Source organism: Acinetobacter pollinis (assembly GCF_015627175.1).
GTDB classification, from domain to species: domain Bacteria; phylum Pseudomonadota; class Gammaproteobacteria; order Pseudomonadales; family Moraxellaceae; genus Acinetobacter; species Acinetobacter pollinis.
Genome location: NZ_VTDQ01000004.1, coordinates 115,343 through 163,451 on the forward strand (window position 1 = coordinate 115,343; position 48,109 = coordinate 163,451).

Below are 48,109 nucleotides of genomic sequence, written 5' to 3' on the forward strand. Positions count from 1 at the left end.
CCAGCACGCACGAAGGCGTCCCCCTCCCGTTCTACCGCAAAGGGGGACGAGAAGGTGTTCGCACAAGTGTGATACTCAGGAGTACTTTCACCTGATGCGCTGTATGATCGGTCTGTCAAAACCGTCTGGCAATGTAGGCCAGCGAGCTAATGATAATCGGAGCAGTTTTAATCGTCAATTCAGATCTGTGCTATTTCGGGTTATGTATTGCTTTTGGACGAATTAAAAAATATTTCAGATATATATCATCTAGATGAGAAACATCTTTTCTTTGTTGGAGAGATGACCATTCTATATATGATCTAGAGGTTTTTTATTATGAGTATTTATTGTCCTTATTGTGATTCCACCCGTGTGAGTCGTGCAGTACAACCGACAGCATCAGAGCAACACAATACATCATCGCTTTCTTCAGCAGCTTCTTTTGCCACCATTGGTGCATCTTTATCGAAGACAGTCCCGTTAGGGATTTCTCCTCTATTTGGGGGTATTGCAGGTGCAGTTGTAGGAAGTGTATTGGGTGGTGTGTTTAGTGATCCTGAGCCTAAAAGACAAGCAAGACCTGTGCAATGTTTTCAATGTGATGATTGTGGTCAATATTTTTATTAAGGAGCAATGAAAATGGCACATCAAGTTGAAAGTATGGCGTATGTTGGTGATACACCTTGGCATGGTTTAGGTGAGCAATTAATGCCTAAGCAACCGATTGAAGTGTGGGCAAAGCAAGCAGGAATGGATTGGCGTATTGAATCATCCAATGTCAGTTACTTTGCTGAGAATGATAAAGCACAGCAAATCATTCTTCCTTATGAGGAGCAACGAGTATTGTATCGTTCAGACACGCATGCACCTTTGTCAGTAGTAAGCCAACGTTATAAAGAAGTTCAACCGTTAGAGATTCTTGAATTTTATCGTGATCTCACTGAGCAATCAGGTTTTGAGCTAGAAACCGCAGGTGTACTTAAAGGTGGTAAGAAGTTCTGGGCATTGGCACGTACAGGACAAACAACCGCTTTAAAAGGTAAAGATGTCAGCAATGGCTATATCTTATTGGCAACTGCATGTGATGGGACATTAGCGACGACAGCTCAATTTACATCTATTCGTGTGGTGTGTAACAACACTTTAGCCATTGCGCTTAAGGGTGCAACCGCCAATGCAGGGATGGTGAAAGTCCCTCACAGTACGCATTTCGATGCAGAGAAAGTGAAACAGCAATTGGGGGTTTCAGTTCGTGCATGGGATGAACACATGTATGAGATGAAACAATTGTCTCAGCGTAAAGTTACACAGCAAGAAGCATCCAATTACTTGAATGCGGTGTTTAACAATACCTCGATGGTCTCTCCTGAAGACAATCTGATTCAGTTTTATCGTCATGTCGATGAACAAAACCAAGCAAACCAAGATGCCAAAGCAGAACCCAATGGTCGTGCGATGAGTAAAGCTATGGAGATGTTTAATGGACAGGGGCGAGGAGCAACACTCTCTTCAGCCAAAGATACCGCTTATGGGTTGCTCTGTTCCATGACGGAGTTTGTCGATCATGAACGACGTGCCATGAGTAATGACCATCGTTTAGATTCTGCATGGTTTGGAGCAGGAGCGAATCTAAAGCAACGTGCGCTTGAACAAGCAAGAGCATTTGTTGCTTAGTTAGCAAAATTTATCTATCACACTAAAACATAAAGCCATGTCCCGAAAGGGGCATGGCTTTTTTTATGCCACATTTTATTCTATTGAGGTCAATATGAACCAACCTATGATTACACCACAACCAAGCCCATATTTACCAAAACCATTATCTTCAAAACCAGTCACTCCGAAACGTGTTGCGAATACCAAAGGTATGGATTACAGCAAATGGTTAGAGGTTAGACGCCAAGGCATTGGCAGTAGTGATGCTGCGGCTGCATGTGGACTTAATCCATATATGAGTATGCTTGAACTCTGGATGTTGAAAACAGGCAGAGCACCTTCTAGTCCACAAAATGAAGCAAGCAATGGCAATAACCCTTTATATTGGGGGCATCAGCTTGAACCACTAATTGCCGATTTCTATCAACAATATACAGGGCATAAAGTTAGACGAGTTAATGCAGTCTTGCAACATCCTGATGAAGATAAGTCATTTATGTTAGCCAATCTAGATTATGCCGTGATCGGTGCAGAAGACATTCAAATCTTAGAATGTAAAACCGCAGGGCAATATGGTAGTCGGTTATGGAAGGATGGTGTACCACTGTATGTACTTTGCCAAGTACAACATCAATTGGCAGTGACAGGTAAACAAGCTGCCCATGTCTGTGTACTACTATGTGGTCATGAAACACAAATCTTTAAAGTCACACGCAATGAACAAGTCATTCAAGTTCTAATTCAGTCAGAGCGTTACTTTTGGCAGTGTGTAATAGATGACCGACCACCTGAACCTGATGCATCAAAGTCGGCAGCCAGTGCCATTCAACAACTGTATCCGAAACATGAACCTTTAGAGAGTGAAGACTTTAAAGAAGATGGTTTAGCGAATAGCTTATTCGATGATCTCTTGCTTGAAAAAGAAAAGGTTGAAACACATCAAAAGCAATTTGAGTTGTTAAAACAGCACATTCAAATGCGCATGAAGCATGCAGAAAAAGCCATCTTTCAACGAGGCATGGTGACGTGGAAAGCATCGAAGGATCGAGTGAGCTTAGACAGTAAGAAACTGCTTAAAGCACAGCCTGAGTTGTTAGAACAGTATGGAGAAGTAAAAGAAGGCAGTCGTCGTTTTCAAATCTATACTGACTAGATCAATACAGATTCTAGATGCTAAAAGCCTAAGTAGAGTAAAAAGCAATCCATAGCATAAACAAATCCATCCCACTGCCAACGCAGTGGGATTTTTTTATAACTCAAGAAAAGATAAAGGTGATTTAGATGATGAAAGGTTTATTAATCACACCGCCAGTGTTAGGCAGAATTAGCATTGGTCGTGTTGTTGAAAAGAATGGTAAACGTCAACCTGAAAAAGATGATCAGTTTACCATTACCAGTCAAATTCAAAATAAGGAGGGGTGGGTAAAGCACCCCTTAGATGACAAGCTAAGAGTAAATAATGGTGATGCCAAATTACGTCAGATTCCAGTGCGGATGATCTTTAATGATCCTGAGCTGAACTTACGTGCTGAATATAACTTGTTTGATCGACAAACAGGTCGTCCGATCTGTGTAGGTAATGGCGAAGTCTGTCATCGCATGACACAGCAAGGGGTGGAAAAGCAAGTCTGTCCAACACCACATTTATGTCCGATGGGACAAAATGGTGCATGTAAACCATATGGTCGTTTGTATGTGAACTTAGATGAAAGTGATGAACTCGGTACATTTGTATTTAGAACCACAGGCTTTAATAGTATTCGTACACTTGCAGCACGGCTTGCTTATTACCAAGCAGCCTCAAAAGACCGTTTGTCATGTCTACCATTGCAATTGGTGCTCAGAGGAAAAAGCACAACGCAGAGTTACCGTACGCCAATTTACTATGTCGATTTAACTTTGCCTGAAGGGGTGTCTTTACAAGATGCGATTCAACAAGCCAAAGAGTTAGATCAGAAAGCGAAAGAGAGTGGCTTTGACCAAAGTCAACTCGATGCGGTAGCGAAGTTGGGTTATCAAGCAGTGTGTTTTGATTTGGAGGAAGCAGAAGAAGAAGTGATAGATGAAAGCGAAGATGCTCAATCGTTAAAAGAACAGAAGATGGATGTCATGGATTTACAACATGGTTTGAAGTCATCGGTTCAGTCGGTGAGTTGAAGTTGAAGGGTTATGGCTCAAATGTGTAGAAAAATAAGGTGTTGCCCTATCATTTGAGCGTAATCCGACGCTCCGTAAAATGGAGAAGAAGCATGACGACATTTGTAGGGCAAACTTTTCAGATCAATCAGTTAATCAATATTAAACAGGTTGTTGAAATCCTTGGTGTAAGTCGTTCAACGATTTATGAAATGATGGATGAGGATTCTCAATACTATGATTCAACATTTCCTAAAAAAGTAACAATTACATCTAAGCGTATTGGTTGGTCAGCTTGGGAAATTCATCAGTGGATTGAAAAGAAGTTGGCAAATCGATAAAGGGAGTGGAATCTCCCTTTTTATCTAACTTAAAAGTAATCTTAATGATGTTTTATGAATAATAATGCTAGGCTAATCGGCGAACAGAAAGCACACTTTTTATATCATGGAGTAAATATCAGAGTGTTATTTTAGCTATGCTTGGTTTTAAGTTGTTTAGATACCTTATTCAAACTAGAATAATTTCTTTTACAAATTAAAAAAGTTTAAGTTAAATAACAAAAATGTAATTTTCAAGTCACTTCAATGTATCTCTTATTTTGGATAATACAATAAACACGCAGACAATCTTTTATAGATGCACTGATGCAACAACGATTTTATTGGATAAGGGCTCATTCATGACAAAGCTTAATAAACAATTTTCTAAATTTAAAACTGTGCTATTAGGTACAGTTCTTTTTGCCTCTGCAAGCAGTGTATTTGCTCATGTTCAACTTGAGAGTGCAACGCCTGAAATTAATGCATCGGTTACCACCGCTCCAAGTAAAATTACTTTAAATTTTGGTGATGAAGTGATGTTAATGTCGATGAAAGTGATAGATAGCCAAAAAAACAGCATACCTGTTGATTACAGTATGGATCATAGTATGAAAAAATCTTTTGATATTCCTGTGACAGGACTTACACAAGGAAAATATATGGTGGGCTGGGCTGCTATGGGTAAAGATGGTCATCACATGAAAGGGACTTATACTTTTAGTATTGAGAGTAAATAATAGTATTGTAAAAAGCATTTGATCATACAGATGTGATCAAATGCTTTAGATGATATTTGCTTCTTGGGAGATCAAATCATAGTTTTTGCTGTGGTAAATTTCTAAATTCACATGAGATTTTGAGCTTTTTTACGAGGTCTTTTAAATTGTTTGAAGTCATATTTGAGCTAAATACGTAAATTTGGGTAGCGGAATGGGTTCAGAATATTGGGAGTATGCCAACTGGATAACAAAGGTTACTTTGTATTTAAGTGTCGCATGTATTATTGGTGGTTTATTTTGTTATTTTCTTTTTTATAGATATTTAGATTTTCAAAAAAAAATATTACATTACATTGGGTTTAGTACATGTTTGGGTTTTTTTTCTAGTTTACTCGGTTTAGGTGTGTTAATTGGTAGTTTTGCAGATGCTGGTATTTTAGGCATGTTTGATACCAATTATGCAAAGATCATTTTAAGTACAGCGACAGGTATGGTACATGTTGTACGGATTACTTGTTTTGCGTTACTCATTGCCTTGATGGGAGGAATATTTACGCATCATAAGGTACGAATGTATATGTGGGAGAAAGTGAGCTTTTTTTTCTTGCTGATTCCAATCATATATAGTTTTTCACAACTTGGGCATAGTGCAAACTTATCTATATTTCCTCAAATATTGTTGTCAGTGCATGTATTGGTGATGTCTTTGTGGATGGGGTCATTGTACCCTTTGTGTATGGCAACTTTAAAAATTTCAGGTCTTGAACTGCAACAACGTATTCATTTGTTTGGTCGTATTGCATCGGTGATGATGGTGATATTGCTGTTGTGTGGCTTGAGTGTTGCATTGCTATTAATTAAGCATGTAGATGTGTTACTCACTACAGCATATGGCTATGGATTTATTCTTAAACTCTGTTTGGTAGCAGTTATTTTATTGCTTGCTGCGGTCAATAAGTGGTATTTAACCCCACGCCTAGAAATCCCTACATTTGCTAAAAAACTGACCTATGCTATTTTTTTTGAAATACTTATAGGTTTAAGTATCTTGGCAACAACAGGTTATATTACGACGGTGGTTGGGATTGAGTAAAGTGTCTTGATCTGTTGTATTGTCATAGTTGTATTACTCAAATGTGATGGTAAAGGTAATTTCACCATCACATGATGTCACTTTAATTGATGCACCGTGTAAATCTAAAATAGATTTGGTAATAGCGAGTCCTAAGCCTGTTCCATCCTCCATACGTTGTCTAGAGGCATCTGTTCGGTAAAATCGATCAAATAGACGAGATAACTGCTCTTGAGACAGTTCAGGTCCTTTATTTGTTATGGAGAAAATGGTTTTTTTGTTCAGGCGTTCACATTGCGTTTCAATGACAGATTGAGCTTGACCATATTTAATCGCATTTGAAAATAAGTTACTTAACGCACGGCGTAAAAGGGAGGGGTTAGCATGTACAGTCGCTGTGCCAATATGTTGGAAAGTTATCTCTTTCTCTGCGGCAACTGCATCATAAAAGTCAATTAAAGTCTGTATTTCATGTTCTAGATGAATCTGCTGTCGTTGTGTGATGTGTAGTCCATGTTCTGTTTTTGCTAGAAATAACATATCTGAAATCATACGTGATAAATGTTCTAACTCTTCTAAATTTGAAAATAAGACTTCCTTGTAATCATTGATTTGGCGAGGGCGAGATACACACACTTGGGTTTGTGTCATTAGATTGTTGAGTGGTGTACGAATTTCATGTGCTAAATCTGAAGAAAAATCGGAAAGCTTGGCTAAAGCGGCTTTTAAACGGTCAAGCATGTCATTAAAAGCAATCGCCAGTGGTTGTAGCTCCAAAGGAATGTGATGTATTTCTAAACGCTCAGATAAATGTTGTGCTGAAATGCCTTCGGCAACTTGTGCCATTTTTTTGATAGGCCGCAATCCTCGCCATGCAGCTAACCAACCAAAAAACATAATGAATGTTGTGCCAGCTAATCCGATATATAAGAGTTGGTCTCTGAAATCATGTAAAAAATGTAGGTGTTCTGATGTGTCAATGCCAACAATAATTTGTATGGGTGGCGTGGTTGTATTGCCATCGTGTTGTTCATATACCAAGCCATGATAAATCTTATGCTGATTTTCCCAGTTAAACCAAAAGCTATCTAGTACTGGTTTCTTAAGCTGGTCTTTATTGATGTATTGAGGTGCGGATTGGAAAATAATATGACCAATCGGACGCTCAATTTGAACCACTAAATTATGATGACCTACCAGTGCATCTGTTAAATATGTATTGAGCTGGTCTGGGTTAATGTTATCTTGTTTTAAAATATGTTGTATGAGTTGGATTTTACCTTCGAGTTGTGCACGATCTTGCATCGAAAAGTGTTGGGTCACTAAATGATGAATCATAAAACCCATACTGATAAGAAGAATGACAGTACAAATAGAAAAAATAATCGCAATTTTAAAGCTAATGGTGTTGAGAAGTTTAATCATCATTGACCTCTAACACATAGCCCATGCCCCGAACATTTTGTATGAGTTTTGGGCTGAAGCCATTATCAATTTTACTTCTTAGGCGTTTGATAGCAACTTCAACCACATTGGTGTCGCTATCAAAATTCATATCCCATATTTGTGACGCAATGAGAGTTCTAGGTAAAATTTCACCTTGTCTACGCATAAAAAGCTCCATTAGAGCAAATTCTTTGGCTGTTAGATCAATTCGTTGCCCTGAACGAGTAATACGGCGTTTAATGAGATCAAGTTCAAGGTCGGCAATACAAATATTATTTTCTTCTCGTTGCTGTTGTCCACGGCGTAATAGGCTTTTGATCCGTGCTAAAAGCTCAGCAAAGGCAAATGGTTTGATGAGGTAGTCATCTGCCCCTAAGTCTAGTCCTTTGACGCGATCTTCTATTTGATCTTTTGCAGTTAAAAATAAAATGGGCATGCTTTTACCCTGTTTTCGAATTTCTTGAATGACATGCCAGCCATCGAGTTTGGGTAGCATGACATCTAAAATAATTAAATCATACTCTTCATAAAGTGCCTGATGTTGAGCACTTATACCATCTTTCACCCAATCGGTAATATAACCTGACTCAGTTAATCCTTGGGTGAGATAGTCACCTGTTTTTAACTCATCTTCAGCGAGTAATATTTTCATATCGATTCCTCAAATTAATGTGGCATAGGTCGTATCATAGCGAAATAAATTTAAAAAATTCGTGTATTACAAAGATGTCATTTTCGTGTCACTTAGATGTTGGGGGCATTCTTTTATTTTAATTCTTTAAGGTAAGTTGGAATCAAAAATAAGTTATCAAGCAGAGTTGATACATCTTTGACCTGAATACATATAGTTTTTTAAGAGTAATTGCTATGTCAAAACGTTTTATTCATATTTTATTGCTCAGCGCAGGGGTGTTGTCATCGACTTGGGCAACAGCAGCTGTAAAAACATATGATCTCACGATTGATAAAAAGAATGTCAATGTGACAGGAAAATCACTGAAAAGACTGACTGTGAACGGTAAGTTTACAGCCCCTTTACTTGAATTTGAGGAAGGTGATGATGCTGTTATTCGTGTACATAACAATTTGAAAAATCAAGATACTTCATTACATTGGCATGGACTTATTTTACCAGGTGTTATGGATGGTGTGCCAGGACTTAATCAGTTTAATGGGATAGGCCCTAATCAGACCTATGAATACAAATTTAAAGTCATTCAAAATGGTACGTATTGGTATCACTCTCACAGTAAAGGACAAGAGCAAGACGGACTCTATGGCCCATTGGTTATTTATCCAAAAGGTAAAATTCCACTGGCAAGTTATGAAAAAACAGATCGTGACTATGTGGTGTTGTTGTCTGATTTTCACAATTCAGGTAGTGATGACATCATGAAAAATCTTAAAAAAGAGGCTGATTATTATCAAGATCAGCGAGAAACGGTTTTTGATGTACTGAAGCAGGTGAAACGAGATGGTTTGAAGGCCACATGGAAAGATCGTTCAATGTGGAATCAAATGCGTATGCTAAAAACTGATATGTCTGATGTCACGGGTTATACCTGTTTAATGAATGGCAAAACCCCTGAACAAAATTGGACAGGTGAGTTCAAATCAGGTGAAAAAATTCGTTTACGCTTTATTAATGCATCGGCGATGTCTTTGTTTGATGTACGTATTCCAAATCTGAAAATGACTGTAGTTGCCGCGGATGGTCAACCTGTAAAACCTGTTCCTGTCGATGAGTTTCGTATAGGCACAGCAGAAACTTATGATGTGGTGGTCGAGCCGAAACAAGCCAATTATCAGATTCAAGCAGAGTCGATTGATCGTAGCGGTTTTTCCATTGGTACATTACACAATGCCAATACCGTACCTGTAAAACAGATTGAGATGCCTAAGCCACGCCCTCGTGCTTTGTTAACCATGCAAGATATGGGTATGGGGCATGCAGGTCACGATATGTCTTCAATGGGCATGGGTGATATGGACATGGGTGATATGGATATGGGAAGTATGAATCATGATATGTCATCGCATGCAGGGCATAATATGTCGACCATGAAAAAAGATAGTTCTACTAAGAATGCCACAGATCCTGTGTATGGTTGGGCGAATGCATCAACACCAATGGGTGAAAAGGCATTGCAATATAGTGACTTAAAATCATTAACGCCACAAAAAGATACCAGAGCACCTGATCGTGAAATCGAAGTTCGTTTAGGTGGTAATATGGAGCGTTATATTTGGACCATGAATGGGCAAAAGTATAGTGAATCACCACAGCCTTTAACTGTGAAATATGGTGAACGTGTACGTTTAAAATTTGTCAATGAAAGTATGATGGCACATCCAATGCATTTACACGGTATGTTTATGCAACTTGAAAATGGTCAAGACCCAAGCAATATGCCCAATAAGCATACTTTAATTGTGCCACCAGGTCAGACTGTTACTGCATTACTCACAGCTGATGAATTGGGTGAGTGGGCAATACATTGTCACCTGATGTACCATATGGCGGCAGGTATGATGAATAAACTTGTAGTTGCCAATGTAAATACACCTGTACAAAAGCAGGAGGTAAATCTACATGAAAATCACTAATCAGATGATTTTTAAAATGATCGTATCTATGACATTGCTTGGACTCTCTCAGCTGAGTGTTGCAAGCAGTACAAATAATAGTCATAACCAGCATTTAGTAGAGCATGGTGCACAAATATATCAAGTGACTAAATTTACCAATGAATGGTCTTTGAATAAAGATAGTCAAGGGACTTTTGGCTCAAGTTTAGAAAGCTTGATTGGTACAGATGAAAACCGTTTATTTGTTAATGCCAATTTTAACAAAGGAGAAAGCCATCAACCAAATTATAATGTGTCTACATTATATAGTCGTAATGTTGCTGACTTTTGGGATATTCAAGCAGGTTTAAAATATCAGGCGGAACGAAATAACTCAGATAGTCAGCGTATTAATGCTGTGATTGGTGTTCTAGGTTTAGCTCCTTACTTTTTTGAAACAAAGGCTTATCTTTATGCAGGTCAGTATGGTTTTTTAGGTGCTAGTGTAGAACTTGAAAGAGATTTTTTGTTGACTCAGAAACTTATTACACAACCGTATGTAGATGCAGAATTTATTTTTCGTGATCAAGCTAAAGAAGCTTCAAAATTAGGCTTATCGGAACTTCAAACAGGGATAAAAACTCGTTATGAGATTAATAAGCGAATTCGTCCTTTTGTAGATGTGGCTTATGCCTATGAGAAAGGAAAGAAAGGTACAACTGTTGAAAAGGGTTGGCGATATGGTTTAGGTGTAGAGTTAGTTTTTTAAATATGGGCCTGTAAATTATTTTGTGTAAGTTCCACTTTTTATAAATGACCTTTTAATCGGTCATCGAAATTAATCGTAAACCAATTTATTGCTAAACGCCAATTTTGAATCGGCATTGTCCACTTCTTAGCTGTATTTGATGTGGCTAAGAAAATCTCTTTTTTCACCGAATCATCTGAAGAGAATATTTTACGCTTTTTCGTTGAGTGACGTATTACACGATTCAATTGCATTCGTTGTATAAATTGCATGACGGATTTCAGCTGGATAGCTAAATATTGGTTGGATACTTTTCAACTTAGGGGAGCGAAAGCTCCTTTTTTCCTTTTGTTATGGATTATTTTCTACTTATGTTGTTTTTAAACTAAAAGATAATAATTAGTGTTAACTTTATAAGTTATTGTTTTTATTTAATTTTATTAATAAATTCTTAATATTATTCATATATTTTTGTATGGATTCTAATCTTAAAGTATAGGTTTATTATGCATGATGAGCATCATTATTCAGCAAATTCAGGGTGGTTAAGAGCATCTATATTAGGGGCAAACGATGGAATTATATCTGTTACTAGTTTATTGCTTGGAGTTATAGCTGGAGGGGCTAGTAACCAAACAATTGTTATAACATGTATAGCAGCGATTGCTTCAGGGGCTTTTGCGATGGCGGCTGGGGAATATATCTCAGTGAAATCACAGCAGGATATCGAAAGGTCTGATTTAAAAAAAGAAGAAACAGAGTTATATTATAATCCTGAAAAAGAGTTGAAAGAGCTGCAAAATATTTATATAAGCCGAGGCTTGGATGAGAAACTTGCACGAGAGGTAGCTATTCAACTCACAGAACACAATGCATTAGAAGCCCATGCTCGAGATGAAATAGGCATTAACGATCAAGGAGCTGCACAGCCATTACTTGCTGCTTTTTCATCAGCAGTAGCATTTTTTTTGGGGGGTATTATTCCCCTAATGTCTATAATTTTTTCGCTCAAAGAGCATATGGAATTTAGCATTATTATGTCAGGAATTATTGCACTGACTATTTTGGGTGGTTTTTCAGGTTATATGAGTGGATTAAAAATACATAAAAGTATTATGAGAATTGTATTCTGGGGAGGATTCTCTATGTTTGTTACATTTAGTGTGGGAAGCATTTTTAAGTAATTAAAAAGAGATATCGAATTAAAAAAGTTGGCTAAGCTATTACTCCCATGAAACTATTTTTAAGGTCATGGGAGATAATAAAACTGTTGTGACTACATATCTTTAAATCAAAATTTCTATGTATAGTAAATTTTAGAGAATTCATACTAGAGATAATCTTAGATGCTATTTTAAACTCAAACATGACCGCTCAAGTTAGCGATCAAGATACCGCTCAAGCTCAAGCATATGTAAGTCAGCTCATTGCTCGGATGAACAAAGAGCAAGAGTATAGTCTGATTGAGCTCATGGGTTAATTAGTCTTTCACATTGGTAACATTTCAAAAACTATTTGAATCTTGCTATTGAAAGTAACTTAATAAAACGAACGGTTCCAGAGAACCTGAAAATTCCAAAACTTAGATATAAATGAGAGCTATGATTAATTCTTTATTTAATTTTCAAGATGAATGAAAAGAGCTATATACTTTTGAGTATACAGCTCTTAAATGATTAATTTACTTTAGATTGTTTTTAAAGAAAGAAGTTAATTTATCAAATGGAATGAGATTAACACGATCATATAGGTCAACATGTCCTGCACCTTTAACATAATATAATTCTTTAGGCTCACCAGCATGTTTATATGCATCTTCACTAAACTCTTTTGAATGTGCTTGATCACCTGTTATGAATAACATTGGGCGAGGTGAAATCATTTCAATATCATTAAATGGATAGAAATTCATAAACTTCACATTACTTGTTAAAGTAGGATGAGTTGTCCCAAGAGGATCAGCACCTTCAGGAGTAAACTCTCCTCTTGGAGTACGGTAAAAGTCATAGAACTCACGTTGAATAGCAGGAGTATCTGCTGTTAGTTTATGAACTGTACCACTGGTATAAGCTGGCTTTTGACCCTCAAACTCTTTATAACGTTGAGCTGCAGCTTCTGCAATAATTTGTTTTCTTTGCTCGATACTTAAAGAATGATTTAAAGCATTGCGGTTAGCACCACCCATATCATACATGCTTACAGTAGCAATCGCTTTCATACGTGGATCAATTTTAGCAGCACTAATTACAAAGCTACCACTACCACAAATTCCTAAAACACCAATTTTCTTAGGATTAATAAAATTGCGAGTTCCTAAGTAATCAACAGCAGCACTAAATGCTTCTGCATATATATCAGGTGCTACTGCATTTCTTGGGCTACCTTCACTTTCCCCCCAAAATGATTGGTCGATCGCTAATGTGACAAATCCTTGTTCTGCAAGTTTTTGTGCATAAAGCATAGAGCTTTGCTCTTTTACTGCACCCATTGGACTTCCTACAATAATCGCAGAAGCTTTTGTATTTTTACTTAGATTTTTAGGTAAAACTAAATTACCAACTATCTTCATTCCATATTGGTTCTTAAAAGAAACTTTCTTGATAATGACTTGGTTACTTTGATAAAAGTTATTTGCACCATTTGACATATCTGCTGCCATTACGGATGCTGATGAAAATAGGCTGACCGTAGCTGTAATTGCTACTGTTAAAGCCATGTGATGGAGTTTTTGAAGATTTATTTGCATCCTTAATATCCTTAAAATTACTGACAAAAATATGATATTGAGGTCATTTTACTAATCTTAGGGGACATAAATTAGTCCATAAAAACATAATAGACTTATGATTTTTACTCATTAATAAAGCGTATTTTGATGAAGTGATAAGCAAAAATAATATTTATTTTATTTTTATAAAGCTAATTCATGAATTAAATACATGACTCTATTCGGTTTAAGCAACTTATTCTTATTTAAGATTATTTTTATAATTATATTTTCTTTATAGTGAGAATAAAGATGCCTAGTACTTTAAATAAGGATAAGAGGCTGGAAAGGCCTGCTTATTGGAGTGGCGTATTTGCAATGGCTTTATGTGTTTTCGCATTAATTGCTTCTGAATTTATGCCAGTTAGTTTATTGACTACAATTGCTCAAGATTTACATATTACAGAAGGGTTAGCTGGGCAGGGAATCACTGTTTCGGGTATCTTTGCTGTAATAACAAGTTTAACAATATCCTATCTAGCTAAAGGAATAGATAGAAAACATTTATTGTTAATCTTAACAGCAATAATGGCTATTTCAGGGCTTATTGTTTCTTTGGCTCAGAATTATACGATGTATATGATTGGTCGTGCATTCATTGGAATGGTAATAGGTGGTTTTTGGTCTTTGTCTGTTGCTATAGCCATGCGATTAGTCCCAGAACCTGATGTACCTCGAGCTTTAGCAATATTTAATGGAGGAAATGCTTTAGCAATGGTTGTTGCTGCACCTTTAGGAAGTTACTTGGGAGCTATTATTGGCTGGCGAGGTGCTTTCTTTTGTTTGGTTCCTATAGCTGTTTTGACTTGGGTTTGGCAGTTCTTTAGCTTACCTTCAATGCCACAAAAAATCTCGAAGAAAGCTAGCAGACAACCATCTATTATAAGTTTATTCAGAAACTCTATAGTCACAGTTGGAATGCTTTCAGTTAGTCTTTTTTTTATGGGGCAGTTTGCACTCTATACTTATGTAAGACCTTTTTTAGAAACAGTAACTAAAGTTGATGTATCTAAGTTATCTCTAATTTTATTAGGTATTGGAGTAATGGGTCTAATCGGTACAAGTGTTGTAAATCTATTCTTGAAAAGGAAATTCTACACAACGTTGATTACGATACCTATGATCATGGCAATTATTGCTTTATCACTTATCTTTTTTGGTATGCAGCAACTAGCAGTGGCGATATTACTTGGCTTATGGGGATTTTTAGCAACCGCATCGCCTGTAGGGTGGTGGAGTTGGCTAGCTCGTACTTTACCTGATGATGCTGAGCTTGGAGGAGGGTTAATGGTTGCTGTTATACAATTGGCTATCGCTTTGGGTTCTACTCTAGGAGGGATTCTTTTTGATTATAGTGGGTATCAATTGGCTTTTGCAGTGAGTGCTATAATTTTAACGATATCAGCTATATTGACAGTATATTTAGCAAAAAAATAAAATAGCAATGATATTTTTCTAAGATATCTTAACCTCCTACAAAGTTCTTCATGAACTTTGTAGGAGCTGTCTATTATTTGAGGTTTTTATTAAAAAAGTCAGTAATTCTATCAAATGGAATGATATCAACACGGTCGTAAAGATCAGTATGGTTTGCATTAGGAATGATTAGTAATTCTTTAGGTTCAACCGCTTCGTTATAAGCAGTTTCACTGAAATAACGAGAATGGGCATTTTCCCCATGAATAAATAAAATCGGTCTTGGAAATATTTCTTTGATATAAGTTAAAATTGGCATATTCATGAATGATAATGGTGTTGTTAGCGACCATGAGGCATTTGAATTAATTGCACGTGGGTGAAAACCACGTGGAGTTTTATAGTAGTCGGCATACTCTACTACAAACTGAGGTTCACCTCCTTTTAGTTCTAAAGAGGTTGGTCCATAAGCGGTCTTACTATTTTTTGCATCTTCCCAGCGTTGTTGTTTCAACTTTTCGAGTGTTTGGGTACGCTGCTCAAGGGTTACACTGTCATTATAACCTTTAGACATTAAACGTGTCATATCATACATAGTACTCGTTACAACAGCTTTAATACGTTTATCTATGGCTGTTGCATTAAGGGCCATTCCACCCCAACCACATATTCCGACTATACCAATTTGGTCTTGGTTAACGTTAGTCTGAATGCCAATAAAGTCTACTGCTGCACTAAAGTCTTCCGTGTTGATATCAGGAGAAGCAATGTTTCTCGGTTCGCCTGTACTTTCACCTGTATAAGATGGATCAAATGCAAGTGTGATAAAGCCTCGTTCAGCAAGTGTATGTGCATAGAGTCCAGAAGATTGTTCTTTTACTGCACCAAAAGGACCGCTGACAATAATGGCAGGTAATTTTTTTTGTATTTCTTTGGGCTGATATAAGTCAGCCACTAATATAATGCCATAACGATTTTTAAATGTTACTTTGTAATGATCTAATTTTGAACTTTTTGGAAAGGTCTTATCCCATTTTTGTTCTAGTTCTAAGTTTGGAGTTGTTGAGGTCATTTACTTTGCCTTAATATTTAACTGGATGACTGTTTGATACTTGATTCTTACTTTTGTTTTTATAAAAAACTTTAAAGTAGAAATAAGATTGCTCACATATTTATTATGAAAATTTATTGATAAAGATAAACTACTAAACATGGGATGGTATTATGAGTAATTCTCATGAATGCTCTGGAAAGAAGTATTTATTGGTATGCTAAAGGTTTTGTACCATCAGTATTTGGTTGACTGATACCAATATTTTTTCTAGTTTGAATAGATGGATCTTTTATAATATCTACAATAATTTTAGCGATACTCGCTCTGGAAGTCTCCGTCCCTTTAAAGGGTTCTCCTTTATAGGTCAGCTCAAATGTTTCTATGGGTTTATTTGTAAGCCAGATAGGACGTAAGATTGTATATTGTAATTGTGATGACTCAATAAGATTTGCTGCTTTTAAATTAATTGGTCGAGTATATCCGACCATTTTTTTGTCCCAAGAGTTGAATGGTTCAGGTAATTCATCATAAATTCCACCTGCATTAATCGCAATTAATCTTTCAATGCTATTGTATTGCATTGCTTGTATGATGTTACTAGTCTTGATGTCTAAATCCATTCCACCTAATGTACTAACTATAATATTTTGGCCTTGCATAGCTTTTTTAAGATCATTTATATTGAGAGCATCACCTTGAACATAATTAATCTTTGGATGGATGAAAGTAAGATTATCGTTCATATTTCTAATAAATAGGGTAATCCCTATGTTATCTTGATTTAATAGTCTAGGAATAATTTCTTGGGATGTATGGCCATTTGCCCCCAATATAAGAACTTTCTTCACTTTAAATTTCCAATAAGTAGTTAATGCTCAATACATATAAGATAGATAAATCGCTTTAGAAGATTAAGTAACGAAAGTAGAATTTAGTTATGAGAAAAATTCATTAATAAATAGTTTTACTTTAGATATTTTATAGTGAAAGGGAGTGGTATATGAGAGATAACTATAATGATTTATACGCATTTTTAATGGTAACAAGGGAAGGTAGTTTTACAAAGGCAGCAGGTAAATTGGGAGTATCTCAATCTGCTTTAAGTCACACAATTCGTGGTTTGGAAGAGCGTTTAGGAATGCTGTTGCTTACAAGAACAACAAGAAGTGTATCGCCAACAGAGGCAGGAGAGCGATTAAGAGAAACAATTAGTACTAGTTTTGATCATATTGATAATGAACTTACTTTATTAACGAAACTTAGAGATAGCCCAGCAGGTACAGTAAGAATTAATGCAAGTAACCATGCGATCAAACAAATTTTACTACCTAAACTCCAAAAAATATCTGAACTTTATCCTGATATTAATATTGAGTTAACTGCAAATAGTGGAATGGTTGATATTGTTGCAGAACGTTTTGATGCTGGTGTGCGATTTGGTAGTAAAGTTGCAGATGGAATGATTGCAGTACGTATAGGCCCTGATGTGAAAATGGTTGCTGTGGCAACACCTGAGTATTTTAGGAAGAAAGGGACTCCTGAAACACCACAAGATTTATATAATCATTCTTGTATTGGGTTTAGGTTGACAAGTGGTGGTGGAGTATATGCTTGGGAGTTTGAGCATGAAGGTTTAGAGATTAAAATTAAAATTACAGGTCAATGGATTTTTAATGAGTCTTATCATAGTGCTGATGCTGTACGATTGGGTTTAGGAATTGCGTATATTCCTGAAGATATGGTTCAACAAGACCTATTAGATGGTAAGTTAATTAAGGTACTTGAAAAATATAGTATTCAATTTAAAGGCTATCATCTCTATTATCCTCATCGTAGACAGCAACCTCCTGCTTTAAAACTTGTAGTTGATACTTTACGATATACTTAAAAAAATTACTCGAGCCTAACTACTGTAGTTATATAACTAGTTGCTAGAATAGACGAAATTTGTCTAGGAGAGTGGTGGCAGTTCACATAACTCTAAAAGTGAGAATTAACTTTTAGATTACAAAAATGTAATTAAAGGTTTAAGATAGAATGTATATTTAGTTAGTGTAAAGTATGGAAAATTATAATTAGATAAAAGACAGGAGCAACAATCTTTTATCGCTCCTGTTATGTAGTTTATAGTTGTTCCTTCAGAAGAGAATTCTAATGAGAAAATATTAAAAACTTAAAAATTTGGATAATTTTTTAAAAAAATAGCTGTTCGGTTGGTTACCGTTTCTAGAGAGTCTAAATCTATAGTTTCTTTTTCCGTATGTGCTCCTGTGCCCCAAGGACCTAATCCATCAATAGCTCCTTCCATGTATTTACTGATATATGATATGTCAGCCCCACCTCTATCATTTGATGGAACAGCACTTAAGCTTTTATGTGTCAGATTTTTATTTATTTGATTGAATGACTCTAATAAATCTCTATTTGCAGAAGTTTCTGACATAGTAGGTATAATATCTTTAAAAGATATTGTGGTTTCGGTAAGAGGTAAATTATTTAATGTAATTTTAGTCATTATTTTTTTTGCATAATCTCTCTGGTTCTCATTAAGATACCTAATATCTCCATGGGCTAGAGCATTGTTTGAGACAATTGTTTTTTTACCATCAACTTTACCACTACCTTGTTCTATATCTTCGATAGGGTGTGATCCTCCTAGCAGAATTCCTGGATTTATAGTTAATCCATTTGTGTGAGATAATTTTTTTTGAATTTCATTAAGGGTATTGGCTATAGCAAAAATTGCACCATAACCAACATCTTTTTCAAAGATACGCGATGAATGAGATTGCTTTCCTGAACTATTTATGTACCATTCTGATAATCCTCTACGATTTGTAATTAATTGATTATCATTGAGTGCAAACTCAAAACCTAAAGCGATAGAATTGTCTTTAGCAGCATCTATTAAAGACTTTCTAGAAATATCGGTTGGTTTTGCAGCTAGCTCTTCATCACCTACCAGTACAATAGTAATATTTTTATTTTTTAACTCATTGATATGATCAAGTGCTTTTAAAGCATAGATGATGGTTACGATACCGCCTTTATCATCTATTACACCTGGCCCTTTTGCAAATTTTTTCTTGTCATCAATATATTCAAACTTTTGGAAGCTACTATCAGATGGAAATACTGTATCTAGATGAGCAATAACTAAAAATTTTTCTTTAGAAGAACTATTATTTGTTTTGGTTGCAATTAAGCTTCCAGCATGCTTCATACCTTCTGGTAATTCTTTCCATTCAACTTTAAATCCTAGATTCTCTAGGAGTGGCTTAACTTTTTCCCCAACAGCTATGACACCTTGTTTATTCTCTGTACCACTATTTATATCGACAAGCTCTTTGAGTAACGATATTTGTTCATTTTTTTTATCTTTTGTATAGGAGATAATATCTTGATTATCCTTTATATCAGCAAATACATATTGAGAAATACTTAGTAAAGACGCTAAAAGAAAATACTTATTCATAAGAGAGATTTAGATGATTAATAAAATTGAAGGTAATTAATGTATATATCATAAAACATAATAATTGTGATGAATTTATCATTTTAAATATTATTGCTTAGTTGGTCGTCCAACTGAGATTTTATTGATAACATTAGTATCCTTATGCTTTATCCACCATTTAGTAAGTTCTCTCATTGTGGGTTCAAGCCCTTTAGCTTTAGCTGTAATTGAATATTCTACACGGGGTGGGACCTCAGCATAAACCTTTCGAGATATAAGCCCATCAGCTTCTAACTCCCTTAATTTGGTAGTCAGCATATGTTGAGTAATTCCAGGAATTCCTTTTTTTAACTCTCCAAATCTATAAATCTTTTGATTAAGTAGCCACATAATTTCTAACTTCCACTTTCCTGAAAGTATATTAAAGGCTCTACGCATTTCTTCATGCATATTTACGTCATTAGTCTTATTTTCCATACTAATATCCAGTATTTAATCCTACTTGTATTTTTTTATATTAAACGACATTCTAGTGTCTAGTCGAGATAAAAAGAGTTATCAAATGATAAATATTTATTGGATCACTACATTTTTACTAAGTCTCTTATACTTAGTTTCAGCAATAACTTATATTGTTAAAAATGATTGGGTTAAAAAAACTATTATCAGTTTTGGATATCCTGCATACCTAGTGCCACTATTAACATTAGTTAAAATACTTGCTGTTATCGCAATTATCTCCCGAGTGAGCGTAATGCTAAGTGATTTAGCTTATGCAGGTATGCTATTTCACTTAATTTTGTCTGGTTTAGCCCATATAGGAGTACGTAAGCCTCGTGGAGCAATACCAGCAGTTATAGGAGTAGTTTTACTAGTTACATCATTTTCTCTGCAAAATACTGCAAGATCTCCAGCATCTCCATACGGTTTGTTTAGCTTAAATCATGTAGGAGATATCAAATGAAAATAACGTTATTTGGTGCAACAGGGAAAACAGGAGCCTATCTTATAAAAGAAGGCCTTAAACGTGGTTTTGAATTAACAGTATTTTGTCGGTCTAATACAGTATTTGATCACCCTAATATTAAAATTATTAGAGGAGATATAAATGATCGTATTGCACTAGCTAAAGCTATTCATGGTGCAGATGCCGTTTTATCAGCACTTGGCCCTACAAAGTTAAATCATTCAGGTAACAAACCTATTGGAACAGCTATGCATACGATAATATCTGTAATGAAGCAGGAATCTGTGCATCGACTAATTGCAATTTCAACTGGTACAGTAGCTGATCCAAATGATACTTTTGATGTAAAAGTTTGGTTTCCAGCAAAAATTATACAATTTGTTATGCCTAATGCATATAAGGACATTATAGAGTTAGCAAAAGTTATTCGTCATTCTGATATTCAATGGACTATGGCGAGAGTAGCTATTTTAAAGAGCACTACACCTTCACAGAAATTGAATATCGGATATTATGGACATACACATCACTCTATGACTATTTCACGTAGTGATGTTGCTATATTTATGTATGATCAACTTCTAAACGATACATATTTGAAGCAAGCGCCAGGAATTAGCCAGCAGTCACTTTAACTAATTCAATGAATTAAAGGTATAACAAAAAGTTAACTATGAATTTGAAAGTTTAGTATAAGTAATAAAATTTGGTATTTGGATGATATATGCAGTTAGTTTTTGTACCTAAGTTTATAGGTAGAGCATCTTTAAGTTATAATTTCTTAATTGATTATTGAACGTTAAACTATTCCTATTTTATGTATAGTTCAAATCCTATATATGGATTTGAATAGTGTATTATCGGTGTTAAATTCCTTATAAATACTTTGGGGTAATAATTGGGTAAAATATTCTTTGATTTTTAATAAATATATTTAATATCAATGCCTTATTACTTTAGTTAAACTGACGCCATCTCCACCAAATCGTTAAATTTATATGCCGAAATATGAGTAATATAAATTATAAAGCCTTGATCTATAACGGATTGAGGCTTTTTTTATGCCTGTATATAACTTTATATAAACGTATATAGTGTTGATTGGCTTGTATAGTGGTGTGTATAGTGTGAGTTCGATATGTTTTCGCTATACAAGAATCCATGAAAAGAAATGCTATTAAACGCTTTCCAATGAGTGACACGGTTTTAATTGCCCTTGAACCTGAGGATAAAGACTATCGAGTAAAAGATAGTGAAAATCTTTATTTTTCTGTAAGCCATAAAGGAAATAAAAGATGGGATTTTCGTTATAAAGACCCTATTACTCAAAAATGGGCTTGGCTAGGTTTAGGCTCATTTAATGAGGTAGGTGGGAAGCTGGCAAGAAAGAAAGCTGATGAATGGCGAACACTCATATCTCAAGGTATAAGCCCTAAAGATTACAAAGATGAAAAAGCCAAAGAAGCTGAAAATAATATTGTATGTACCTTTGAATATCTTGCTAGTAACTACTGTTTAGGTAAAAAGTGGACTGATGACACAAGAAAAAGAAATGAGGGTTCACTAAAAAATCATGTTTATCCATTAATGGGTAAGCGTGATTACCGAAAAATTACTAAAAAAGAGTGGCTGGAGTTATTTCAAGAGGTTCAAAAAAAGCCACACCCTAAAACAGGCAAGCCTATTATTGAAATGGGAAATCGTGTAAGGGGGTTATGTAAGGATATTTACGATTTAGCAGAAGTCACTGGGTTGATTGATCATAACCCAATATCGGGTATTCATAAGTTTTTAGAAAAGCATGAAAAGCAAAATATGGCACACGTGGCTATAGATGAATTACCAACATTGTTACAGGCTATACGGCGTTTTCCTAGTCGCCAAACTTCTATAGGTTTAGAGCTATCTATTCTATTTGGTTGTCGCCCCAGTGAAATGAGAAAGGCTGTATGGGAAGAATTTAATTTTGATAAGAAGTTATGGACGATTCCAGCACATCGTATGAAAAAAAGGATTGAACACGTTATTCCTTTACCTAAACAGGCAATAGCACTATTAGAAGAATTAAAACAGTTTAGTGGCAGCAGCCCTTATTTATTTCGTGGTCGATCTAGGGCAAATACACCTATTTCTAACAATACCTTTGGTAAAGCACTTAAAGAAATGGGCTATAAAGGCAAACAAACACCGCATGGATTTAGACATATTTTAAGCACGGCGTTACGTGAGCATGGCTTTCAACGTGAATGGGTAGAATCGGCTTTAGCTCATAAAGTGGGTGGTGTAGAGGGTGTATATAACAAGGCAGTTTATTTAAATCAAAGAACACAAATGATGCAAATATGGGCTAATTATTTGGACGCACTTGCTGAGGGTAAAGAACACGATATTCCAAGTAATATAGACATGATGGGCGATTTAATAAAGCGTTTAGATTTAAGTACCGAGCAGTCTACATTGTTGAAAGTTTACTTTGATTCAATGGCTGAGGATTCAGAAATAGATCAAAAAATTGCTTAAATATTTAATGTGTATAGTTGGCTTTATATGCAGAATGATAGCTAAATATAAGTTATTATTAACCCACTAGGTCTAGGTTCGCTACCGAAAACATATACCCAATATGTTGACCTAGTATTTTTTCGGGTGCTGTGGGAAGTATATGTATGGATAATGGGAAAAATAGTTTAAAAATAAACACACCAGATGAAGCACTTATTTATCTAAAAAGCCTTAATGATGGTATTTGGGATTGTGTAACTAATGCTGTTGATATAGCTATTGCATTTTATGCAAGTAAGTCTAAATTTAAGTTTTCTATAGATGATTTTGTTTTATTTTCTATAAGTTTACTTGAAGATGAACCAAAATATATTTTTGAGTTTAGAGATCGGTTTAAAAAATTCATATTAGAAAACGACGGTAATTTTAGAAAGTTAAATGAATTTCCTAAAGGATATAATGCTAAAAATAAAAAACTAACTAAAAATGAAGATGGTGAGCTAAGTTTATATTTGGCATTGAAGCATTGCGTTATATCTAAAAATGCCACAGATGATAATTATAATCTAAACAGAGCTAATTTTTTACTTGGGCATGGGACAGCGTTACTAGGTATTGAGTCTGTAATAATTAATTCATTGCATAATGAAGTAAAAGCTCACGATCTTGGAGGCAAAATGAAAGCTCAAAAGTCTAAGGATAAGCAAGAAAAAGCCTATGACTTATTCAAAGCTGGTGGATATACAAGCTATGCTTCCTGTGCACGAGATATTTATGAGCAGTTAGGTTTGAAAGACCCCATGACAGTTTCTAAATGGCTATCCAAAATGGATAGGGAAAATATAAAAAAATAATAAAAGCATGGTATAACCTAGCTAAACACATATTAATCTAGCTTATCTCATGATGATCTAGCTCATGTATTTTTCAATATAAAAAACAAAACCATACTAGCTCCATACATCAGCATATGGAGCTATATAAATGCAACCTTTAAGAATTACATATAATCAAGCATGTGAATTACTAAGCGTTACTCGCGATACATTGCGAAGCCTACCTAAAAAAGACCCTACCTTTCCTAAAGCCTATAAATTTGGCACTACACGCCAAGCACCAGTCTATTTTGATTATGCAGATTTATTGGCATGGCACAACGCACAAAAAGAAAAAGTAAATGGTGTGGAGGTTCAAGCATGAATGCTCAACAACAAATACTTGCCTACCTCAAAACAGGTAAAACAATCACAGTAATTGAAGCTGGACAAAAATTTAAATGTTATTCGCTCACTGGTGTGATTAGTCGCCTCCGTAAAAATGGTTATGACATTGTGACCCATTACGAAAGCAATATTAATAACAAAGGTACTCATGCACGTTATGAGCTAATTGAGGTGAAATCATGAAAAACTTTACTAAAAACATGATCCACCGATTGACAGCTAAATTTATTGTTAAAAGTGATCTAAAGGTACAACCTCCAATGGAGGATAACCTCAAAGCTAAACAGGGGCATATCCAAATTTGGATAAGCTTACTACGAAACTTTCGTAGTGAATTTTCACCATTGGTGGATAAAGCAAACAAGCTAAAAACCAAAAAGATGATTGCAAAAAACAAATTAAATAATTATCCTAGCCATGCCTTGAGCAAAATCTCAAGGTTAGCTTTGACAGGCTATAAATTCTCAACAGGCGTACAGTCCGCAAGGGCTTTTTTTGTACGAAATCCCCCTATGCGTCTGCATATCTATGCGGAGTTGTGGGGTTCGGACACTTTCGAGTGTGCAGGTCACCTGTTGAGCCTGTCTGTCAACCGAGCCTTACAGCTTCGCGCCAATAATTATTTGACAGTGATTAGCGAAGCTCCTATATCAACAGGAGTGCATACGCATGTCTAAACAAAATATTCCCCAATACGATGCAGGCGATTTAATAGACCTAGTATCTCTAACGCTTGAACAAATTGAATGGTTACGAGTTGGACTTGAAGATATTTCTAAAGAAGTACAAAAACTGAAAGCTGAATTGATTAAGCGTGATGCTGGTAGTAAATACTTTTTTTATACGTTAGAGAAAAAGTTAGAAATTAATCAATATTTATTAAGACATTTTGAAAACAACTATGAGTATGAAATGGAGCAATACACCATAGAACATAATAAAAATGAGGGTGTAGCATGAACATTCAGACTTCAATAGCAAACATTCAGACAAAAGAAAGCCCACTTAAAGAAGTGAGCCATCATAGTATGCCAGTGCCAACTAGCCATAGCGATATTATAGCTCAATCCACTGTACTAAAGCCACAAAATAACCAATATTTAACACATGATTTAATTGCACGTTTCGGTAGCCCTGAACAGCCTATTTATGTTGATGTTGGCGAAGTTACTATAGATGGTAAAACGTATATAGACCCTTTACTACTTCCTATTGTTGATGGGCATTTACAGCATATACAAACCTCAATTTTGAGTTTTGATAAATCAGTATGTATTTATCCTGACGGTGGTGTGGCAAAAGGCTTTGCCTACTTTGGTGAGCTAGTAAAAGACCAACCGATTATTATTACTCATCACCTGGAGGCATTTTTTAAAGTAGCTTCTACTGGGTACGCTGTTGTATTGGTGTTATTACCTGATGTATGTAAACCGCTTGAGCATAAGCCATTAAACAGATATGACTTTAAACAGGTTGAATATGTCGTTAATCAACTTAGTAAGGCAGGTTATACGGCGTTATACATGCCCGTACGCCCTGAACATATCAAACTTGATGGATATATACAGCTAGAGCAAAACACAGCTATAAAATTGTTGAATCAGCATATCCAAGTGGGTGAAAGTGAGTTTTTAACAGACCTAAGTTGTGATAACGACCATGCAGAGGCTAAAGCGTTTCTTGATGAAGCGATTAGAACCCTACCCAAAACAGATCCATTGAGTAACCAGTGGGGTGAGTTAATTCCTTTGAGTACATCAAATACAATGGATAATAACCCTTATCCTATTAATTCAGTACCTAATTTAGCTAAACAAGCGATTATGGCGATAGCCGAGCATGTGCAAGCCCCTATTGCTATGACTGCTCAATGCGTTATTGGAGCAATGTCGCATATTGCACAAGCAAGAGTAAATGCACCTCACCCATTTAAGACACAGGGTGAACCATGCGGATTGTTCTTACTGACGGAGGGGCAAAGCGGAAGCCGTAAGAGTACAAGCCGAGATATGGCAGATAGAGCCATTATTCAGCATGAAAGACAGCAATATGAGGAATACCGCAAAGAGGTAGAGCAACATAAAACCTTACTGGCAGGGCTTGAACGAAAAGAAAAGGAAATATTCTTAAAAGAAAGCCCACCACCAAGCGACCCGATTAGTCGATATAGCGATATTACACTCGAAGCCATAGCAGGATTATATGTTGATGGTGTGATTAGTGATGCGTCCATATCCAGTGATGAAGCAGGGCAATTCTTTGGCGGTAATACTATGAAGTCAGATACCCGAAATCATGCACTAGGAGGCTATGCGAAGCTATTTGATGATGGTTCGGTGGAACGTACACGGTCTAAGTCGAACCTCAATGGTAGTGGTCGGGCTTATGATGTACGGCTTACATTCAATCTGCAGGGACAGCATGAGGTTTTATCCGATGCACTGAAAGACCCAGTGCTAAGAGGACAAGGCTTCTTACCACGTTTTATATTAACCATACCTGAGAACCTAGCAGGCACACGGCTACAAACAGCAGATAAACAAGCTGTTAATGCCAACTTAGATCATCGGTTAATTGCCTACTGGAATCGTTGCCAGTATCTACTCGATGATACACCGATGCCACAAGGCACAGAACAGGGCGATGATGGGCGTTATGTGTTGCAGATGGATAATGATGCCAAACAGATTGATTTAGCTTTCTACAACGAAATAGAGCGATTACAGGCGAAAGGTGAACGCTATGAGTATTTACAAGCGTTCGGTAGTCGTGCCAGTCAGCTTGCTAGACGCTTGGCTACAGTATTCGCTTACTTTGAGGGTTTAAAAAAGATAGATGCTAAGACCTTGCAAGGGGCTTGTGATGTAGTACGTCATTCATTGGGTGAATGGGCGAGATATGCTGAGATTGAGTCGAAAGAGGAGAGTAATACCATTAAATTAATTAACTGGTTTACTAAGTATTGCCTGAATAAGAAAGCAGATAAATTGACATATTCTAGCTTTATGAATAATTGTCCTAGACCGATGAAAGGAAATAAGCAATTAATTGAGTTGGCATTGAATGAGTTGATTGACTCCCAATACTTGCGAATTGATGAAAGTGGCAGAACTCGTTATGTTGTTATTAACCCTCTTTTGTTAGAAAAAGTGTCTTAGTGTCTTAATTCGCTTGAAACCATTACACAGCAAGGGATTACATTAAGGCATTGGTATTTTTATCAGTGTCTTAATGCCTTAATAAGTGTCTTAAATACTAATTTTTTCATATTTGTTAAGACATTAAGACAAGCATATTTTTTGTGGTGGCTTAATCAAAACCATTGGTACATAAGGCTTATAGCCAAATTAAGACATTAAGACAGAATTTCTACATAAAAGATATAAACGAACGGAAAATTTCGTCCGTCTATCTAGTGAAATGATTTATGGTACTTAACCTTAGACTTAACTTTTTAATCTATGAAAGTTAACTTTTTAACTTCAAATAGTGCATTAAAAGTTAACTTTTAACCTAAAAAGTGCATATAAAGTGCATATAAAGTGCAAATAGTGCATGTGAAAGTGCAAGTTTAATAATAATAAATTATTGATATATAGTATTTTATTTTATTGGAGTTAACTTTTAGACTTAACTTTTCCAAAACACAATTTTTTTTGTAAATGGGGAGGCAGGCGGTGTCCAAGCGGTTTGACCTTTGAAAAATACATTCCCCCCCCACCCAGTAGGGTAAATTAATGGCTTTTTAACTTTGCCCATATTTGAGATGCTTTTTTTACTTTAGGATCAGTCTTATTTTTAGCTAAGAACATATCGAAATCATGCCTATAAATATGAAATAACATCGCTATTTTAATTAAATTGAGCTTGGCTGGGCTATCTATGTACTTCACTAATAAATAAGCAACGCCATCTAACGGCGTTTGCTGAACAGATGATATAAAATCAATTTGCGTATTATTCATATCAACGCCAGCATGTCTGCGAACCTCTACGCTGTATGGTCTTTGCTTGTAACGATTTTTAGGGCTTAAATTGGCGATTTGGAGCTTTAAATTCATGAGTAGTTACCTCTTAATGACTTAATAAATAACTTCATCACCTCATATTTTTCCCGACCATCATTTAAACGCTTTTTAAGCAAGTAATCGTTGCTTTCAGTGCTACTGGCATAAGCAAGTCGGGCAAGTGTTACTTTTTCATGTTCCGTTAGGGTTTTGAAAGGGTCTAGCTCTACAGGTTTGCTGGGTACACTACCTAATTTTACAACTGTGTGCTGTGGTTTGATTTGTTTAGTAGGTCGATGTGTTAAAGCATGTGACTTAATTGAAGTGATAGAACAGTCTGCATTTGCTGGTACAGTCACCGCCGAAACCTCATAGATTTCTATGCCAGTATATGCAATGCCACCGCTATCATTCATATCATAAGCCAACACTCTAAAGCCAATTGATAAGCCACGCACTAAACCGCTTTTAATCTCACCCCAAGCAGAGTCGATACGATCTTTTAATGCACCAGCTTCATCTACTTTGGCAATCTGTGCTGTTAGCTCTAAACCATTTCCTTTTTTAATAAGACTGGTAATTGTGCCAATCGGTTCGTTATGGTCGTGCTGTCTAAGTAGTGGCATAGGTAGCTGAAACTTTGCACCATTAATATCTATGGTGTCATTGACTCTATCGGGTGACACGGTGGTAGCAATCCCTTTAATAATACGTTGCTCACTATTAACGGCTTTTACTTCTAAGGTTGAGAAAAACTTTTCCATAGCTTATGCCTCAACAACTAAAATGGCGTTATAGCCATTCATAAACTTATAGCCATTTTCACCAATAACTTTGATGGCTGTTTTATTTTGTTGAAACAAATATACAGGTTCACCTACTAGTGTTTGCACAGTGGCTTCTTCAGTATTTTTCAAGGCAATGATAGGGTCTGATGCTAAAACCAATTTAGATGAATCAAAAATATATTTTTCACCTTGAATGACTGATTTATCTGTTAATACAGAAACACCGTAGTAACTACCACCAGTAACGCCCAATGTATTGAGTTGATATTTTTTAGCTAAGATCAAAGCATCACTAGGGTGCATAATCATCACGGCGTTTTTTTGGTCTTTGATTAAAACTAAGGCATCATCAATATTTGAGCTTTGAACTGCCCCTGATTTTATGACTGAGATAAAGTCCGTATTTTCACCAGCAACATAACTGTTAATCAATGCTTGATTAATGACAGGCTCAACTTTACTGAACATATCATTTTTAAAGTAGAAATTAGGGAATATTGCAAAACCCCCTATTTTTTTTGATTCTAAAGTAAAACCGATCTGTGACGTTTCATTAAGTAAATTAGTAGGTTGAGATTGTTTAATTACTTTACAGTCTTCAAGATCAAAGCTAGATACTTTGGTATACAGTGGCATCTCAATGTGTTTATTTAATTGTTTGATCTGTCCTAATAAGCTTGATGCTTCAATCAGATTAATAAATTGTTGGCTGGCGGCGATTTCGTTGTAATCTGTACTAGATGGTAAAGAGAAGTTTTTTTGTGCATGGAGCTTAGCAACTGCTGAATTTTCGCCAAAAGTTTTAATAGCAACCTGTACCGTGTCTAAAGGTGACTTACTAACAGCTTGGCAAAATAATGATTTTACGAGAGTTGTTTCTTTAATACGCATTTCAATGTACTCAATGAATTACTGATAAGCACAATATAGGCGATTAATTAATAGTTATTCTTATATTAAATAACGACTTATAACGGTTTTTGTTTATCTCTTTTTGCCATGTATTCCGCAAGATCATTCAGTGTGTATCTGTAACCATTGCCAACTATCATATAGTTTGGTGTAAGTCTGCCTTGATTCCTAGCAACCTTAAAAAACGCTGGTGACTTGCCTAATAGTTTAATTGCTTGCTGTTCGGATATTGTGCCGTTATCACTAGGCTTAATCATTAGCTCAATCGCTTTTAAATAGAGTTTGTCTAAATAAATTTGTTGGTCTACTGATGACTCAGACATCATCTTTTTACTGCGATTAATAATGTCTTTAGTTGTTACCCAGTTTATGCCATTTTCTTGTAAAACTTGTTCTAAAATATCTGTGCTAATTAACATAAATCTAAACCTATAATTAGTTATAAGTGGTTATTTATTATAACATATTTAAAATAATTGATGTTATTTTATACTTGTAAAAACTCCACCTAAACAGGCTCTAGGGCAACGACTTTAAATGTAAATTTAATGCCTAGTATCTGTTATAGCCACTGTCAAAAGTGGCTTTTTTAAGCATCTAAATTATTGAAATGGATTAACTGGTTTGAAATAGGATTTTTTTGTATTTTTCACTCTTTGAAAAACAGGTTTTTTTTGTGAAATTGACTTTAAATTTACCTTTAGTTTTTTACTGCACTTTTAGGGTAGTGGATTTGTCACTTGGTTAGATGCTAAATCATGGAAAGTATATTCAATCGTCACGGTTTACTTTATGGTTGCCAGTGGTGGTTATGCTAAAATTAGGCTTGAAATCTATTCCTAGATATGGATTTGAAATCCAATATTAACAATATAAGAAACCTTGTATAGTTATGTGTATAGTAGTATTTTTTAAATATAATAAATTAAATTAAAACAATTATTTATTACTCTAGTTTGGTAGACGCCATCACTTAAACTTATATGCTCTAATATGAAAAATGTAAGTTATAAAGCCTTGATTCTTAACGGATTGAGGCTTTTTTTATGCCTAAGCATAGTGTTATACGCACAAATATAGCTTTATATAGTATTACCTAGCTTGTATCCATGCGTGTATCCTTTCATATTTATTGAAACCGCTGTGATACAAGAAAATGGAAAGTTCAGATATAAAAAGACGTCTATTATCTGACACCATCCTAGAAAGCCTTGAGCCTGAGAATAAAAGTTATCGGAAACTAGACGGCAAAACGGTTAAAAGAACGGTAACAAGTCGTGGCAAAGCAAATATAAGAAACCATGTGGTAAGTGGTCATAGCTAGCTATTGGTGGCTATCCTGAAATAGGCGGGCAGCTTGCAAGAAAGAAAGCACAAGACTTCATTACAGATATTGGTAGGGGTGAAAATGAAACCCTTACCAAGGATTTTTTATCCTAATATAATGAAAGTTAACAATACTAATTTATGTTATTGTAATGAATTATAATATTTCTAGGTTTCTATTCTTCTGGTATTGAATACTATGTCTTTAATACAATATTTAACGTGGTCTATAATAATATTTTTTCCAATAGTTGCATCATCAAATTGATCATATAGTTTAGGATCAAGTATCTCGCTAGTATTTTTATTTATCCATAAAAAATAAGAAAACTCTTGATGATGGTAAGGATATTTTTCTTCAACTTTTTTAATATGTAAATCGATTTTATGATTTGAACTTAGTATTATAAACCGCACTTGAAATATTCCAAAAAATTACTCAAACAGCTCATCAAAAATCTTAATATGATTTTTAGATTTATCTTTACATTTTTTGTAATAATTGTGATTAATTTTACATATATAAATGTTGTTATAGAATAAATTATCTATTAAAGAATATTGCGTAACTCTCTTGATGTTTCTTCAAGTAAAGGCAGAATCTCTTTGACTAAGTATGCTTCAGTGGTTCTTGTGGTGGGTGAAACAATGTTTAAAGCAGCAATTACTTTGGAGTATTGGTCACAAATTGGAACGGCAACAGCATGTATACCCAGTTCATGTTCTTCACTCGAATAACACCAACCTTTTTCTTTAATTTCAAATAATAACGCTAAAAAATCATTATGGTTTGTATAAGTGTATTTAGTTAATCGTTTGAGAGGATATTGTTTTAGCCATTCATGTTGTTCTTCCTCTGTTAAGTTTGCTAATAAAATTTTACCTGCAGATGTAGCATGGGCAGGTAACCGATTCCCTAAGTGTAATCCGTAAGGATTAACACGATCGGTTTGTTGATGAGATGAACTTCGAGCGATAGTAATTGCTTCATAATTATCTAATACCATTACAGAATAGATAAGAGAAGTCTGTCTAGTTAATAAATTAAGTAAGGGCTGTGATATTTTAGGAAGTTGAGCTGCTCCAAGATATGATCCTGATAACTTTAGAACTTTGGGAGATAGATAAAAGTAGTGCCCATCAAACTCTAGATAGCCTAAATACTCTAATGTCAGCAGATGACGACGTGCTGCTGCTCGTGTCATGCCAGTTTTTTCGGCTGCCATTGTAATATTTAAACGATGGCGATCAGTTCCAAAACTATCTAAAATTGATAAACCTTTACTTAGACCAGCAATAAAATCTTCATGACGAATGGTTTTTTTATTTGTTGGATTAAGACGTATTTGATCTCCTTTAGTTAATTTTTTATTCATAACTTTTTTCAATCCATGAAAGTGAAGGGGGTATATAGAATAATCCTAAATAAACAGAATTAAGCATGTTTTGTTCGATGATCGAACATAATGTTTTGAGATCGAACAAAATAGAAATATCTCCTCTAGAAGTTTACTCCAAAATTATAAAAAATATTCAAAGATAAGGACGCAAATACTCTTCATAGAGCATAGTGCAAGATTCATATAATTTTACTTATTGAAATATAAGTATTTTCTTTTATTTTAAATTTGCTAGATGCATATTTGCACATTGGAGTTATCTAAATGATAGATAAAAGTGCAGTGAACTTAAAGGAAGCACTTGCCCAAATCAAAGATGGTTCAACCATTCTGATAGGTGGCTTTGGAACTGCGGGTCAACCTGCAGAACTCATTGATGGATTGATTGAACTGGGTCGAAAGGATCTGACAATCGTAAGTAATAATGCAGGAAATGGGGAATATGGTTTAGCAAAACTACTCAAAGCAGGAGCAGTTAAGAAAATTATATGCTCGTTTCCTCGTCAGTCTGATTCATATGTTTTTGATGAACTCTATAGAGCAGGGAAAATTGAACTTGAGATTGTTCCTCAAGGTAATTTGGCATGTCGTATCCAAGCAGCGGGTATGGGATTAGGGCCAATTTATACCCCTACTGGGTTTGGCACATTATTGGCAGAGGGTAAACCTACACTGAGTTATGAAAATAAAGACTATATTTTAGAGACTCCAATTAAAGCAGATTTTGCCTTAATCAAAGCATATAAAGGGGATCGTTGGGGTAACTTAGTTTACAGAAAATCAGCACGTAATTTTGGACCGATCATGGCAATGGCTGCAAATGTAACAATTGCGCAGGTTAGTGAAGTTGTCGATTTAGGCCAGATTGATCCAGAAGTAATTGTAACACCAGGGATTTTTGTTCAATACGTGGTGAAAGTATAAAAGCAGGGAGCTTTAATATGAGTTATGAAAAACTTAGCCGTGATGCTATTGCACAGCGTGTTGCACAGGATATTCCTGAAGGTTCATACGTCAATTTAGGTATTGGATTACCAACGAAAATATCTAGTTATTTGCCTAGCGATAAAGATATTTTCTTACATTCAGAAAATGGTTTATTGGCCTTTGGCCCTCCGCCTGCGAGTGGAGATGAAGATCCTGAGCTTATTAATGCAGGTAAAGAGTTTGTAACCATGCTTAAAGGCGGAAGTTTTTTTCATCATGGAGACTCTTTTGCAATGATGCGTGGTGCTCATTTAGATATTTGTGTTTTAGGTGCATTTCAGGTGGCTGTAAATGGAGATCTTGCGAACTGGCATACTGGTGCACCCGATGCAATTCCTTCGGTGGGTGGGGCAATGGATTTGGCTGTTGGAGCAAAAAAAGTATTTGTAACGACAGATCATCTTACTAAGAAGGGTGAGTCTAAAATTGTTACCTCTTTGACTTATCCAGCAACAGGAAAAAATTGTGTAGATCGTATTTATACCGACCTCTGTGTTATGGATGTGACGTCAGAAGGATTAAAAGTAATTGAAAAGGTAGATGGTTTAAGTTTCGAAGAGCTACAGCGTCTAACAGATGCGCCATTAATTGATGCAACTGAATCGGAAGGATCGACTACATGAAAAATGCATATATTGTCGATGCTGTACGTACGCCATTTGGACGTTATGGTGGGGGGCTTGCGTCTATACGTGCAGATGATTTAGGTGCAATCCCTATTTCTGCATTAATGGAGCGACATAAGAATGTAGATTGGTCACAAGTAGATGATGTGATCTACGGATGTGCCAATCAGGCAGGTGAAGATAATCGAAATGTAGGACGTATGTCTGCATTATTGGCAGGTTTACCTCCTTGTGTTCCAGCAACTACAGTAAATCGCCTATGTGGGTCATCGCTAGATGCAATTGCAATTGCTTCACGCATGATAAAAACAAATGAAGCACATCTCGTAATTGCTGGTGGCGTAGAAAGTATGACTCGTGCACCTTATGTGATGGGTAAGTCGGAGACACCATTTGCACGTTCGCAAATAATTGAAGATACCACGATGGGATGGCGATTCATTAACTCAAAGTTTAAGGCAATGTATGGAACAGAAACTATGCCCGAGACTGCTGAGAATGTTGCAGTTCAATTTAATATTAATCGTGAAGATCAAGACCGTTTCGCTTATCAAAGTCAAAAACGTACAGCAGACGCACAAGCTCGCAACTATTTTGTCAAAGAAATTGTGCCAGTAAACATTCAACCGCGTAAGGGGAATACGATTGTAATTGATTCTGATGAGCACCCCCGTCCAACAACGACCTTAGAAGGGTTATCGAAACTTAAAGCTATTGTCAAAGCAGAGGGTACGGTAACTGCTGGGAATGCATCTGGAATTAATGATGGCGCTGCGGCTTTGCTTATCGCATCTGAAGAGGCTGTTGAAAAATACCATCTTAAACCGCGTGCCAGAATTATTGCATCGACTACAGTGGGTATTGAGCCGAGTATCATGGGATTTGCACCAGCACTTGCGATAAAAAAATTACTCAAGCAAGTGGATATGACCCTTGATCAAATAGATGTGATTGAACTAAATGAGGCATTTGCAGCACAAGCTTTAGCATGCACTCGAGATTTAGGTTTGAAAGACGACGATTTACGTGTGAATCCCAATGGTGGTGCAATCGCTTTAGGCCATCCATTGGGTGCTTCAGGCGCACGCTTGGTACTGACAGCATTAAATCAGCTTGAACAAAGCAATGGGCGCTATGCACTGTGTTCGATGTGTATTGGTGTAGGGCAGGGAATTGCCTTAATGATTGAAAGGACAGTTGAATAAACAAAAGGAAGTGATTATGCGCCAGCTCTATGCCAGCCTATTTTATCAGAACAAGGTCGTTGATATTTTTAGCGATCGTGCTTTGATATCTTATCTCATCGATGTCGAAGTTGCCTTAGCAGAGGCACAGGCTGAACTTAATATTATTCCAATAAGTGCGAGTAATACCATTCAACACGTGGGTTTAACTGCTTTAGATAAAATAAGTTTTGATGATTTAACTGTTGCTATAGGGCTTGCAGGTAATGTCGTTATTCCTTTTGTTAAGCAATTTACAGCGCTTGTAAAAGAAGTAGATGAAGAGGCATCTCGCTATGTGCATTGGGGTGCAACAAGTCAGGATATTCTAGATACGGCTTGCATTTTACAATGTCGAGATGCACTCGAAATAATTAAATCAATTCTCTTAAAATGCTATCAAACCTCTCTTTTCCAAGCGGATCAATATCGTAGTCAAGTGATGATGGGAAGAACATGGTTACAGCAGGCACTTCCCATTACTTTAGGACATAAGTTTGCACGTTGGGCTTCTGCATTTAAACGTAATTTAGATCGCATCGAAGAGATTGAAAAAAGGGTTTTTGTCGCGCAGTTAGGCGGTGCAGTAGGTTCATTAGCATATTTAGGGAAAGATGGGACAGTCGTTGTTCAAACTTTTGCGCAAAAACTACAGTTGTCTCCTCCTGTCTGTACATGGCACGGTGAGCGAGATCGAATTGTTGAAATTGGCAGCATTCTGGCATTGATTACAGGCAATCTTGGCAAAATGGCCCGAGATTGGTCGTTACTCATGCAAACTGAAATTTCTGAAGTTTTAGAGCCCTCAGCTCAAGGTCGGGGTGGCTCTTCAACTATGCCACATAAGCGTAACCCTGTGGCTGCTGCATCAGTACTTGCTGCTGCAAACCTTGTTCCAGCATTAATGTCGAGCCTCTATCAAAGTATGATACATGAGCATGAGCGTGGCTTAGGTGGATGGCATGCAGAATGGTTGTCTTTACCTGAAATATTTAAGCTAACTGCAGGTGCATTAGAACAAACCTTTGCTGTTCTCAAAGATATGGAAATAGATGTCGAACACATGCATTTAAATCTTGAGCGTACAAATGGTTTAGTGATGGCTGAAGCGGTGATGATGGCTTTAGCACCTTCACTTGGCCGCTTAAACGCGCATCATATTGTTGAAAAAGCATGCCAGCAAGCAGTTGCAGAGGGTATTCATTTGAAAACTATTATTTCTCAGATGGACGCAGTCAAAGCGCACTTTAGTGATCATCAGATTAATGAAATATTCGATCCGACATCTTATTTAGGGAATATTCAAGACCAAATTGATGCCGTCTTGCAAGAAGCAAAGGAAGAATAAAATGAATTATAAAAATGAGCATATTCAAGTGGTAAGTCGGGCAGGAAAAATACTTGCAGTACAAATGGTTGGAAAAAGTACAGCGCCTACAATTATGTTTTCAAATTCATTGGGTACAGATCATGCAATGTGGCAATCACAAGTTGCGCAATTGAAACAAACCTATCAGATCATTACTTACGATACACGTGGACATGGGAAAAGTGAGGTTGCTAAAAGCACTCGGTTAAAAGACTTAGCTGAAGATGTCATTGATATTCTTAATGCACTTGAGATTAAGAATGTACACTTTTGTGGTATTTCGATGGGAGGATTAACTGCACTGTGGTTAGGTGTCTATCAGGCTGAACGTTTCCATAGCATTACCGTCGCTAACTCGGCAGCTAAAATCTGGAATGAAGAGGGATGGAATACACGTGCAGATGATGTTGAACGTCATGGTTTAGGTAGTTTAGTTGCATCGACACATCAACGTTGGTTTAGTGATAGTTTTGACTATAAACATGATGATGTCGCACAGATCGCAATTCAAAGTTTAAAAGATACAAATCCTCAAGGGTATGCCGATGCATGCCGTGTCTTAGCAAGAGCAAATCTTCAAGATAATATTTCTGTTATTTCTATTCCAACACTGATTATTGCTGGCAAAACGGATCCTGTAACAACGATTAACGATGCAACATTCATGCACGAACATATTGTAGGAAGTCAGTTGTATTTGATAGATGCATCTCACCTTTCTAATGTTGAGCAACCTGAATGTTTTACTCGCGCCTTAGATAGTTTTATTAAATCTATTCAGTAACTTCTCAAATGAAAAGGACTTTAAGCCAAGGAGGCAAGGATGTCCAAGGATTATAATGCGCAAGGTCATAGTTTAGATGCTCAAGCACTTATTAATAATGCTCCATTTAGTAGATATCAGTGGCTCATCGCAATAATTTGTTTCTCTATTGTATTTGTTGACGGTATTGATACTGCGGCAATGGGATTTATCGCACCTGCATTGGCACAAGATTGGGGAATAGACCGTTCTGAGCTTGGCCCTGTAATGAGTGCTGCATTGGGTGGAATGATTGTAGGTGCATTGGTTTCAGGCCCAATGGCTGATCGTTTTGGGCGTAAAATTATCTTAGCTTTGTCGATGCTCATGTTTGGTGGTTTTACCTTGGCATGTGCATATGCTTCGAATTTAGAGAGCTTGGTTATTTTTCGTTTTTTAACTGGTATTGGTTTAGGTGCAGCAATGCCGAATACCACTACACTTTTTTCTGAATATTGCCCAACACGTATGCGTTCATTTTTAGTTACCTGTATGTTTTGTGGTTATAACTTAGGAATGGCAATCGGTGGCTTTTTAAGTAGTTGGCTTATTCCAACTTTTGGATGGCATAGTTTATTTCTACTTGGAGGTTGGGCCCCACTATTTTTAATGTTGTTGGTAGTCTTTGTATTGCCTGAATCTTATCGTTTTTTAATTGTTAAGAATTATCCTGTAGAAAAAATTAAACATATTTTACAACGTATTGTGCCTGATCAAGTGCGTGACGTTAGAAATTTTCATATTCCCCAAGAAAATATTGAATTAGCAAATAAACATAATGTTTTTGGTATGTTGTTTTCATCTAAATACATCAAAGGCACATTATTGCTTTGGCTGACTTATTTTATGGGGTTAGTCATGATTTATTTGCTCACGAGTTGGTTACCAACGCTTATGCATGAAACAGGAGCATCGCTTGAGCGTGCAGCATTTTTAGGTGGGTTATTCCAATTTGGTGGCGTAATAAGTGCTTTATTCATTGGTTGGGCAATGGATCGCTTTAATCCAAATCGTATTATTGCAGGCTTTTATTTGGCAGCAGGTCTTTTCGCAATTGTGGTTGGCCAAAGCTTAGGGAGTCCCACTTTACTGGCTCTATTTATCTTGTGTGCGGGTATTGCAGTCAATGGCGCACAATCGGCAATGCCTGTTTTAAGTGCGCGATTTTATCCAACGCAATGTCGTGCGACAGGGGTGGCATGGATGTCAGGTATAGGGCGTTTTGGTGCAGTCTTTGGTGCTTGGATTGGTGCAGTACTTTTAGGAAACCATTGGTCATTTACCATGATTTTAAGCATGTTGATTATCCCAGCATCTACAGCAGCAATAGCAATCTTTATTAAATCATTTGTTGCACATACCGATGCAAGTTAGTGAGAGGTACATCTGATGAATGACAATGAGCGTTACAAGCAAGGTATAGCGGTTCGCAGTGAAGTTCTAGGTGAGGAACATGTGAATCGTTCTATTCATAAACTAAATGATTTTAATGATGACTTTCAGAATTTTATTACTCGTTTTGCATGGGGAGAGGTATGGTCACGTCCAGGTCTGACAAGGCATACACGTAGTTTAGTCACGATTGCTATTTTACTTGGACTTGGTCGGGAAGCTGAGTTAAGAATGCACTTAAGAGCCTGTTTTAACAACGGGGTAACTAAAGAAGAGTTAAAGGAATTAATTCTGCATTGTTCACTATACGCAGGTTTACCTGCTGCCAATGCTGCTATGCATATGACGGAAGAAGTATTTGAAGCATTGGATATCCAACCTGAAAAAGTGAATCAAGATTTATAAGGAAAGAAATCATATGTCAAAGCTGATATTAGGTACTTATGCACAGCGTAATAGTGATGACCATCCGCCTGCTTACGCACCAGGTTATAAGACCAGTGTACTGCGTTCGCCTAAGAATGCACTTATTTCAATTGCTGAAACTTTAACAGAGGTCACAGCACCTCATTTTTCACCCAATTTATTTGGTGAAAAAGACAATGATCTTATTTTGAATTATGCAAAAGACGGTTTACCAATTGGTGAGCGTGTCATTATTCATGGCTATGTACGTGATCAATTTGGACAGCCTGTTAAAAATGCATTGCTTGAAGTTTGGCAAGCAAATGCTTCTGGACGCTACCGACATCCGAATGATCAATATATCGGTGCGATGGATCCAAATTTTGGTGGCTGTGGTCGTATGTTAACAGACGCTCATGGTTATTTTATATTTCGTACGATTAAACCGGGTCCATATCCTTGGCGTAACCGTATAAATGAGTGGCGTCCTGCACATATTCACTTCTCATTAATTGCAGATGGTTGGGCACAACGCCTAATTTCACAATTCTATTTTGAGGGTGATCCTTTAATTGATACTTGCCCGATTATAAAAACGATTCCATCTGAACAGCAACGTAAGGCACTTATTGCACTTGAAGATAAAAGTAATTTTATTGAAGCAGACAGTCGTTGTTATCGATTTGATATTACCTTACGTGGTCGTCGGGCCACTTATTTTGAAAATCACCTGACTTAAAAAGATGGAGTTTACAGAATGAATAATTGGAATATTCAAGAAATGAAAGAAACACCCTCTCAAACAGGTGGCCCTTATGTACATATTGGTCTATTGCCGAAACAGGCCAATATTGATGTATTTGCATATAACTATGACAACAATCTTGTACAGGACAAAACAGAAGGTCAGCCTATTCGTATAGAGGGTCAAGTATTTGATGGCTTAGGTTTACCTATGCGCGATGTATTACTAGAAATTTGGCAAGCCGATGCAAGTGGAGCTTACCCAAGTACAGCAGATATACAGGGCAAGCAAGCAGATCCTTACTTTGCTGGTTGGGGAAGAACTGGCGCAGATTTTAAAACTGGTTTTTGGCATTTTAATACGATTAAACCCGGTCAGGTGAAAGGACGAAAAGGTGTGCTACAAGCACCACATATTGCACTTATTATTTTCGCCAGAGGAATCAATGTTGGTTTGAATACCCGTATTTATTTTGATGATGAAATTCAAGCCAATCAAGAAGATCCTGTTTTAAATAGTATTGAATGGGCGACTCGCCGACAAACTTTAATTGCCAAGCGAGAAAACCATGAAAACGAGATTGTTTATCGATTCGATATTTATATTCAGGGAGAACATGAAACTGTATTTTTTGATATTTAGCTGATGGCATGAGAGCAAGCTTTATACATGAAGTATATCGCTTATTCATTTTACAAGGATATGTAAATGATGAATTTTCAAAGTGTTTTGAAAAAAATATATTGTGGTGTGTTGATGTCATTATCCATTATTTCAATTGGATATACTTCAGAAAATATATCTCCAATAGCAAAGAACAAATATGTCGTTAAACATTTGAACTTGAGTGAGCTACCCGTTAAAACAATTGTACCTATTGCAGCCACAACTAGAGTACAGGCACTTGCTCAGGCAAAGCAAATTGCAATGAATAAAGATGCTGATATTGCTGAGTTTAGAGTAGATTTACTCGATTTTGCCAGTGATACCAAGCAAGTCATTGCTTTAGGAAAAGAAATAAATGACATTCTAAAAGCTAAACCTTTATTGGTGACCATTCGCACTGCCAATGAAGGTGGGAAGCTTAACGTAAGTGATGAAATATACGAGAACATTTATAAAGCCTATCTCGAAGCTCCATTTTTTCAACTAATTGATATTGAAATGTTTCGTCATGAAAATATCGTATCTGAATTGACCACTTTGGCACACCAAAAAAATATTTTGGTTGTAATGTCGAATCACGAATTTAATCAAACACCTAGTGAAAAAGAGATTGTTCGCCGTTTATTAAAACAAGATCACATGGGTGCGGATATTTTAAAAATAGCTGTTATGCCAAAGTCTAAACAAGATGTTTTTACTTTGATGAATGCAACGCTTGAAGTAAGCGAACGTACTCCAAAAACGTTATTAACGATATCCATGGGACATTTAGGTCAAATCTCTCGAGTTGCTACAGCAAACATGGGTGGAAATCTAAGTTTTGGAATGATTGATAAAGCCTCAGCACCTGGTCAAATTGATGTGACAGAGCTGAAGCAATTTCTTAAAACTGTCCAGCCTATCCAATAAATGATTGACAAAGGAATATGTCATGAAATCTAAATCTCTCTCTCTTTTTATTTTAAGTCTAGCTACGTCATGTTTGACGATGGCAGAAACATATCATGTCAATCGCTATGAAGATGATGGCGAAAAGGGCTCATTAAGATGGGCTATTGAACAGTCTAATGCCAATACAACGCAAGAAAATCAAATTCTGATTGAAGCCGTGGGGCAATCACCTTATGTGATAAAAATAAATAAGCCATTACCACCGATTCGTTCCTCTTTAAAAATTATTGGGACACAATGGGAAAAGACAGGCGAGTTTATTACGCTTGATGGTTCGAACTATATTCCTGATGAAGGTGCAAAAGCCTGTCCTGGTGCAGTGTCAGGGCAGTATGGAACTAATGTGCGAACAATGACCCTACCAGGTCTGGTTTTACAGGATGTAAATGGTATTACAATTAAAGGTCTTGATATCCATCGGTTCTGTATTGGTATATTAGTTAATCGTTCGAGCAATAATCTTATTCAGCATAACCGAATTAGTAATAATTATGGTGGCTCAGGCATCATGATTACTGGAGATGATGGGAAGGGGAATCCAACATCGACCACAACGAATAATAACAAGGTTATTGATAATATATTTCAAGACAATGGTGATGGGTTAGAACTCACACGTGGGGCTGCTTTTAACCTTGTTGCAAATAATTTATTTACAAACAGCAATGCAAATCCAGAACCATCGCAAGGAATTGAAATTTTATGGGGGAATGACAATACGATTATTGGCAATAAATTTGAAAACTATTCAGATGGTTTACAGATTAATTGGGGAAAGCGTAACTATGTTGCTTATAACGAGATTAGTCAAAACTCACTGGGTTTAAATCTTACAGGTGATGGAAATATATTTGATAGTAACCGAATTCATAATAATCGTATTGGTGTGGCTATTCGTTCAGAAAAAGATATCAATGCACATATCACACTGACAAAAAATCAGATTTGGAATAATAGTAAGGACATTAAACGATGTGAAGCTGGTGGCTCTTGCATAAAGAATCAGCGTCTTGGAGCCATTATATTTTCCGTGCCTGCACTTGAGCATGAGGGTTTTGTTGGCTCACGTGGAGGTGGTGTCGTCATTGAACCGAATAAATTACAAAAAACATGTAGCCAAAAAAATCAAGAAAACTGTAATCCGATACCTAATCAAAATATTCAACCACCTACATTAAGTTTTAAAAATAAGGAAGTGACTGTACAGGTAAAGGGCATGCCTAATCATCGCTATAAGGTTGAATTTTTTGGAAGTTCTCGTGCTTATTTACATGAAGCTGAACAATATTTAGGGTCAAAAATAGTAGTCACAAACTCCGAGGGTCTTGCCAAAGCAAATTGGCGACCAAGTGTAATTATGCCCTCATTGACTGCAACGGTTACAGATGATTTGGGTGCAACCTCCGAACTAAGCCAAGCTGTTCAGACCAAATAACAATATTCGAATAAGGATATTGTTTCAGTCTAGGAATGAGGAATATGAGATGCAACATGTACTAAAACTAGGTGCAGTGTTGGTAACACTTTTGAGTAATCAAATTCTACTGGCACAAGATGATCGGCAATGGTTATTTGGCGATTGGGATGGACAGCGCCAACAACTTGAAAAACAAGGCTATAGATTTACAGCATCTATTATGAGCCAAGCAGCAACGAATTTAGACGGTGGGTATAATACAAACCGTACATTTGAAAATGCGGCACAGCTAAGTTTAGGTGCAAATCTAGATTTAACTAAGATTGTGGGTTGGAAAGATACGACGGCTACAGTTTTAATTACAAAGCGAGACGGAAATGCTTTAACCCTAGAACGTATTAAAGACCCTCGGTCGATCACATTAGGAAATACGCAGGAAGTTTATGGGCGTGGAAAAATTTGGCGACTTACACAGGCATGGGTCAAAAAAGGATTTAAGGACAATACTGTTCAGTTAAAAATAGGACGTATGGGAATGTCTGAAGATTTTAATAGTTCACAATGTGAATTTCAAAATCTTCTTTTGTGTGGTGGACAATTAGGTAAATCAATTGGTTCGATTTGGTATAACTTTCCTGTTGGTTTATGGGGTGTAAATATCAAATATCAGTTTGCCCCTGACTGGAACATTGGTTTAGGTATTTATGAAGTAAATCCTGATAACGTGAAAACGATATCGAATCGCGATGGCTTTAACCTAGACATGAACCATGTTAAAGGTGCGACCTTACCTATTGAGTTGGTATGGAAACCCAAGCTAAGTCTGTTTAATGGCTTACCTGGTGAATATAAAATCGGTGCTTTGTACTCTACAGCAGATGCCAATGATGTCGTGAATACAGCAAAGCTACATAATAATAAACACAGTTTTTGGTTAAACACCCAACAGCAATTGACGAGCCATCAAGGTGATGAAAAAAGAGGTCTTTTTGCTAGCTTAAATATGGTTGTCAATGATAAAGCAACCACCGCTGTACAAAGTACTCAGCAACTCGCATTTTGGTATAAGGGTTTTTTTGACTATCGTCCCAATGACTCAATAGGGTTTGGACTTGCGAATTATGTTGTTAATAAACGGTTACGTGATCATCAAATAGCGCTGAATAATAGTCGTAATTATACGGAATATGACATGTTTGCTGTGGATTATGTGCCTATTCAATCTGATGAATTAAATGTTGAGTTGAACTATACATACCAGTGGTCTCCTGCTGTGATGATACGCCCAAATGTTCAATATATTTATCAGCCAGGTGGAGTTAAAGATATTCAAAATGCATGGGTTGCAGGGCTGAGTATGCGTTTAAATTTTTAACTTGAAAATGTATTAACCCTTTATGACTACGATTTACAGAGTTTTGGACGTAATAGTCATTGTGATATATGGAGAGATGGATGTCTCATTTTCAAAGAAAAGCCAATATTTTATTCAAGATATGGTGTGTAATACTGGGTCTTGTATTATTACTAACAAGTCTATTTTACATTATTGGTGGTGGTAAGCTCGTAAGCCTCGGTGGCTCATGGTATTTCTTGCTTACTGGTCTCATTATTCTTGCTTCATCTTTCTTTATATTTAAAAGAAAGTCACTTGGTGTTTTAGTTTATATATTTGCATTTGTCGTGACCGTAATTTGGGCGCTTTACGATGCAGGTTTTGATTTTTGGGCATTACATTCTCGTTTAATGTTTCCTGCTGGTTTATTTGCTGCATTGCTGTTTACTCTTCCTTATCTGAGTGAGCATAAAGCAACTGGATATAAAAAAACTTCATATGCTTTGGGAGGACTTACTGTTTTAGGAATGATAGTAGGTCTATACGGTATGTTTGTCCCTCATCCTACAGTGAAGGCTTCAGGTCAAGATCAAAATTTAATTCCTGTAAACGCTGACAATAAACAAGTGAATTGGCAAAATTATGGTAACGATGCTGGAGGGAGTCGCTTCGTTGCGTTAGATCAGATCAATCGTACCAATGTGAAAAATCTTAAAGAAGTATGGCGGTTCCGTACTGGTGATTTTACTACAGGTACAGGAAATGGGGCTGAAGATCAAATGACCCCTCTGCAAGTTGGAAATAAAGTATTTTTATGCACGCCACACAATAATATAATTGCCGTAGACGCAGATACTGGGAAAGCACTTTGGAAAGCAGAGGTAAATTCAACTGCGGATGCTTGGGAGCGTTGTCGAGGTGTGGCTTACTTCGATTCGACTGAACCTTTAACGCAACCTATTTTAGCAGGTGCGACACCTATACCGACGGTATCAACGAATTCATTTTGCCCAAAACGAGTGTATACCAATACAGTAGATGGGCGATTAATCGCAGTGAATGCAGATACGGGTGAACGCTGTAAAGATTTTGGTGTAAATGGTACGGTCAATTTACATGAAGGTCTGGGTGATGGCGCCAAAGCACCACGTTTTGAAGTGACTTCAGCACCGACTATAGCGGGGACTACCATTGTAGTGGGAAGTCGAATTGCCGACAATGTCGCAGCAGATATGCCAAGTGGGGTCATTCGTGGGTATGATGTGATTACAGGTAGATTGCGTTGGGCATTTGATCCACGTAATCCAAATACGAATGAAACACTACTAAAATCTGGAGAGATTTATAAGCGTAGTGGTGCAAATTCTTGGGCAGCAATGTCGTACGATCCAAAGATGAATACTGTCTTCTTACCTATGGGTAGCTCATCTGTAGATGTATGGGGAGGAAATCGTACTGAAGCTGATCATAAATACAATACCTCTGTATTGGCACTAGATGCGACAACAGGAAAAGAAAAATGGGTTTATCGTACTGTAAATAATGATTTATGGGATTTTGATTTACCAATGCAACCGAGTTTAATCGACTTTCCAATGAAAGATGGAACATTGAAACCGGCTGTAGTCATTGGAACAAAGTCAGGTCAGTTTTATATATTAGATCGGGTTACAGGCCTTCCGCTTACTAAAGTTGTCGATCAGGAAGTAAAGGTTGCAGATATTCCAAATGAGCAGTACAGCAAAGTACAGCCTCGCTCTGTAGAAATGCCTCAGATTGGGAATCAGACACTTAAAGAATCAGACATGTGGGGAGCAACGCCGTTCGATCAGCTACTTTGTCGAATCAGCTTTAAATCAATGCGTTATGATGGGTTATACACTGCACCTGGTACAGATGTTTCCTTAAGCTTTCCGGGGTCACTCGGTGGCATGAATTGGGGCTCAATAGCATTTGATCCAACTCATCGTTATATGTTTGTGAATGATATGCGTCTAGGTTTATGGATTCAGCTTATTAAGCAAACTCCTGAAGATATAAAAGTTCAGGCAAATGGAGGTGAAAAAGTAAATACTGGTATGGGTGCTGTTCCAATGAAGGGCACGCCTTATAAGGTAAATAAAAATCGATTTATGTCTGTGCTGGGAATCCCATGCCAAAAACCACCATTTGGAACACTTACTGCAATTGATTTAAAAACACGGGAAATAGCATGGCAAATTCCTTTGGGTACTGTGGAAGATACAGGGCCACTAGGAATAAAAATGGGCTTGAAAGTACCTATTGGTATGCCAACGATTGGGGGACCAATGGCAACGCAAGGAGGACTTGTTTTCTTCGCAGCAACGCAAGACTATTATTTAAGAGCATTTAACTCATCAAATGGTCAGGAGCTATGGAAAGCGAGATTACCTGTAGGAAGTCAAGGAACACCAATCAGTTATGTTTCACCAAAGACAGGAAAACAATACATTGTTATTTCAGCAGGTGGAGCACGTCAATCACCAGATCATGGGGATTATGTGATCGCGTATGCGTTAGATAAATAGACAGCGAGATATAAATTTAAAAGAGGGAATAAAAGATTCCCTCTTTTTTTATTAAGTCAGTACAGTTTTCATATCTCTTTTAGAGAAAAAAACGATGACCTAAAGATCATTTTTTAGAAAATTAATTATTCAAACCAATTGCTTTTAGCGCACTAAATGTATAGGATAAATCATCTTGAATGTACTCGCGTACTTCAAAACATATATTTAGTTTTTAAAATAGCACATCTATTGAAATGTGCATGAAATGGTACAAATTGGAAAAGATTGTAAAACGTATAGCCATTGCAATAAATGGCGATGAAATTCATGTAAAAATTATCCCGAATGAAATGAGACAAAACACTTCTACGGGGTTTATGAATGTAGAGGTTGGGAAAAAGATTCTTTTAGAGTCTGGTCAAGAAGTAAGTTTAAACTTAGATGGGAAAAGTTTTTATACTTCGATCAATCAAATGTATAGATTAGCGTAATTCAAAAATATAGCGACTCCGCTGTATTTCCACCCACTAGAATTTTGGTTCTTCATTATAATAATGACGCAGTATTTATTTCAAAAGTCCTACGTTTTTAATTTGAAATTTCAATCTTCTAGTTTTTTACTAGAAAAGAGGACATCTCTATGTCAACAAATGTACAAACTGGCGTTGTTAAATGGTTTAACGATACAAAAGGTTTCGGCTTTATTCAAACACAAGATGGTCAAGACGTATTTGCTCATTTTAAAAACATTCAATCTGAAGGTTTTAAAAGCTTAACTGAAGGCCAACGCGTAGAGTTCATCGTAACTCAAGGCCAAAAAGGTCTACAAGCAGAAAACATCCGCGCGCTATAATTTTTAGCAAACGTGATATCAGCCTATTAATTTAATATTAGTAGGCTTTTTTTATACATTAAACTTGAGAAACTTACATAGCTTTACGCTAAATACAATATTGTTCAAATAGAAAAGTATTTGTGTAGATTTAAATGTTGAGTGTAATGTTGTATGCAATGAATGTTTATATTGCACCTATGTACTAGCAATTCTGTATGAGTTGGATTAGCTTATAAACACGCTAATTGTAGCGTGAAAAAATAATAGGAAAATAAAATGACAATTAATACTCAAGAAATTAAAGAACATGCAAACGTTATCGCTTCTTGTGGAAAGCACATTGGCACTGTAGACC

48 protein-coding genes and 2 pseudogenes are annotated in these 48,109 nt (G+C 36.4%); 37 read left to right on the plus strand and 13 right to left on the minus strand.

What is annotated here, in order from left to right:
- Positions 1 to 318: 318 nt before the first annotated feature.
- The 7 genes from I2F23_RS03210 to I2F23_RS03240 all read left to right on the plus strand — a co-directional run bounded on the left by I2F23_RS03210 (position 319) and on the right by I2F23_RS03240 (position 5,909).
- Positions 319 to 609, plus strand: a complete 291-nt coding sequence (locus I2F23_RS03210; RefSeq protein WP_195771125.1) for a hypothetical protein — start codon at positions 319 to 321, stop codon at positions 607 to 609.
- 12 nt (positions 610 to 621) lie between these two features.
- On the plus strand, positions 622 to 1,656 hold the full coding sequence (locus tag I2F23_RS03215) for a DUF932 domain-containing protein (protein WP_195771126.1): 1,035 nt from the start codon (positions 622 to 624) through the stop codon (positions 1,654 to 1,656).
- 94 nt (positions 1,657 to 1,750) lie between these two features.
- The gene (locus I2F23_RS03220; RefSeq protein WP_195771127.1) at positions 1,751 to 2,791 is read left to right on the plus strand and encodes a YqaJ viral recombinase family nuclease; all 1,041 of its coding nucleotides are present in this window, start codon (positions 1,751 to 1,753) and stop codon (positions 2,789 to 2,791) included.
- A 128-nt stretch (positions 2,792 to 2,919) separates the two neighbouring features.
- On the plus strand, positions 2,920 to 3,795 hold the full coding sequence (locus I2F23_RS03225; RefSeq protein ID WP_195771128.1) for a recombination directionality factor: 876 nt from the start codon (positions 2,920 to 2,922) through the stop codon (positions 3,793 to 3,795).
- Positions 3,796 to 3,887: 92 nt separating this feature from the next.
- A complete protein-coding gene (locus I2F23_RS03230; protein WP_195771129.1) occupies positions 3,888 to 4,115 on the plus strand; it encodes a helix-turn-helix transcriptional regulator in 228 nt (75 codons plus the stop codon).
- Positions 4,116 to 4,456: 341 nt separating this feature from the next.
- Entirely contained in the window at positions 4,457 to 4,834 is a 378-nt protein-coding gene (locus I2F23_RS03235) for a copper resistance CopC family protein (protein WP_195771130.1), read from the plus strand.
- A gap of 193 nt (positions 4,835 to 5,027) precedes the next feature.
- Complete coding sequence (locus tag I2F23_RS03240) at positions 5,028 to 5,909, plus strand: copper resistance D family protein (RefSeq protein ID WP_195771131.1); 882 nt, start codon at positions 5,028 to 5,030, stop codon at positions 5,907 to 5,909.
- 33 nt (positions 5,910 to 5,942) lie between these two features.
- On the opposite strand, the gene I2F23_RS03245 is transcribed toward I2F23_RS03240, so the two are convergent.
- Positions 5,943 to 7,316, minus strand: a complete 1,374-nt coding sequence (locus I2F23_RS03245; RefSeq protein ID WP_195771132.1) for a heavy metal sensor histidine kinase — start codon at positions 7,314 to 7,316, stop codon at positions 5,943 to 5,945.
- Positions 7,306 to 7,986: a heavy metal response regulator transcription factor gene (locus tag I2F23_RS03250; protein WP_195771133.1), complete on the minus strand. Its 681-nt coding sequence runs from the start codon at positions 7,984 to 7,986 to the stop codon at positions 7,306 to 7,308. The genes I2F23_RS03245 and I2F23_RS03250 overlap by 11 nt, the downstream gene beginning before the upstream one ends.
- A 215-nt stretch (positions 7,987 to 8,201) precedes the next feature.
- Here I2F23_RS03250 and I2F23_RS03255 point away from each other — a divergent pair, with 215 nt between their 5' ends.
- Positions 8,202 to 9,941, plus strand: a complete 1,740-nt coding sequence (locus I2F23_RS03255) for a copper resistance system multicopper oxidase (protein ID WP_195771134.1) — start codon at positions 8,202 to 8,204, stop codon at positions 9,939 to 9,941.
- Between the two features lie 28 nt (positions 9,942 to 9,969).
- Entirely contained in the window at positions 9,970 to 10,671 is a 702-nt protein-coding gene (locus tag I2F23_RS03260; RefSeq protein WP_407647990.1) for a copper resistance protein B, read from the plus strand.
- A gap of 38 nt (positions 10,672 to 10,709) precedes the next feature.
- Here I2F23_RS03260 and I2F23_RS03265 read toward each other — a convergent pair.
- A pseudogene (locus I2F23_RS03265) lies at positions 10,710 to 10,965 on the minus strand (transposase); the annotation flags it as partial.
- Between the two features lie 191 nt (positions 10,966 to 11,156).
- On the opposite strand from I2F23_RS03265, the gene I2F23_RS03270 reads away from it, so the two are divergent.
- Complete coding sequence (locus I2F23_RS03270) at positions 11,157 to 11,834, plus strand: VIT1/CCC1 transporter family protein (RefSeq protein ID WP_195771136.1); 678 nt, start codon at positions 11,157 to 11,159, stop codon at positions 11,832 to 11,834.
- A gap of 497 nt (positions 11,835 to 12,331) precedes the next feature.
- Here the strand turns inward: I2F23_RS03270 and I2F23_RS03275 are convergent, their stop codons facing one another.
- Complete coding sequence (locus I2F23_RS03275; RefSeq protein ID WP_195771137.1) at positions 12,332 to 13,396, minus strand: alpha/beta hydrolase; 1,065 nt, start codon at positions 13,394 to 13,396, stop codon at positions 12,332 to 12,334.
- Between the two features lie 273 nt (positions 13,397 to 13,669).
- On the opposite strand from I2F23_RS03275, the gene I2F23_RS03280 reads away from it, so the two are divergent.
- Positions 13,670 to 14,854 carry an MFS transporter gene (locus I2F23_RS03280; RefSeq protein WP_195771138.1) on the plus strand — a complete coding sequence of 395 codons (1,185 nt, stop codon included), beginning with the start codon at positions 13,670 to 13,672 and terminating at the stop codon, positions 14,852 to 14,854.
- 73 nt (positions 14,855 to 14,927) lie between these two features.
- On the opposite strand, the gene I2F23_RS03285 is transcribed toward I2F23_RS03280, so the two are convergent.
- Positions 14,928 to 15,905, minus strand: coding sequence for an alpha/beta hydrolase (locus I2F23_RS03285; RefSeq protein ID WP_195771139.1), 978 nt, complete (start codon positions 15,903 to 15,905; stop codon positions 14,928 to 14,930).
- A 188-nt stretch (positions 15,906 to 16,093) separates the two neighbouring features.
- Positions 16,094 to 16,735, minus strand: a complete 642-nt coding sequence (locus I2F23_RS03290; protein ID WP_195771140.1) for an SDR family oxidoreductase — start codon at positions 16,733 to 16,735, stop codon at positions 16,094 to 16,096.
- A 152-nt stretch (positions 16,736 to 16,887) separates the two neighbouring features.
- Here I2F23_RS03290 and I2F23_RS03295 point away from each other — a divergent pair, with 152 nt between their 5' ends.
- Complete coding sequence (locus I2F23_RS03295) at positions 16,888 to 17,775, plus strand: LysR family transcriptional regulator (protein ID WP_195771141.1); 888 nt, start codon at positions 16,888 to 16,890, stop codon at positions 17,773 to 17,775.
- A 285-nt stretch (positions 17,776 to 18,060) separates the two neighbouring features.
- On the opposite strand, the gene I2F23_RS03300 is transcribed toward I2F23_RS03295, so the two are convergent.
- Positions 18,061 to 19,362, minus strand: coding sequence for a M20/M25/M40 family metallo-hydrolase (locus I2F23_RS03300; protein ID WP_195771142.1), 1,302 nt, complete (start codon positions 19,360 to 19,362; stop codon positions 18,061 to 18,063).
- 90 nt (positions 19,363 to 19,452) lie between these two features.
- On the minus strand, positions 19,453 to 19,821 hold the full coding sequence (locus I2F23_RS03305) for a winged helix-turn-helix transcriptional regulator (RefSeq protein WP_195771143.1): 369 nt from the start codon (positions 19,819 to 19,821) through the stop codon (positions 19,453 to 19,455).
- A gap of 85 nt (positions 19,822 to 19,906) precedes the next feature.
- Here I2F23_RS03305 and I2F23_RS03310 point away from each other — a divergent pair, with 85 nt between their 5' ends.
- From I2F23_RS03310 to I2F23_RS03350, 9 genes are all read left to right on the plus strand, one after another.
- Positions 19,907 to 20,308 carry a DoxX family protein gene (locus I2F23_RS03310; protein ID WP_195771144.1) on the plus strand — a complete coding sequence of 134 codons (402 nt, stop codon included), beginning with the start codon at positions 19,907 to 19,909 and terminating at the stop codon, positions 20,306 to 20,308.
- The gene (locus tag I2F23_RS03315) at positions 20,305 to 20,946 is read left to right on the plus strand and encodes an NAD(P)-dependent oxidoreductase (protein WP_195771145.1); all 642 of its coding nucleotides are present in this window, start codon (positions 20,305 to 20,307) and stop codon (positions 20,944 to 20,946) included. Before I2F23_RS03310 ends, I2F23_RS03315 begins: the two co-directional genes overlap by 4 nt.
- Positions 20,947 to 21,472: 526 nt before the next feature.
- Entirely contained in the window at positions 21,473 to 22,831 is a 1,359-nt protein-coding gene (locus I2F23_RS03320; RefSeq protein WP_195771146.1) for a tyrosine-type recombinase/integrase, read from the plus strand.
- A gap of 146 nt (positions 22,832 to 22,977) precedes the next feature.
- Complete coding sequence (locus tag I2F23_RS03325; protein WP_195771147.1) at positions 22,978 to 23,667, plus strand: hypothetical protein; 690 nt, start codon at positions 22,978 to 22,980, stop codon at positions 23,665 to 23,667.
- 130 nt (positions 23,668 to 23,797) lie between these two features.
- Positions 23,798 to 24,013 carry a helix-turn-helix transcriptional regulator gene (locus tag I2F23_RS03330; protein WP_195771148.1) on the plus strand — a complete coding sequence of 72 codons (216 nt, stop codon included), beginning with the start codon at positions 23,798 to 23,800 and terminating at the stop codon, positions 24,011 to 24,013.
- Positions 24,010 to 24,219 (plus strand): helix-turn-helix domain-containing protein, encoded by a 210-nt coding sequence (locus tag I2F23_RS03335; protein WP_195771149.1) that lies wholly within the window; start codon positions 24,010 to 24,012, stop codon positions 24,217 to 24,219. The genes I2F23_RS03330 and I2F23_RS03335 overlap by 4 nt, the downstream gene beginning before the upstream one ends.
- Positions 24,216 to 24,713: a hypothetical protein gene (locus I2F23_RS13875; RefSeq protein ID WP_228285393.1), complete on the plus strand. Its 498-nt coding sequence runs from the start codon at positions 24,216 to 24,218 to the stop codon at positions 24,711 to 24,713. Before I2F23_RS03335 ends, I2F23_RS13875 begins: the two co-directional genes overlap by 4 nt.
- Positions 24,706 to 24,996 carry a hypothetical protein gene (locus I2F23_RS03345; RefSeq protein ID WP_195771150.1) on the plus strand — a complete coding sequence of 97 codons (291 nt, stop codon included), beginning with the start codon at positions 24,706 to 24,708 and terminating at the stop codon, positions 24,994 to 24,996. Before I2F23_RS13875 ends, I2F23_RS03345 begins: the two co-directional genes overlap by 8 nt.
- Complete coding sequence (locus I2F23_RS03350; protein ID WP_228285394.1) at positions 24,993 to 27,194, plus strand: DUF3987 domain-containing protein; 2,202 nt, start codon at positions 24,993 to 24,995, stop codon at positions 27,192 to 27,194. Before I2F23_RS03345 ends, I2F23_RS03350 begins: the two co-directional genes overlap by 4 nt.
- A 576-nt stretch (positions 27,195 to 27,770) precedes the next feature.
- On the opposite strand, the gene I2F23_RS03355 is transcribed toward I2F23_RS03350, so the two are convergent.
- The 4 genes from I2F23_RS03355 to I2F23_RS03370 form a co-directional block, all read right to left on the minus strand.
- Positions 27,771 to 28,097, minus strand: coding sequence for a hypothetical protein (locus I2F23_RS03355; protein ID WP_195771151.1), 327 nt, complete (start codon positions 28,095 to 28,097; stop codon positions 27,771 to 27,773).
- Positions 28,094 to 28,807, minus strand: a complete 714-nt coding sequence (locus I2F23_RS03360; RefSeq protein WP_195771152.1) for an HK97 family phage prohead protease — start codon at positions 28,805 to 28,807, stop codon at positions 28,094 to 28,096. The genes I2F23_RS03355 and I2F23_RS03360 overlap by 4 nt, the downstream gene beginning before the upstream one ends.
- A gap of 3 nt (positions 28,808 to 28,810) precedes the next feature.
- Complete coding sequence (locus tag I2F23_RS03365; protein ID WP_195771153.1) at positions 28,811 to 29,722, minus strand: hypothetical protein; 912 nt, start codon at positions 29,720 to 29,722, stop codon at positions 28,811 to 28,813.
- Positions 29,723 to 29,799: 77 nt separating this feature from the next.
- The gene (locus I2F23_RS03370; RefSeq protein ID WP_195771154.1) at positions 29,800 to 30,162 is read right to left on the minus strand and encodes a MerR family transcriptional regulator; all 363 of its coding nucleotides are present in this window, start codon (positions 30,160 to 30,162) and stop codon (positions 29,800 to 29,802) included.
- A 737-nt stretch (positions 30,163 to 30,899) separates the two neighbouring features.
- Between I2F23_RS03370 and I2F23_RS14075 the strand changes: the two are divergent.
- Positions 30,900 to 31,168, plus strand: a pseudogene (locus tag I2F23_RS14075) (Arm DNA-binding domain-containing protein); the annotation flags it as partial.
- Between the two features lie 452 nt (positions 31,169 to 31,620).
- Here the strand turns inward: I2F23_RS14075 and pcaU are convergent.
- On the minus strand, positions 31,621 to 32,445 hold the full coding sequence (pcaU, locus tag I2F23_RS03375) for an IclR family transcriptional regulator PcaU (protein WP_195771155.1): 825 nt from the start codon (positions 32,443 to 32,445) through the stop codon (positions 31,621 to 31,623).
- A gap of 288 nt (positions 32,446 to 32,733) precedes the next feature.
- On the opposite strand from pcaU, the gene I2F23_RS03380 reads away from it, so the two are divergent.
- From I2F23_RS03380 to I2F23_RS03450, 15 genes are all read left to right on the plus strand, one after another.
- The gene (locus I2F23_RS03380) at positions 32,734 to 33,393 is read left to right on the plus strand and encodes a 3-oxoacid CoA-transferase subunit A (RefSeq protein ID WP_195771156.1); all 660 of its coding nucleotides are present in this window, start codon (positions 32,734 to 32,736) and stop codon (positions 33,391 to 33,393) included.
- 17 nt (positions 33,394 to 33,410) lie between these two features.
- Positions 33,411 to 34,079, plus strand: a complete 669-nt coding sequence (locus I2F23_RS03385; RefSeq protein WP_195771157.1) for a 3-oxoacid CoA-transferase subunit B — start codon at positions 33,411 to 33,413, stop codon at positions 34,077 to 34,079.
- Positions 34,076 to 35,287, plus strand: coding sequence for a 3-oxoadipyl-CoA thiolase (gene pcaF / locus I2F23_RS03390; RefSeq protein ID WP_195771158.1), 1,212 nt, complete (start codon positions 34,076 to 34,078; stop codon positions 35,285 to 35,287). Before I2F23_RS03385 ends, pcaF begins: the two co-directional genes overlap by 4 nt.
- Before the next feature lie 16 nt (positions 35,288 to 35,303).
- Complete coding sequence (gene pcaB, locus I2F23_RS03395) at positions 35,304 to 36,653, plus strand: 3-carboxy-cis,cis-muconate cycloisomerase (RefSeq protein ID WP_195771159.1); 1,350 nt, start codon at positions 35,304 to 35,306, stop codon at positions 36,651 to 36,653.
- 1 nt (position 36,654) lies between these two features.
- Positions 36,655 to 37,458, plus strand: coding sequence for an alpha/beta fold hydrolase (locus I2F23_RS03400; protein ID WP_195771160.1), 804 nt, complete (start codon positions 36,655 to 36,657; stop codon positions 37,456 to 37,458).
- A gap of 39 nt (positions 37,459 to 37,497) precedes the next feature.
- Positions 37,498 to 38,850, plus strand: a complete 1,353-nt coding sequence (locus tag I2F23_RS03405) for an MFS transporter (RefSeq protein ID WP_195771161.1) — start codon at positions 37,498 to 37,500, stop codon at positions 38,848 to 38,850.
- 15 nt (positions 38,851 to 38,865) lie between these two features.
- Positions 38,866 to 39,273 carry a 4-carboxymuconolactone decarboxylase gene (gene pcaC / locus I2F23_RS03410; RefSeq protein ID WP_195771162.1) on the plus strand — a complete coding sequence of 136 codons (408 nt, stop codon included), beginning with the start codon at positions 38,866 to 38,868 and terminating at the stop codon, positions 39,271 to 39,273.
- 13 nt (positions 39,274 to 39,286) lie between these two features.
- A complete protein-coding gene (pcaH, locus tag I2F23_RS03415) occupies positions 39,287 to 40,012 on the plus strand; it encodes a protocatechuate 3,4-dioxygenase subunit beta (protein ID WP_195771163.1) in 726 nt (241 codons plus the stop codon).
- Positions 40,013 to 40,030: 18 nt separating this feature from the next.
- Complete coding sequence (gene pcaG, locus I2F23_RS03420; RefSeq protein WP_195771164.1) at positions 40,031 to 40,660, plus strand: protocatechuate 3,4-dioxygenase subunit alpha; 630 nt, start codon at positions 40,031 to 40,033, stop codon at positions 40,658 to 40,660.
- Between the two features lie 66 nt (positions 40,661 to 40,726).
- Positions 40,727 to 41,593 (plus strand): type I 3-dehydroquinate dehydratase, encoded by an 867-nt coding sequence (aroD, locus tag I2F23_RS03425; RefSeq protein WP_195771165.1) that lies wholly within the window; start codon positions 40,727 to 40,729, stop codon positions 41,591 to 41,593.
- A gap of 22 nt (positions 41,594 to 41,615) precedes the next feature.
- Complete coding sequence (locus tag I2F23_RS03430) at positions 41,616 to 43,070, plus strand: right-handed parallel beta-helix repeat-containing protein (RefSeq protein WP_195771166.1); 1,455 nt, start codon at positions 41,616 to 41,618, stop codon at positions 43,068 to 43,070.
- Between the two features lie 49 nt (positions 43,071 to 43,119).
- Entirely contained in the window at positions 43,120 to 44,427 is a 1,308-nt protein-coding gene (locus I2F23_RS03435) for a carbohydrate porin (RefSeq protein ID WP_195771167.1), read from the plus strand.
- An 80-nt stretch (positions 44,428 to 44,507) separates the two neighbouring features.
- The gene (locus I2F23_RS03440) at positions 44,508 to 46,937 is read left to right on the plus strand and encodes a glucose/quinate/shikimate family membrane-bound PQQ-dependent dehydrogenase (RefSeq protein WP_195771168.1); all 2,430 of its coding nucleotides are present in this window, start codon (positions 44,508 to 44,510) and stop codon (positions 46,935 to 46,937) included.
- 242 nt (positions 46,938 to 47,179) lie between these two features.
- Positions 47,180 to 47,410 carry a transposase gene (locus I2F23_RS03445; RefSeq protein ID WP_195771169.1) on the plus strand — a complete coding sequence of 77 codons (231 nt, stop codon included), beginning with the start codon at positions 47,180 to 47,182 and terminating at the stop codon, positions 47,408 to 47,410.
- Between the two features lie 149 nt (positions 47,411 to 47,559).
- A complete protein-coding gene (locus tag I2F23_RS03450) occupies positions 47,560 to 47,772 on the plus strand; it encodes a cold-shock protein (protein ID WP_195771170.1) in 213 nt (70 codons plus the stop codon).
- Positions 47,773 to 48,109: the final 337 nt, after the last annotated feature.

Coding starts and splice junctions, on each gene's coding strand:
- I2F23_RS03210 (WP_195771125.1), top strand. CDS start 319: ATGAGTATTTATTGTCCTTATTGTGATTCCACCCGTGTGAGTCGTGCA.
- I2F23_RS03215 (WP_195771126.1), top strand. CDS start 622: ATGGCACATCAAGTTGAAAGTATGGCGTATGTTGGTGATACACCTTGG.
- I2F23_RS03220 (WP_195771127.1), top strand. CDS start 1,751: ATGAACCAACCTATGATTACACCACAACCAAGCCCATATTTACCAAAA.
- I2F23_RS03225 (WP_195771128.1), top strand. CDS start 2,920: ATGATGAAAGGTTTATTAATCACACCGCCAGTGTTAGGCAGAATTAGC.
- I2F23_RS03230 (WP_195771129.1), top strand. CDS start 3,888: ATGACGACATTTGTAGGGCAAACTTTTCAGATCAATCAGTTAATCAAT.
- I2F23_RS03235 (WP_195771130.1), top strand. CDS start 4,457: ATGACAAAGCTTAATAAACAATTTTCTAAATTTAAAACTGTGCTATTA.
- I2F23_RS03240 (WP_195771131.1), top strand. CDS start 5,028: ATGGGTTCAGAATATTGGGAGTATGCCAACTGGATAACAAAGGTTACT.
- I2F23_RS03245 (WP_195771132.1), bottom strand. CDS start 7,316: ATGATGATTAAACTTCTCAACACCATTAGCTTTAAAATTGCGATTATT.
- I2F23_RS03250 (WP_195771133.1), bottom strand. CDS start 7,986: ATGAAAATATTACTCGCTGAAGATGAGTTAAAAACAGGTGACTATCTC.
- I2F23_RS03255 (WP_195771134.1), top strand. CDS start 8,202: ATGTCAAAACGTTTTATTCATATTTTATTGCTCAGCGCAGGGGTGTTG.
- I2F23_RS03260 (WP_407647990.1), top strand. CDS start 9,970: ATGACATTGCTTGGACTCTCTCAGCTGAGTGTTGCAAGCAGTACAAAT.
- I2F23_RS03270 (WP_195771136.1), top strand. CDS start 11,157: ATGCATGATGAGCATCATTATTCAGCAAATTCAGGGTGGTTAAGAGCA.
- I2F23_RS03275 (WP_195771137.1), bottom strand. CDS start 13,396: ATGCAAATAAATCTTCAAAAACTCCATCACATGGCTTTAACAGTAGCA.
- I2F23_RS03280 (WP_195771138.1), top strand. CDS start 13,670: ATGCCTAGTACTTTAAATAAGGATAAGAGGCTGGAAAGGCCTGCTTAT.
- I2F23_RS03285 (WP_195771139.1), bottom strand. CDS start 15,905: ATGACCTCAACAACTCCAAACTTAGAACTAGAACAAAAATGGGATAAG.
- I2F23_RS03295 (WP_195771141.1), top strand. CDS start 16,888: ATGAGAGATAACTATAATGATTTATACGCATTTTTAATGGTAACAAGG.
- I2F23_RS03300 (WP_195771142.1), bottom strand. CDS start 19,362: ATGAATAAGTATTTTCTTTTAGCGTCTTTACTAAGTATTTCTCAATAT.
- I2F23_RS03305 (WP_195771143.1), bottom strand. CDS start 19,821: ATGGAAAATAAGACTAATGACGTAAATATGCATGAAGAAATGCGTAGA.
- I2F23_RS03310 (WP_195771144.1), top strand. CDS start 19,907: ATGATAAATATTTATTGGATCACTACATTTTTACTAAGTCTCTTATAC.
- I2F23_RS03315 (WP_195771145.1), top strand. CDS start 20,305: ATGAAAATAACGTTATTTGGTGCAACAGGGAAAACAGGAGCCTATCTT.
- I2F23_RS03320 (WP_195771146.1), top strand. CDS start 21,473: ATGAAAAGAAATGCTATTAAACGCTTTCCAATGAGTGACACGGTTTTA.
- I2F23_RS03325 (WP_195771147.1), top strand. CDS start 22,978: ATGGATAATGGGAAAAATAGTTTAAAAATAAACACACCAGATGAAGCA.
- I2F23_RS03330 (WP_195771148.1), top strand. CDS start 23,798: ATGCAACCTTTAAGAATTACATATAATCAAGCATGTGAATTACTAAGC.
- I2F23_RS03335 (WP_195771149.1), top strand. CDS start 24,010: ATGAATGCTCAACAACAAATACTTGCCTACCTCAAAACAGGTAAAACA.
- I2F23_RS13875 (WP_228285393.1), top strand. CDS start 24,216: ATGAAAAACTTTACTAAAAACATGATCCACCGATTGACAGCTAAATTT.
- I2F23_RS03345 (WP_195771150.1), top strand. CDS start 24,706: ATGTCTAAACAAAATATTCCCCAATACGATGCAGGCGATTTAATAGAC.
- I2F23_RS03350 (WP_228285394.1), top strand. CDS start 24,993: ATGAACATTCAGACTTCAATAGCAAACATTCAGACAAAAGAAAGCCCA.
- I2F23_RS03355 (WP_195771151.1), bottom strand. CDS start 28,097: ATGAATTTAAAGCTCCAAATCGCCAATTTAAGCCCTAAAAATCGTTAC.
- I2F23_RS03360 (WP_195771152.1), bottom strand. CDS start 28,807: ATGGAAAAGTTTTTCTCAACCTTAGAAGTAAAAGCCGTTAATAGTGAG.
- I2F23_RS03365 (WP_195771153.1), bottom strand. CDS start 29,722: ATGCGTATTAAAGAAACAACTCTCGTAAAATCATTATTTTGCCAAGCT.
- I2F23_RS03370 (WP_195771154.1), bottom strand. CDS start 30,162: ATGTTAATTAGCACAGATATTTTAGAACAAGTTTTACAAGAAAATGGC.
- pcaU (WP_195771155.1), bottom strand. CDS start 32,445: ATGAATAAAAAATTAACTAAAGGAGATCAAATACGTCTTAATCCAACA.
- I2F23_RS03380 (WP_195771156.1), top strand. CDS start 32,734: ATGATAGATAAAAGTGCAGTGAACTTAAAGGAAGCACTTGCCCAAATC.
- I2F23_RS03385 (WP_195771157.1), top strand. CDS start 33,411: ATGAGTTATGAAAAACTTAGCCGTGATGCTATTGCACAGCGTGTTGCA.
- pcaF (WP_195771158.1), top strand. CDS start 34,076: ATGAAAAATGCATATATTGTCGATGCTGTACGTACGCCATTTGGACGT.
- pcaB (WP_195771159.1), top strand. CDS start 35,304: ATGCGCCAGCTCTATGCCAGCCTATTTTATCAGAACAAGGTCGTTGAT.
- I2F23_RS03400 (WP_195771160.1), top strand. CDS start 36,655: ATGAATTATAAAAATGAGCATATTCAAGTGGTAAGTCGGGCAGGAAAA.
- I2F23_RS03405 (WP_195771161.1), top strand. CDS start 37,498: ATGTCCAAGGATTATAATGCGCAAGGTCATAGTTTAGATGCTCAAGCA.
- pcaC (WP_195771162.1), top strand. CDS start 38,866: ATGAATGACAATGAGCGTTACAAGCAAGGTATAGCGGTTCGCAGTGAA.
- pcaH (WP_195771163.1), top strand. CDS start 39,287: ATGTCAAAGCTGATATTAGGTACTTATGCACAGCGTAATAGTGATGAC.
- pcaG (WP_195771164.1), top strand. CDS start 40,031: ATGAATAATTGGAATATTCAAGAAATGAAAGAAACACCCTCTCAAACA.
- aroD (WP_195771165.1), top strand. CDS start 40,727: ATGATGAATTTTCAAAGTGTTTTGAAAAAAATATATTGTGGTGTGTTG.
- I2F23_RS03430 (WP_195771166.1), top strand. CDS start 41,616: ATGAAATCTAAATCTCTCTCTCTTTTTATTTTAAGTCTAGCTACGTCA.
- I2F23_RS03435 (WP_195771167.1), top strand. CDS start 43,120: ATGCAACATGTACTAAAACTAGGTGCAGTGTTGGTAACACTTTTGAGT.
- I2F23_RS03440 (WP_195771168.1), top strand. CDS start 44,508: ATGTCTCATTTTCAAAGAAAAGCCAATATTTTATTCAAGATATGGTGT.
- I2F23_RS03445 (WP_195771169.1), top strand. CDS start 47,180: ATGAAATGGTACAAATTGGAAAAGATTGTAAAACGTATAGCCATTGCA.
- I2F23_RS03450 (WP_195771170.1), top strand. CDS start 47,560: ATGTCAACAAATGTACAAACTGGCGTTGTTAAATGGTTTAACGATACA.